Source organism: Polaromonas eurypsychrophila, assembly GCF_014641715.1.
GTDB lineage: Bacteria > Pseudomonadota > Gammaproteobacteria > Burkholderiales > Burkholderiaceae_C > Polaromonas > Polaromonas eurypsychrophila.
The window spans coordinates 1-55,347 of record NZ_BMIG01000018.1 but is presented as its reverse complement, the minus strand read 5'-3'; the positions used below and the strand labels follow the sequence as shown (position 1 = coordinate 55,347).

The following is a 55,347-nucleotide window of genomic DNA, read 5'->3' as shown; positions in this document are numbered from 1 at the left end:
CGGCGGCCTGTCCGGACCGCCTTCCCTGATCGTGACCTCCAGCCCTTCGTCCCTGTAAAAGCCTTTCGCCTGAGCCGCGTAATAACCCGCGAACTGAAACTGATGTCGCCACTTGAGCTGCAGGGTCACACGCTCGGGTTGGCGTGTCCCTTCCTTGGCGAGCGCCGGGCCGGTGGCGCCGGTCCAGAGCACCAGCGCAGCCAGGGAGATCGTGCCAACCGTATGCCAGCCTCCCGAGATCACCCAGGAGGGCAAGGAAGAGTGAGAGCCATGCATTGTGATTTCAGTCTAGCACCCCCATGCCCCGGCGCGAAGCCTTTTAGCGCCGCTCTGGCCCCTCATGTAACCAGGATCAACGCCACGCCCGTTAGCGTCAGGGCGCCGCCCAGCAAAGTCGGTGGCGTGATCTTTTCGCTGTTTTTCAACAGCAAATAACTCATGGGAAACACCAGCACCGGCGTGCACAGCGTAATTAACGCCGCAACGGAAACCGGGATGTATTTGAGTGACAGGATCAGGCACGTCTGCGCGGAAATCGTCAGTACCCCGCTGATCGCAAAAAGCACCATGCCGCGCCGGTCGGCATTTTTGAACTTGCCAGGCAGTTGTTTCTTGTCCTGGCTGAACAGGGCATGCAGCACCAGCCCGCCACTGGCCCCAATCAGTGCGCCCAACAGCGCCTCGTCCCAGTTGCGTATCGCCGCGCCGCGAAAAATATTGCCCAGTGCATAAGCGAAGGAGCTTCCCACGCCCAGCAACCATGCGGACTGCAGCCACCGACGAGAGCCGTTTTTTGCTGCTGACAGACTGGCCGCCTCCGCGCCCTGCGCGGCGACTTCCTCAGACAGTGGCAACTTCGATGAGGCGCCCGGCACAGGAATTACCAGAAGTAAACCGCCTATCGCCAAGCCCATGCCGGCAAGCTCCAGCGGCTGCAAAGTCTCGCGCAGAAAGGCCCAGGCCAGCAGCGCGGCAAACAGCGGGCTGGTGATCTGGAAAATGCTGGCGCGGGTCGGCCCAAACCGCACCACCGATTCCAGGAAAAACCAGCGCCCCAAATAGGTTGAGCATGCGCCGGCGAGCACGAACAGATAAAAACCTTCCGGATGCCACAACACGCGGTCTTCGCGCCAGGCAAGCTGAATGAAAAACAGCAGCCCGGCAAACAGCACGTTGACCGATACCGAGACCAAAAACCCCAGGTTGAGGTTGAGCCGCGCGGCGGCGATCTTGGTCAGGATGATGTTGACAGAGAACAGCAGCAGCGCAACCGCAGCAAACAGCTCGCCGGTCACGGCGGCTGTCAGCATGCGCTCAGACCCGCCGCCGGCGCGCCACCGACAGTGACCCGCCTGTGGCCATCAGTGCAGCTTGCACCCGGTTTTGGCCTGCAAGGCCTCCATCGTCACGCCGGGCGCCAGCTCGACCACCTTCAGGCCCTGTGGCGTGACGTCCATCACGGCAAGGTCGGTGATGATGCGGTCGATCACCGCTTTGCCGGTCAGGGGCAGCGTGCATTCGGGCAGGATCTTGAAGTCTTCCGTTCCGTCTTTCTTCTTCGCCACGTGCTCCATCAGCACGATGCAGCGCTTGACGCCGGCCACCAAGTCCATCGCGCCACCCATGCCCTTGACCATCTTTCCGGGAATCATCCAGTTGGCCAGGTCGCCCTTCTCGCTGACCTGCATCGCCCCCAAAATGCTCAGGTTGATCTTGCCGCCGCGAATCATCGCGAAGCTGTCATGACTGCCGAAAATCGACGATCCCTTGATGGTGGTGACGGTTTGTTTGCCGGCGTTGATCAGGTCGGCATCAACCTGCTCTTCGGTCGGAAAAGCTCCTATGCCCAGCATGCCGTTTTCAGACTGCAACCAGACTTCCTTATCGCTTGGCACGAAGTTGGCCACCAACGTCGGGATGCCGATGCCGAGGTTCACATAAAAACCGTCTTCGAGTTCCTGGGCGGCACGCGCCGCCATTTGGTCTTGGGTCCAGGGCATATCAGGCTTTCTCGGTGATGGTGCGTTTTTCGATGCGTTTTTCAGGGCTGGCATTGAGCACGATGCGGTGCACATAGATGCCTGGCAGGTGGATGTCGTCCGGAGCCAGCTCGCCCACTTCCACAATCTTTTCCACCTCAACAATGCAGACCTTGCCGGCCATCGCGGCGGCGGGATTGAAGTTGCGTGCAGTCAGGTTAAAACGCAGGTTGCCGGACTTGTCGGCCACGGCCGCCTTGACCAGCGACACATCGGGCACCAGCGAGTGCTCCATCACATAAGTCTCGCCGTCAAATTCACGCAGCTCCTTGCCCTCGGCCACCTGGGTGCCGACACCGGTCTTGGTGAAAAAGGCCGGAATGCCGGCGCCACCAGCGCGCAGCTTTTCAGCCAGCGTTCCCTGGGGCGTGAAATCCAGCGCCAGTTCGCCGGCCAGGTACTGGCGCTCGAACTCCTTGTTCTCGCCGACGTAGCTGGCAATCATTTTTTTGATCTGGCGCGTCTCAAGCAGTTTGCCCAGGCCAAAGCCATCCACACCGGCGTTGTTGGAAATAACGGTCAGGTCTTTCGTGCCGCTGTCCCGCAGGGCCTGAATCAGGGCTTCGGGAATGCCGCACAAACCAAAACCGCCAACAGCCATCAGCTGGCCGTCCTTGACGACGCCCTTGAGGGCCTCGGCAGCGGAGGGAAAAAGTTTATTCACAAAAATCTCCTGGAGAACTTCAACACATACTTCAAAAGCTTTACGATACTACCTATCAAGATACGTAGTTACCCCTAAAGTTTAACCCTCGCTGCCTCTGACAAACCTCATGGATATTGACTACCGCCTGGCATTCAACATGGCCCCGGTCGGCCTGGTGCTGTCGCGCAACCGGACCATTGTGGATTGCAACCAGCATGTGTGCGAGATGTTCGGCGCCACGCGCGAGCAATTGATCGGCCAGTCATTCCAGATACTCTACCCCAGCGCCGACGAGTACGAACGCATAGGCGCACGCATGCTGCCCATCCTCAATGCCAAGGGACACTACGCCGACGACCGCATCATGAAAAGGTTGGACGGCCGCCTCAAGGGAGAAACCTTTTGGTGCCATGTGACCGGACGCGCGCTGAATCGCGCGGCGCCGCATGAGTCCGGCATCTGGACTTTCGAAGACCTGAGCTCACGCCGACCCGTCAAGGCCGAACTGACAGCGCGGGAGCGCGAGGTGGCAGCTCACCTGCTGGACGGCCTGACCTCCAAGGAAATAGGCCGGGCCCTCGTCATCAGCCACCGTACCGTCGAAATTTATCGCGCCCGCCTGATGCGAAAGTACAAGGCCTCAACCACTGCCGACCTGGTGCACAAGCTGATGGACGGCTGAGCCTGGTGACCTTTGGGGCGGCCAGATAGCTATATTTTTGATAGCTAACTATGACCGCTGAGTATGGGCTGGGGTCCTAAAACGGTGGAATACGGTCGAAACAGCAAAAACAGGCGCTCAGGCCGGCTTCGGTCCGTCCACGACTTCCGCCGCCGTCCTGAAGGCGTCAACCGCTGTCGGCACGCCGCAATATACAGCCGCGTGCAGCAGCACCTCTTGCAGCTCTGCCGGCGTGGCGCCGTTGTTGAGTGCACCGCGCAGATGGCCTTTGAGTTCATGCTGCTTGCCCAGCGCCGTCAACATGGCCACGGTGATCAGGCTTCGCGTCTTCAAATCCAGGCCGGGCCGCTGCCAGACATCGCCCCAGGCTTTGCTGGTGATGTGCTCCTGGATAGGGCGGGTGAAATCGCTGGCGTTGGCCAAGGCGTTGGCAACGAAATCTTCGCCCATGACCTGCTTGCGCGTGGCAAGACCCTTGTCAAATTGGGATGGCATGCATAGTCTCCAGAAAAAAAGCACAGGCCGCGAGCATACGCGAGCAGTCTGTGCGGCAAATCCGCCGGCGTCATACCTTCACGCTATCGAAGAGATTGTCATTATTGGGTTGTTCTATCGATGGCCGAAGCCTAAACTCACTCGAGTCAAAAGTCGCAACACCCAACGGAGAGAAAACCATGTCCACTGAAACAACATGCCCATTTGCGGGCGCTGCCCTCAAACCCACCGTGGCTGGAGCCAGGAGCAATGCGGACTGGTGGCCCAATCAGCTGAACCTCAAGATCTTGCACCAGCACTCCGAGAAGTCCGATCCCATGGGCAATGCGTTCAATTACGCCGAGGAGTTCAAGAGCCTTGACTTGCACGCCGTAGTTAAAGACCTCCACGCCTTGATGACGGATTCGCAGGACTGGTGGCCGGCAGACTATGGTCACTATGGCCCATTCTTTGTCCGTATGGCCTGGCACAGCGCAGGCACCTACCGCATCGCCGACGGTCGCGGCGGTTCGGGCTTCGGCACGCAGCGATTTGCGCCCCTCAACAGCTGGCCTGACAACGGCAACCTGGACAAGGCGCGCCGCCTGCTCTGGCCGATCAAGCAGAAGTACGGCCGCAAGATCTCCTGGGCTGACCTGATTGTTCTGACTGGCACCGTTGCGATGGATTCGATGGGCTTCAAGACCTTTGGTTTTGCCGGTGGTCGCGAAGACGTCTGGGAGCCAGGCGAGGACATTTACTGGGGTCGTGAAGACACATGGCTTGGCGACGAGCGCTACAGCGGCGACCGTCAACTCGAGAGCCCTCTCGGTGCCGTTCAGATGGGCCTGATTTATGTGAACCCGCAAGGCCCCAACGGTAACCCGGACCCCATCGCTGCGGCGCGGGATATCCGCGAAACGTTCGCCCGCATGGCAATGAACGACGAGGAAACAGTGGCTCTTTGTGCTGGCGGACACACCTTCGGTAAAACCCATGGCGCGGCCGACCCGGAGAAGTACGTCGGAGCCGAGCCAGAAGGCGCCGGCATCGAAGAGCAAGGCTTTGGCTGGAAAAACACCTTCGGCAGCGGCAAAGGCGTCCACACCATCACCAGCGGCCTTGAAGGCGCCTGGACCCCAACCCCAACCAAGTGGGACAACAGCTACTTCGACACCCTGTTCGGTTTTGAGTGGGAACTGACAAAGAGCCCCGCCGGCGCGCACCAATGGCAGCCCAAAGACGGCGCTGGCGCAGGCACTGTGCCGGATGCGCATGATCCGTCGAAGCGGCATGCGCCCTTCATGGCCACCACCGACCTCTCTTTGAGGATGGACCCGGCCTATGAGAAGATTTCGCGGCGCTTTCACCAGAACCCCCAGGAATTCGCAGACGCCTATGCCCGGGCCTGGTTCAAGCTGACGCATCGTGACATGGGCCCGGTCGCACGTTATCTTGGCCCACTTGTGCCCAAGGAAGAGCTGCTGTGGCAAGACCCGGTTCCCGCAGTGGACCACGCGTTGGTCGCTGAGCAGGACGTCGCTGCGCTGAAGGCCAAAGTCCTCGCATCCGGTCTTTCCATTTCTCAACTGGTCACGACGGCATGGGCGTCGGCAGCTACCTTCCGCGGCAGCGACAAGCGCGGTGGCGCGAACGGCGCGCGAATTCGCCTGGCTCCGCAAAAGTTCTGGGAAGTCAACCAGCCGGTCGAACTTGAGAAAGTGCTCAAGGCTCTGGAAGCTGTTCAAAAAGATTTCAACGGCGCCCAATCCGGTGGCAAGAAAATCTCGATGGCTGATTTGATCGTACTCGGCGGCTCCGCAGCCGTTGAGGCCGCTGCCAGGAAGGCCGGGGTTGAGGTAAAGGTTCCGTTTACACCGGGACGTACCGATGCGTCGCAAGAGCAGACCGATGTGGACTCGTTCGCCGTACTGGAGCCAACCGCTGACGGATTCCGCAATTACCTTCGCAAGGGACACACCGGATCGGCAGCCGAGATGCTGGTGGATCGGGCGAATTTGATGACGCTGACTGCACCCGAGATGACAGTACTGGTTGGCGGCATGCGCGCATTGAATGCCAACTTCCAGCAGACCGCACACGGCGTATTCACTGCGCGGCCTGAAACTTTGAGCAACGATTTCTTCGTCAACCTGCTCGATATGGGCACAAAGTGGCACCAACCCGGCGCGCATCGTGCCGTGATCAAAGGCGCGACCGAAGGAGGCGCTCAGGAGACCACCGGCTTGATCGACATGAACACCAATGTGCCTCAGCCAATTGAGTCTGAAGGTGTGCTGCAGGGACGCGACCGCACATCGAACGAGGTCAAGTGGACTGGTACGGTCGTCGATCTGGTCTTCGGTTCCAACTCCCAACTTCGCGCCATCGCAGAGGTTTATGCATGCAGCGACTCGCAGCAAGTATTCGTGCGTGACTTTGCAGCGGCCTGGACCAAAGTGATGAACTTGGATCGCTACGACTTGGCGCAAAACTGAAAGCAGGGCCCTGAGGCCTTGTACCGCGCAGCCGCCAGTTGGTACCGGGTTATTCCGGGCTGACTGGCGGCTGTTCTATTTCCGGCCTGCTTTTGGCCCACGGTTGTTTGCAGTTCGCGGTTAATCTCAAGGTCTACCAACTGCAGGAGCCCGCCATGTCAGCGCCACAGTCAACTCGCATCACCTCCTCTCGTTACCCGGCCCCTGAGCTGGCGAACCTGCCCGACGACATAAAAGCCAAGGTGCTGGAAGTCCAGGAGAAGGCGGGATTTGTGCCCAATGTGTTTCTGGCACTGGCCCGTCGTCCGGCCGAATGGCGGGCCTTTTTTGCCTACCACGATGCGCTGATGCTGCGGGAAGAATCCGGCCTCACCAAAGGCGACCGCGAGATGATCGTCACCACCACCAGCGCTGCCAACCAGTGCCTTTACTGCGTGGTGGCACATGGTGCGCTACTGCGAATTTATGAGAAGAAACCGCTGGTCGCCGACCAGGTGGCGGTGAACTACCGCAAGGCCGACATCACGCCGCGCCAGCGCGCCATGCTGGACTTCGCGATGAAGGTTTGCGAGCGCTCGCATGAAGTCGGAGAAGCCGACTTTGCCGCGCTGCAGGCGCACGGCTTCAATGACGAAGACATCTGGGACATCGCGGCCATCACCGCATTTTTCGGTCTATCCAACCGCATCGCCAGCTTCTCCAGCATGATGCCCAACCCCGAGTTTTACCTGATGGGGCGTATCCCCAAGCAAAAGCAAGCCGGTTAACACGCTATATTTTTGATAGCTGTTTGCGCCCGACCCTCATGGGCTGGAGGCCATTTTGACCTTTAACCGACGATGCTGCGCATCCAGTCGGGCAGCGTGACTGCTTTCTGGCTCGGAAAGTCCACCCAGATGGTGGTGGCGCCGCCGGCCGCATAAATCACGCCGGGCTGGTCAATGCGCTCCATCGTGCCCCAGGTTTCAAAGGTGGTGCGGCCGGGGTCGCTGGCATACATGCGAATCAGGATATCGCCAGGGTATTCAAGCTGTTTGTAGAAGTTGCAAAACGCGTTGACGATGACCGGGCCCTCGCCTTTTGGGTCCGGCACGCAGCCGATGGAATACATCCAGTCGATGCGCACCGTCTCCAGGTAGCGGAAGTAGCTGGTGTTGTTGACGTGGCCCATCGCGTCCATGTCGCCCCAGCGGATCGGCATGCGCATCTCGAAGACTTGCTTCTTGCTCTCGGGAATCTCAATTTTCATCGGTCAATCTTCTTCTGGCTCAAATGCCGAAGCCATCATCGGCAGCGATCACGGCGCCGTTGATGAAGTGACTCTGGCCGCTGGCCAGCATCACCAGCAACGCGTCCAGGTCCTCGGGTGTTCCTACGCGTTTGCGCGGCAACATCTGCACGAGTTTTTTGCCCTGCTCGGTCTGCCAATGGTGGTGGTTTATTTCAGTGTCGATGTAGCCGGGGCAGATCGCATTGACGTTGATACCGAATTTGCCCCATTCCAGCGCCATGGCCTTGGTCATCTGCACGACCGCCGCCTTGCTCATGCAGTACACGCCGATCTGCGGCAACACGCGCAGGCCGGCCATCGAGGCGATGTTGATGATGCGCCCGCCGGAAAACGTGCCCGGCGCTGTGCCGCGTGCGCGGGCCAGCATACGTTTGCCCACTTCCTGCGCGACAAAAAAAGCGCCTTTGGTGTTTGTATTGAGAACGAAATCGTATTCAGCCTCTGACATATCTTCCAGGCGGCCGGTGGCGCCGACACCGGAATTGTTGACCAGAATGTCGATGGGTCCGACCTCGGTCTCGGCATGCGCGACCGCCGACTTGATGCTTGCGGTGTCCGTCACGTCAAGCATCACCACATGCGCATCGCCCCCGTCGGCCTCAATCTGCGCGCGCAGGTCCTTGAGTTTGTCCATGCGCCGGCTCGCCAGCACCACTGCCGCGCCGGCGCGGCTCAGGGTTTTGGCAAACTGGGCGCCCAGCCCACCGGAAGCGCCTGTCACCAGTGCAACCCGTCCCGACAAATCCAGGCTGTAGGCCATGGCAAACTCCTGTTGATTAGAGATCAGCGTCTTTCCCGCTGCTGACATTAGCAGAATAAAATCAGGCGCTGCAACGGCGCCGACAGCCGACACGTTCCGCAATTCATTATCAGCGAGCCCCACATGAACAACCAAGAAATCCTGGCCCAGTTCGGCCCCCGTGAAGCCATGGAATACGACGTGGTCGTGGTCGGGGGTGGGCCAGGTGGTCTCGCCACCGCGATTCGCCTCAAACAACTTGCCGCAGAAAAAGGCACGGACATCTCGGTGGTGGTGCTCGAAAAAGGCTCGGAGCCCGGCGCGCACATTCTGAGCGGCGCACTGATGGATCCGCGCGCGCTCACAGAACTCTTTCCCAACTGGAAAGAACTCGAAGCGCCCCTGCACCAGCCCGTCACCGGCGACGAAATGCTGTTCCTGAGCCAAACCGGCAAGATCAGCACGCCGCAGTTGCTGATTCCCAAAAGCCTTCACAACGAAGGCAACTACGTCATCAGCCTGGGAAACGTGGTGCGTTGGCTGGGTCAGCAGGCAGAAGCCCTGGGCGTGGAAATTTTTCCTGGCTTCTCTGCTGCCGAAGTGCTTTACAACGACGACGGCTCTGTGAAAGGCGTGGCCACCGGCAATCTCGGTGTGGGCAGGGATGGCGAGCCGTCCGATCACTTTCAGCTCGGCATGGAGCTGCATGGCAAATACACCATCTTTGCCGAAGGCTCTCGCGGCCACCTCGGCCGCCAATTGATTGAAAAATTCAAACTTGACGCCGGCAAAGACCCGCAGACTTATGCCTTGGGCATCAAGGAGTTGTGGGAAATCGACCCGGCCAAGGCCAAACCTGGCCATGTCGTGCATTCGCTGGGCTGGCCCATGGACAACCAGACCTACGGCGGCGGTTTCCTGTACCACCTCGAAGGCAACAAAGTCACACTAGGCTTCATCACCGGCCTGGAGTACAGCAACCCGTGGTTGAGTCCCTTTGAGGAAATGCAACGCTGGAAAACACACCCTGCGATTCGCCAGTACCTGGAAGGCGGAAAACGCATCAGCTATGGCGCGCGCGCCATTACCTGCGGCGGCCTGATGAGCCTGCCGAAAACCGTATTTCCCGGCGGCGCGTTGGTGGGCTGCGAGGCAGGTTTTCTCAACTTCGCGCGCATCAAGGGTAGCCACGCCGCCATGAAAACCGGCATGCTCGCAGCCGAGGCCGCCTACGCCGCAGTCACTGGCGGGCGCCAGCATGACGAACTGAGCGCCTACCCTGAAGCCTTCGAGAAGAGCTGGCTGTTTGAAGAATTGCAGGTCTCGCGCAACACCAAGCAGTGGATGAAAAAAGGCTTGTACCTGTCGTCCATCATGAACGGTATCGAGCTGTGGCTGCTGCCCAAGCTTGGTTTCAAGTCACCGCCCTGGACCATTCACAACAAGGTGCCTGACCACGCCAAACTCAAACCGGCGTCCGAGTGCCCGCAAATTGTTTATCCCAAGCCTGACAACAAGATCACCTTTGACCGCCTGAGCTCGGTGTTTGTCTCCAACACCAACCACGAAGAGCAGCAGCCGGCGCACTTGACGCTGAAAGATGCCAGCGTGCCGGTCAACGTCAACCTGGCCACCTACGCCGGACCGGAAGCGCGTTATTGCCCGGCCGGGGTTTACGAGTTCGTGAAGAACCCCGACAACTCGGACCGTCTGCAGATCAACGCGCAGAACTGCGTGCACTGCAAGACCTGCGACATCAAGGACCCGACGCAGAACATCGTCTGGGTCACCCCTGAAGGCGGCGGCGGGCCCAACTACAGCGGCATGTAAGGCGCCGGGCACGCAGGAGCCGGGGGTATACCCCGTGCGTGGTTGAGGGTTTGTATCTTCCTGATGTCTTTCTCAAGACATGGCTTGGCTGGAATCGCTGCTGCCTTACCGGCTGGCGCAATGGACCGAACTGCTGCTGTATGCGGTGCTTCCGGTGCTGCTGCTCAGCGGTTTCCTGCTGGCCTGGATACCGCGGCTGTTCGACTGGCGCATCAGCGCGGCAATGCAAAATTTTTACGGTGAACTGAAGTTTCTCGAAACCGACATCGACAAAACCGTCACCGAGGACCCGATGTCACTGCGCCGCCTGCTGGCCCAGCTCGACAACATCGAAAAACAGGTCACCCAACTGGACTTGCCGACCGAGTTTTCCGAGCGCTGGTACACCCTGCGCGAGCACCTGGCTGCCGCCAGGGAACGGCTGCTCACACTCAGGGCGCGCTGAATAAATCGATGGCGCGCTAGACTCGGTGCCTTCCGGCCAGTCCCTGGCCCCAGTCAATGAATAGCGAAAGCCCGACACTTCATGAATATCGTCATCACCGGCGGCGCCGGATTTTTGGGCGTACGCCTGGCCCGTGAGCTGCTCAAACAGGAAACACTGTCGCTGGCCGGCAGTCCAGCGCAGACCATCACCCGCATCACGCTGGTGGATCGCGCGGCGCCACCGGCGGACCTGGCGGCCGACAGCCGGGTGCACGCCATGGAAGGGGATCTGAACGCGCTGCTGGAGCCGGACAACACGGCGGCACCCGTGGTGGCCGAAGGGACGTCGCTGATTTTCCATCTGGCGGCTGCGGTCAGCGGCGAGTGCGAGGCCGACTTCGACCTTGGCATGCGCAGCAACCTGGACGCCACACGCGCGCTGTTGCAGGCCTGCCGCGAACTCAAGGCAGCACCGACCCTGGTTTTCGCCAGTTCGCTGGCCGTGTTCGGCAACTCGCCGGAGCAGCCGCTGCCCGAGGTGATCACCGACACCACCCTGCCGACACCGCAAAACAGCTATGGCATCCAGAAATTCATCGGCGAGCAACTGGTGGCCGACTACTCGCGCAAGGGTTTTGTGCGCGGCCGCAATGTGCGGTTGATGACCGTCAGCGTGCGCCCCGGCAAACCCAATGGTGCGGCGTCGAGTTTTCTCAGCGGCATGATCCGCGAACCGTTGGCCGGCGTGCGCGCCGTCTGTCCGGTCGCGCCGGAAACCCCGGTGGCGCTGTCTTCGCCCGGCCACACCATAGACGGCCTGATTCGCGCCGCCGAGGCCAGCGATACGCAATGGGGGGCGCGCACCGCCATCAACCTGCCAGCCCTCAAGACCACCGCCGGCGAGATGGCGGCAGCGCTGGCGCGGGTCGCCGGCAAGGAGGTGGCCGGGCTGATTGACTGGCAGCCTGATCCCTTGATCGCCAATATCGTGACCAGTTGGCCGGCCCATATCCGCGCCGAGCGCGCCGCTAGTCTGGGATTGCTGCCGGAGCAGAGTTTTGACGACATCATTCGCGCCTACCTCAGAGAAAACCCCTATGCGGTGAAGCCGCCGCAGCGTTGAAAATCAGAAGTTGTATGACAACTTTCACACTCACCCCCATCCATTGAGGAGACATCCATGACATTTTTGAAACCCACTCTGTCGAGTGTTGCCCTGGGCATGACGCTGGCAATGGGCCTGACAGCCGGTGCTGCCGCCCAAACCATCCTGAAGATCGGTTACGCAACAACCAAGGAATCGCATTACGGCGTGGGCTCCACGGTGTTCTGCGACGAAGTTGAAAAAGGTACACAAGGCCGCTACAAATGCCAGCAGTTCCCGAGCTCCCAGCTCGGCGGTGAACGCGAGCAGATCGAGGCCGTGCAGCTCGGCACCCAGGACCTGACCAACACCTCCACCGGCCCTGTCGGCAACTTCGTGCCTGAAGTCAAGATCGTCGATATCCCTTTCCTGTTCCGTGACTACGACCACGCCCGCAAGGTCATGGACGGCCCGATAGGCCAGGACATCCTGGCCAAGTTCCCGAGCAAGGGCATCATCGCCCTGGCCTGGACGGAAAACGGCTTCCGCCACATGACGAACAACAAACGCGACATCGTCAAGCCAGCCGACGCCGCCGGCCTGAAGATGCGCACCATGGAAAACAAGGTGCACATGGACGGCTACCGCACCTTCGGCATCCTGCCAACACCCATGGCCTTCCCCGAGCTGTTCGGTGCGTTGCAGCAAGGCACGGTTGACGGCCAGGAGAACCCGATCCCCGTGATCCTGGCGTCGAAGTTCTCGCAGGTCCAGAAACACCTGTCCCTGACGGGGCATGTGTATTCGCCCGCGCTGCTGCTGATCTCGCCCAAAACCTGGAACAAGCTGAACGATGCCGACAAGAAAATCTTTACCGAAGCCGCCAAAAAAGCCGGTATTGCCCAGCGCAAAAAGGTCAATGACGATGAAAGCAACGGTATTGCGCAGCTCGAAAAAGACGGCATGAAGGTCACCAAGGTGGTTGATGGCGCCGCCTTCCGCGAAGCGCTGAAACCAGCCTATGCCGGATACGCCAAGGAATTCGGCGCCGACAACATCAAGAAGATCCAGGACGTCCGCTAAAACGCCGCACAATGGCCGCCCGGCTCGAACCCGGGCGGCTTTTTTTTTGGAAAGCGGCCGCAGCGGGTGCTCAACATCAAAATCAAAAATATCAGTGAAAACCTTTGAACATTATTTTCTCGGCGCCAATCGCTGGGCCCTGATCCTGCTATTGGCCGCGATGGCCCTCATCATCTTCACGAACGTGGCCCTGCGCTACCTCACCAGCCAGTCGATCGAATGGGCCGAGGAAGTTTCCCGCCACATGATGATCTGGCTGACCTTCCTGGGCGCCGGGCCGGTGCTGCGTTACGGCGGCCACATCGCTGTCGAAAATTTACAGGATGCGCTGCCGCGCAAGGCCGCCGTGGCCCTGCGCATGCTGGTGGCGACCTTGCTGTTTGCCTTCTTCATCTTCATGATCTGGTACGGCTGGCTCTACATGGGCCGCACCCTATTCCAGCTCACCGCGGCCACCCAGATCCCGTTTGCCTACATCTACGCCGCGATGCCGGTCGGCGGCCTGCTGCTGGTGATCCACTGGGCACTGATCGTGCGCGGCTACGTGCTGGAGCGCAAGTTCGCATCGGACGCACATTTTGATGCGAATGCGAGTGCGTCGCTATGAGCACCGCCGGACCGCTCCAAGGTGCGAGAGCCCCCTCGGGGGGCAGCGCATTACATGCAGTGAACAGCGTGGGGGCATGCTCATGAGCGCCAGTCTGCTCCTGATCCTGTCGACCTGTTTTTTCCTGGCCATTGGCGTACCGGTGGCCTTTGCGCTGGGGCTGGCCACCGCGGCCACGCTGATCCTGGCCGAGAACTTCCCGTTGTTTGTGCTGCTCAAGGAAACCTTTACCGGCATCGACAGCTTTCCGCTGATGGCCGTGCCTTTCTTCATCCTGGCTGCCGAGCTCATGAGCGGTGGCTCGTTGACAGAAGTGCTGCTGAGGTTTGCCGGTCAGTTTGTCGGCCACAAGCGTGGCGGGCTGGGCTACACCAATGTGGTGTCGCTGACCTTCTTCTCCGGCATCTCCGGCTCGGCGCTGGCCGATGCGGCCGGCCCAGGCTCCATGCTGATCCGCATGATGGACAAGGCCGGCTATGACCGGTCCTACGCCGCCGCACTGACGGCGGCAACGGCGATTGTCGGGCCCATCATCCCGCCTTCGATCATCATGATCATCTACGCGCTGCAGGAAGACAGCGTTTCGGTCGGCGCGCTGTTTGTCGCGGGTCTGCTGCCGGGTCTGCTGATTGCCGTGGCCATGTGTCTGGTCAATTTTCATGTCTCGAAAAAACGCAACTACCGCGGTGACGGCGGCATGCCGCCCTGGCCCGAAGTCTGGCGCACCACCTGGAAGGCCATTCCCGCGCTGCTGCTGCCGGTGATCATTCTGGGCGGCATGCGTGCCGGCTGGTTCACACCGACCGAAGCCTCGGTGGTGGCGGTGTTTTATGCACTGGTGTGTGGCAAGTTCATCTACCGCACGCTGGAATGGAAGGCGCTCCCCGACATCCTGGCGCGCTCGGCGCTGCTGACGGCCTCGGTGCTGATCATCATCGGCATGTCGGCCTCCTTCGCCTGGATCCTGACCATCGAAGGCTTGCCACAGATGATGGCCGACTGGATCATCAGCATGAACCTGTCGCCCTGGATGTTCCTGATCTTCGTGAACATCTTCCTGCTGCTGTTCGGCATCTTCATCGAGCCGCTGCCCGGCGTGATGGTGCTGGCGCCCATCCTGGCGCCGGTGGCGTTCAAGCTGGGCATTGATCCGATTCACTTCGCGATGATCGTTATTTACAACCTGACGCTGGGCATGATCACGCCACCTGTGGGCGGCCTGTTGTTCGTGACATCGAATGTGGCTCGGGTCCCGATGGGGCCGCTGGTACGCGAGCTGGTGCCCTTTCTGTGGGCACACGGCGCGGTGCTGCTGCTGCTGACCTTCGTGCCGGCATTGAGCACCTGGTTGCCACGCGTACTGGGCTTCAAATAGCGGGCGGATTTTTCGCTTCCGTTACACTCAATGCCGTCAGGAGAGAGTTTTCTTCGCGAAAACCGCCGAAGGCGCATGCCCACCCTTTCTGGTGGGCTGAACGCTCAGGCAAAAGGACTGGCAACCGCCCTTCGCCAAGCATTTGACGAGCGGCGTTCCCTACTGGAGAGAGGCGGTCTTCAAGGTCGTTCACCGAAGGAGCAAGCCCGCATCGCCGGGTGAATCTCTCAGGTAAACCGGACAGCAGGGGCAGCCCATGGCTTTTGGCCATGTTGTCTATTTGCCCCCGGAGAATGCCTGTGTCTGCCACCGATACCCCTCTGCTGAAAACACCCCTGCACGCGCTGCACCTTGAACTCGGTGCACGCATGGTGCCGTTTGCGGGGTACGCCATGCCGGTCCAGTACCCGGCCGGCCTGATGGCCGAACACCAACACACCCGTACAGCCGCCGGGCTTTTCGACGTGTCCCATATGGGCCAGTTGCGCCTGGTGGGCGACGATGCGGCTGCAGCGCTGGAGTCGCTGATCCCGGTGGATGTGATCGGCCTGCCTGTCGGTAAGCAGCGCTACGGCCTGCTGCTCAATGAGGACGGCGGCATCATCGACGACCTGATGTTCTTCAACCGGGGCGATGACATTTTTGTGATCGTCAACGGCGCCTGCAAGGTGGGCGACATTGCGCACATCCAGCAAAAAATCGGCAGCCGCTGCGAAGTTATCCCCATGCCCGATATGGCGCTGCTTGCGCTGCAGGGTCCGCAGGCCGTGACCGCGCTGTCACGACTGGCCCCCGGTGTCGAACAACTGGTGTTCATGACGGGCGGACGTTTTACTGTCGCCGGTTGCGACTGCTTTCTCACGCGCAGCGGCTACACCGGCGAAGACGGCTTTGAAATCTCCGTGCCAGCCACGCAGGCCGACACCCTCGCCCGCGCCCTGCTCGCCCAGCCTGAAGTCAAACCCATTGGTCTGGGCGCGCGCAATTCGCTGCGCCTCGAAGCTGGCCTGTGTCTCTACGGCAATGACCTCGACATCAGCACCACGCCCGTCGAAGCCAGCCTGAACTGGGCGATCCAGAAAGTGCGGCGCACTGGCGGCGAACGCGCCGGCGGTTTCCCCGGCGCGGCCAGGGTGCTGGCGCAACTGGATACACCCGCCACCCTGGCACGCAAACGGGTCGGCCTTGTGGCATTGGAGCGTGTGCCGGTACGTGAACACACCGAACTGCAAAATGCCGAAGGCCGGCGCATTGGCGAGGTCACCAGCGGTCTGCTCGGTCCGACGGTGGACAAGCCGGTCGCGATGGCCTATGTGGAGCCCGCCTTTGCCGCCATCGGCACACGCCTCAATGCCATGGTGCGCGGCAAGCCCGTGCCCATGGAAGTGGCCGCCATGCCTTTTGTTCCCGTCCGCTATTTCCGCGGCTGAAATTTCACTTTCAACTTTATTCAACGGAGAAGACCATGCTCAAGTACACCGAAGACCACGAATGGATCCAGCTCGACGGCGACACCGCCACCGTCGGCATCACCACCCACGCGCAAGACGCACTCGGTGATGTGGTGTTTGTCGATCTGCCAGCCGTCGGCAGCACGTTTGCGCAAAAAGACGTCGCTGGCGTGGTCGAATCGGTCAAAGCCGCCGCCGATGTCTTCATGCCGATCAGCGGCGAAGTCACCGAAGTCAACGAAGCGCTGCGTGACAACCCATCGCTGGCCAACAGCGACCCGCTGGGGGCTGGCTGGTTCTTCAAGGTCAAGCTGTCGGACAAGTCCCAGCTCGATGCCCTGCTGGACGAATCAGCCTATGCCCAGTTTGCCAAGGACGCATAAGCACTGCCTTTCCTTGTCATTGCGGGCTCGACCCGCAATCCATGGATCCCGGATCAAGTCCGGGATGACACATCAATCACAAGCACGTCACCCATCCTTTTTCCCCGGAACCCTCATGTTGATGCCATCCGCCAAGCCTCTCGGCGAGCTTGAAAACCCTGCCGAATTCATCGCCCGTCACATCGGTATTGATGAAGCCGACGAAGCCCACATGCTCAGCGTTGTCGGCTCGGCCTCGCGCCGCGCGCTGATTGATGGCATTGTTCCGCGCTCCATTGCGCGCAGCAGCGCGATGGCGATTCCGACGCCAGTGACGGAAGCGGCTGCCCTCAAGCAGCTCAAGGCCATGGCGGCCAAGAACCAGGTCCTCAAGAGTTTCATTGGCCAGGGCTATTACGGCACGTTGACGCCCGGCGTGATCCTGCGCAACATCCTCGAGAACCCCGCCTGGTACACCGCTTACACGCCTTACCAAGCCGAAATTTCGCAGGGCCGCATGGAGGCGCTGATCAACTTCCAGACCATGGTCTGCGATCTGACCGGCATGCCGGTTGCCAACGCGTCCATGCTCGACGAAGCCACGGCTGCTGCCGAAGCCATGACCCTGGCCAAACGAAGCGTGAAAAGCAAGAGCCATGTCTTCCTCGTCGCCGGCGACTGCCACCCGCAAACCATCGAGGTGATCCAGACCCGCGCAAAACCGCTGGGCATCACTGTCAAACTCAGTACCGCCGCGACCACCTTGCCCATGCTGATGGCCGAGGGCGACTACTTCGGCGTGCTGGCGCAGTACCCGGCCACCACCGGCAGCATCCACGACCTGCGCCCACTGGCCGGCCAGGCGCATGTGGACGGCGCTGCGCTGTGCGTGGCCGCCGACCTGCTGGCGCTGACCCTGCTCACGCCGCCGGGTGAGTGGGATGCCGACATCGTGCTCGGCAACACCCAGCGTTTTGGCATGCCCATGGGCAACGGCGGCCCGCACGCCGCCTACCTGGCTTGCCGCGACGAGTTCAAGCGTTCGCTGCCGGGACGACTCGTCGGCGTGAGTGTGGACACCCACGGCCAACCGACCTATCGCCTGGCGCTGCAGACGCGCGAGCAACACATACGCCGCGAGAAAGCCACCTCCAATATCTGTACTGCGCAGGTGCTGCCGGCCGTGATTGCCAGCATGTACGCGGTTTACCATGGCCCGCAAGGCCTTAAGCGCATTGCGGAGCGGGTGGCGGCCTACACCGCCATTTTTGTGCAAGGCCTGAAGACGCTGGGTTACCAGATCACCAACACCGGCGCCTTTGATTCGGTCACCGTGAAGACCGGAGACGCTACTAATTTGATAGCTGATCGCGCAAGACTGGCGGGAGCTAACCTGCGATTTCGCTTGAAGAATCACCTGGGCGTGTCGCTCGACGAAACCACCAGCCGCAAGGACATCGAGCTGCTCTGGTCTTTCTTCGCCCAGCCCGGCCAGACCATGCCGGTGGTCAGCGCTTTCGAAAAAGGCATTGAATCGCTGATCCCTGCGGACTTGCGCCGCAGCAGCGACTTCATGACGCATCCGGTGTTCAACACCCACCACAGTGAGACCGGCATGCTGCGTTACATCCGCATGCTCAGCGACAAGGACCTGGCGCTGGACCGCAGCATGATCCCGCTCGGCAGTTGCACCATGAAGCTAAATGCCACCAGCGAGATGATTCCCATCACCTGGCCCGAGTTCGCCAACATTCACCCATTTGCGCCGCATGAGCAGTTGCAGGGCTACGCCGAGCTCGACAAGCAGTTGCGCGACTGGCTGTGCCAAGCCACGGGCTACGCCGGCATCAGCCTCCAGCCGAATGCCGGCTCGCAGGGCGAATATGCTGGCCTGCTGGTCATCAAGGCGTGGATGGAAGCCAATGGCCAAGGCCACCGCAACATCTGCCTGATCCCGTCGTCGGCGCACGGCACCAACCCGGCCAGCGCACAAATGGCCGGCTTGACGGTTGTGGTGACGGCCTGCGATGCGCAGGGCAACGTGGACATGGCCGATTTGAAGGCCAAGTGCGAGCAACACAGCGACAGGCTGGCCTGCGTGATGATCACCTACCCGAGCACCCACGGCGTGTTCGAGACACAGGTCAAAGAGCTCTGCGCGCTGGTACACAGCCATGGCGGGCGTGTGTATGTGGACGGCGCCAACATGAACGCGCTGGTCGGCGTCGCCGCGCCCGGCGAGTTCGGCGGCGATGTGAGCCACCTGAATTTGCACAAGACCTTCTGCATTCCGCACGGCGGTGGCGGGCCCGGCGTGGGCCCGGTGTGTGTGGTGGCGGATCTCGTGCCGTTTTTGCCCGGCCACGCGACGGCGGGTTTGCCGGTCAATGGTGTGGGCGCTATCTCTGCTGCGCCGCTCGGCAATGCGGCGGTACTGCCGATCAGCTGGATGTACTGCCGCATGATGGGCCCCGAAGGCCTGCAGCAAGCCACCGAGGTCGCCATCCTCAGCGCCAACTACATCAGCGCGCGGCTGAAAGACCACTATCCAACGCTGTACGCAAGTGCCAACGGCCACGTCGCGCATGAGTGCATCCTGGATCTCCGTCCGCTGAAAGAGACCAGTGGGGTCACCGCCGAGGATGTGGCCAAACGCCTGATGGACTATGGCTTTCATGCGCCCACACTGAGCTTTCCTGTGCCCGGCACGCTGATGGTCGAGCCCACCGAAAGCGAAACCCTGGCCGAGCTGGAGCGCTTTATCCACGCAATGATTGCCATCCGCGAAGAAATCAGACTGGTAGAAAAAGGCACTTGGCCGCAAGACAACAACCCGCTCAAACACGCACCACACACGGCGGCCAGTTTGCTGGGCGCGGACTGGGACCGACCGTATTCGCGCGAAACCGGCGCCTTCCCGCTGGCCACGCTCAAACAGGTCAAGTACTGGCCGCCGGTGGGCCGTGTCGACAACGTCTACGGCGACCGCAACTTGTTCTGCAGTTGCGTGCCGGTCAGCGACTACGCCACTTGACAGCGTAGCCTCTGCGCATGGATGCACAAACGCTGATCATCATCGCGGGTGCCGCGACCGCCGGTTTTGTACAGGGCCTGTCCGGCTTTGCCTTTGGCATGGTGTCCATGTCCTTCTGGGCCTGGACCATGGACCCGCGCCTGGCTGCGGCGATGGCGGTGTTCGGCTCGCTGACCGGGCAAATCATTGCGGCCGTCACCGTGAGGCGCGGCTTTGACATCAAAAAAATAGCGCCCTTCGTGCTCGGCGGCTTGCTGGGCCTGCCGCTGGGTTTGTTGCTGTTGCCGCAGCTTGACGTGTTGATGTTCAAGGCATTGCTGGGCAGCCTGCTGATGATCGCCTGCCCCGCCATGATGTTCAGCGCACAGTTACCGCGCATCACTCGCGGGGGACGCATCGCCGATAGCCTGGTCGGCGCGGGCGGCGGTTTCATGGGCGCATTTGGCGGGTTCACCGGCGTGCTGCCGACGCTCTGGTGCACCTTGCGCGGCATGGAGAAAGACAGCCAGCGCGCCATTATCCAGAACTTCAACCTCGCGCTGCTGGCCGTCACCTTCGCCAGCTACATTGCGACAGGCGTCATCACCACCGCCACCCTGCCCTACTTCGCCATCGTCGCGCCGGCCATGCTAATACCCTCACTGCTCGGTGCGCGCCTATACATCGGCATCAGCGAAGCGACCTTTCGCAAGGTGGTGCTGGGTTTGCTGACGGCGACGGGGGTGGCGTTGCTGGCTTCTTCGGTACCAGGGTTGTTGCGGCGGCTTGTATAGCCACTGAGGAGCTATTTGTTTTTACCATCTGGACCTCCCAAATGTCGGCGAAACTGACTTTCCAATACAGGAAAAAGATTTTGGCTTGCCTCGAGCGCCCGTTTCCGCACCTCAATGACCTCAGGCTCAACAACTTGTCGAAGATTGTCAGGGTTGCGGTAACTGATATTTCTAAATTCAGACCCGACATAGAGAAATAGATTCATTAACCGCTCAACCTCGCCCGCAGTTCCTGAAGACAGATAGATTCTCTTTCGCCGAAAATCCGTCAGCACTTGTGAGGCTTCTTTGGACAATGCATCTGCCTTGATGTTGTCGGATTTCTCTGCCAGTGAGGCACTCAGAAATCGCTCCCAAGCTCGCGCGTCACCCGTCTCCGGCGTCCGGTAGCGTTCAAGCAATTGCGGACGTCTATCCACCAACTGGTAGTGGAGTGCCAAGTAGGCTACTTGATCATTGAGGGAAACAAGTTGAGCATAAACATCGCGTAATGTTGTGGCTTGCTTGTCATAAACCTTGCTGAACTGATGAAAATCTTTCTTGTGCGTAAGCTCGATGTCACGCTCATATAGGGCAAGCCCTTTTAGATAAGACAGCCCTGCCTGTAAATGAACTCAATCGTTTTAATTCAAAGAAAGGGCTGTAGCTTGTCGCCGTGCAGCATGATCCGGTACAAATAGCGGTACTCTTCGGGGTCGTAGTCAGCATTGGCCTGGTGCATCACGCTGCGGTTGTCCCAAATCACCATGTCACCGACACGCCATTGATGGCGGTACTCATATTGAGGTTGGGTGGCGTGTTGGTAGAGCTCGTCAATCAACGCAAAGCCATCGTCAGCGCTCATGCCCTCGATGCCCTCCATGCGCCCAGTGTTCAGGTACAGTGCCGGCCTGCCGCTGATGGGGTGTTTGATGACCAGCGGTTGCTCGGTGTGCGGAATTTTTGCCATGTCTTCAGGGCTCAACTTGGAAAAGCTGCGCGGACTGCGACTGCTTTCGTGCACATGCTTGGAACGCAGGTTCTTCAAAGTGGTTTTCTGGGCATCGGACAAATCGTCATAGGCGCGCCGCACATCGACAAACTGCGTGTCGCCGCCGTAAGACGGAATTTGCACCGCCATCAGGCTCGTGGCCTTCGGCGGCGCGATGTCGTTTGAGTGGTCTGTATGATAATTTTCGCCGCGCACTTGCAACTTACCATTTTTGCGCGGCAGGTCTTTAGTGGAGTTACAGCCAACCAGGGGATAGTCTGGCAGCACGAACTGCTTGATTTGCTGATCCATCAGGCTACCGAAAATTTCGGCAGCCTGCATGAACTGCGGCGGTGTCAGGGGTTGGTCCCGAAAGACCAGTACCGCATGCTTTGCAAATAGCGCGTTGAGCTCGGCTCGGGTGGCATCACCGGCAGGCTGCGTCAGGTCAAGCCCTGAAATCTCAGCACCGAAAATCTCATTGATCGTGCGTATGGTCATGTTCACGGTAGCGCTCCCTTATTCGATTTTGATGCCGGTTTCGCGGGCGACTTTGGCCCACTTAGCGGTTTCTTCGGCCATGAGTTTTTCAAACTCTGGGCGTGACATCGGCATCGGATCTGCCCCTTCGCCAGCAAAGCGTTTTTTCATGTCCGGCTCCGCCAGCGCGGCATTGGCTTCGCGGTGCAATCTGTCGACCAAACTGATGGGTGTGCCAGCAGGCGCCAGCAGGCCCCACCAGTTGCTGACTTCCACGTCGACGCCGGTTTCCTTCAGGGTGGGTACATCAGGAATGAGGTCGACACGGCGGGAGCCGGCAACGCTCAGTAGTTTGATTTTTCCGGAGCGTAGGTAAGACTGCATCTGGATCAGGCTGCCCAAGGAGACCTGAACGTGACCGGCGGCCAGATCGATCAAAGCCGGTCCGCCGCCTTTGTACTGAACGACGGTCAGGTCGGCACCTGTGCGCAGCTTGAACAACTCAATGGCGAAGTGCTGAAAGCTGGCGACACCCGCCGAGCCGAAGTAGACCTTGCCTGGATTTTTCTTTGAGTAATCGATCAATTCCTTGATCGAGTTAACGGGCAGGCTGGCGGCAACCACAATCACGCTCGGGCCCATGCCGAGCATGGCCACGGGCGTGAAGGACTTCACCGGGTCGTAGCTGAGCTTCATGACGGAAGCGTTCATCGTGAAGGTCGAGGAGATCAGCAGCAAGGTGTTGCCGTCGGGCTCGGCCCTGGCGACCATGGCCGATCCAATGGCCCCGCCAGCACCGGGCACGTTTTCAACGACGACCGAGCGCTTCAGACGCATCGAAAGCTGCTGCGCCATGGTTCTGCCAACGATGTCGTTGCTGCCACCCGGTGCAAACGGAACGATGATGCGAATGGGCTTGGCCGACTCTTGTGCCAAAGCCTGCTTCAGAGGCAATGCCGTGCCTGCAGCCAGCAAGGCTCCGAGCGTTCGGTTGAACTGTCGGCGGTTGCCGGGGATGTTGATGCTCATGGATTTGTCTCCTGTTTGATTTACGTTGTTTTGAAGTCGTACAGCTTGGCCGGGTTGTCAGCGAGTATTTTCTTCAATGTGACCGGGTCGTTAATCCATTCGACTAAGCGGTCAAGGGCCCTGCCATCGTCGATCGGATTAAAATTTTCAACTACTTCGCGCTGCCGTGGTTTTCCCGGTGCGGCGCCTGGGTGCGGCCAATCGCTGCCCCACAGCAGGCGATCAGGATTAGCCGCGATCAAGGCTTGCACCATGGCGGCCGCGTCGGCGCAGTCGGGTACGCTCGAAATACGATGCGGCGCGGACAGCTTGACCCAAACTTGGCCTTCTCGTACCCGTTGCAGCAAGCTGCCAAAGTGCGCTTGGGCTGGCCCGAGAGCGGCTTGCGCACGGCAAAAATGATCCAGAACCACGGGCAACGAGAGCTGGTCCAGCGCTGGCTCAAGGGACGCAAAAACCGCCAGATTGGTATAAATTTGCAAATGCCAGCCGAGATCTTTGACGCGTTCGTGCGCCCACCGCAACTGGCGTGTGGCCAAGGCCGGGTCATGGATGCCATCGGTTTCCAGGTTGATGCGGACACCGCGCACGCCAGCGTCATGCATGGCTTGCAGCTGCGCATCGCTGGTCTTCTCGTCGATCACCGCCACACCGCGGCCGCGTTCACCGAGCGCCAGCAGAGCGTCTACGGTGCAACTGTTGTCGCTGCCGTAAGGACTAGGATGCACGATGACCACACGTTCTATGCCCAGCTGGTCGTGCAGGCGCAGCATGTCTTCAAGTCGCGCTTGGCCGGGCGTGTATTGACGGTCTGTTGCCAGCGGGTAGCGGTCAGTCGGTCCGAACACATGTGTGTGGCAGTCGCAGCTGCCAGCGGGCAACACCGTGTGTGGCGGCTGATGACTGCCGCCGTGGATGGCGGCCGAAGGAGTGGGGTGAGACTGTGGCATGGTTGCTGTTCATTTTGGATATCGGTGCTGGTGTTTTAAGCCGGGTGTTCAGGCCTTGTGGGCAGATCAGTTAACGCAGTTGGCAGGTGGCTTTCCTTGCAGCACGTCTATGACTTGTTGCGCGACTTGCAAGGCGCTTCTCGTTTGGGTTTCGTGCGTGCCACCCGCCGCGTGCGGCGTCGCCACCACATTTTCTAATTGCAAAAGTGGACATTCAGCCGGCGGTGGTTCGATCTCAAAAACATCCAGACCTGCTCCAAACAGATGGCCGTTGGACATCGACTCAAACAGCGCTTTCTCGTCAATGATCCCGCCGCGCGAGACGTTGATCAGGATGGCGTTTTTCCTCATCAGCGTCAGCTCGCGGCGACCGATCATGTGATGACTCTCGGCCGTCAGCGGCAAGTGCAAGGTCAGCACGTCAACCTGCGGCAGCATCTCGTGCAGCGAGGCCACGCGGGTGTGGGGCAGATCACACCAGTGGTCTGCTGGGCTGCGTGGGGCGTAGGTTAGTAGCTTGGCGTCAAAGGCGCCCAGCCATTTGCGAGCGACGGATTTTCCGATGTTGCCCATGCCGACGATGCCGACGGTTTTGCCTTGCAGCTCGATGCCCAGATGCTGCGGCCTGACGATCTCTGCACCCGCGCGTAGCATGCGGTCAAAGCGCGCCACGCGGCGTGCGACGCTAAGTGTCAATGCAAACGCCATTTCGGCCACGGCTTCGCTGTTCACGCCGGGTGTTCGGCACACCGGAATGCCGTGCGCTCTGGCGGCTTCGATGGCGATGGTTTCGTAGCCGACGCCTTGCTTGCAGATCACCTTGACGTGTTGGGCGCGGGCGAGCTGTTCGGCGGTGATCGGCGTCATGCGGACCATGACGCCATCGGCATCTTCCGGCCAGTTCTTGATGGCCGGGTCTGGCCAGCAGACCACATCGGCGTGTTGTCGCGCCAGCGCAATGCCGGCCTCATGGAAGGCGTCGAGGATGTAGATTTTGGGTCGCGCTAAGGCAGCAGAAGGTGTCGTGGTTGCTGAGCTCATTGCTTGGCGATCTTGGCTTTTTCCATCACATCGCGCCACCATGCGATGTCCTTTTTCAGGAGCGCTGTCATTTGCTCTGGGGTATTGCCGCGCGCTATTACGCCGAGCGCTAGAAACTTTTGGCGGATATCGGGTTGCACGACGGCGGCATTAATTTCTGCATTGAGCTTGACGATCACGTCGCGCGGCGTGCGTGCCGGTACGGCAATGCCGTTCCAGCCGGAAATCTCGTAGTTGGGTAGGCCGCTTTCAGCAATCGTCGGCACATTCGGCAGGCTCGGAAAGCGCTGGGCCTCGGTCACACCCAGGACCCGCATCGTGCCGGCTTTGGCATGCGGAATGACGGGTGCGAGGGTTTCAAAGATCGCTTGCACGTCACCTGTGCGAAGTGCGCGAACGACGTCGTCCGAGGTTTTGTAGGGCACGATGGTCGCTTCAATGCCGGCCATGGAGCGAAAGACTTCCGCCGCTAAATACTGTGCGCTGCCCACCGCGATGGTGCCGATGAACAGCTTGCCCGGGTTGACTTTGGCGTCGGCGATCAGCCCGCGTGTGTCGGTGATGCTTGACTGACTGTCGACCGCCAAGGCAAAGCCGAAGGTGCCGATCAGTGAGACCATTTCAAAGTCCTTGATCGGGTCAAAGGGCAGCGACTTGAAGAGCGACGGCGTCATGGCGAAGTTGCCTGCCGCGATGAAGTTCAGTGTGTAACCGTCTGGCTTCGCCTGTTGTGCCACTTGTGAGGCGACGATGCCGCCGGCGCTGGGCCGGTTATCGACGACAAAGGCTTGGCCAGTTTTCTCCACCAACTTTTGTGCCACCAAACGCACCGTCAAGTCGCCGGTACCGCCTGGGCCGTAGCCGACCATGATCTTGACTGGCCTGTTGGGATAAGCCTCAGCGCTGCTTTGTGCCAGGGTCCAGCTACTGGCCAGTAATCCCAGTGCGACGACAGCGACGCCTGTCCAGGCTTTACGGTTTGTCTCGTTGATTATTTTTCTCATGGATTACAGGTGTCAGGTTATAGATCGAACGGCATCAAGCGTCAGATATCAAACATCGAAAGGCGGAAAACCTGACGCACCGGCCTCGGCCCGCAGCAAGCGGATCATGGCCGGCCACTCAAGCTCGCCATACGGGCGGCGCGTTCCTGGTTGATAGAGGTGGGCAGTGTGCTGCAAAACTTCCTCAGAAGGAAGATTCAGTTCGGTGCCGCCAGCCATTGCATCGACTTGTGCGCGGCAGGACATTTCTAGCTGGTAAATCGTGTTGAACGCTTGTTGCACACTGGGGCCGCAGGTCAGCAAACCGTGGTTGCGTAAAATCATGGCGGTGTGAAGCCCGAGATCTTTCACCAGTCGCACGCGCTCTTCGAGGTTGATGGCCGGGCCTTCAAAGTCGTGATAGCCCAAGTGGTTGTGAAAGCGGATGGATGTTTGCGTCATGGGCAGCAGCCCACACGCCATGCTGGCGACTGCCATGCCGGCACGGCTGTGGGTGTGAATCACGCATCGCACATCCGAGCGCGCCTCATGGATGGCGCCGTGAATCACGTAGCCCGACTTGTTGATGCCGTAGTCGGTGTCTGGCTTGGACAAGATGTTGCCCGCCAAGTCGATTTTGGCTAGGCTCGATGCCGTGATTTCTTTGTAAAGAAGCCCGTACAAATTGATCAGTAAGTGGTTGCTGCCAGGGATGCTGGCCGTGATGTGGTTGTAGATCAGGTCGGTCATGCCGAACTTGTCGACCAGTCGGTAGCAGGCTGCGAGTTCGACCCGCGCGGCCCATTCTTCAGGACTGACGTCGTCGCGAACACACTTGAAATCGGTGGCGTAGTTGGGCATGAGGTGACTCTTGTTAAAGGCAGCGGATAAAGCGGCGGGTGGACACACGTGCAGCGAGAGGTTTCGTCCTTCAGTCTGCCGGTGCTTCTGCGGGTTACGCGAATCTTACGTAGGAAGCAACGAAGTCACAGAGAGTTTTTTTCAAGATAACATGAGAAAAACTAATGATGGCTTTATCTTTTCTCCATTCTTTGAAAGATGCTGCATGGCCAGCCCCTTGCCACCACTGAATTCGTTGCGCGCTTTCGAATGTGCGGCGCGCCATTTGAGTTTTACCAAAGCCGCCGACGAGTTGAACATCACGCAAAGCGCGGTCAGCCATCAAATCAAGACGCTGGAAGCGTGGCTGGGTTTCGCACTGTTCGAGCGCAATGGGCAGCGCGTTTCGCTCAGTCTAGGTGGTGCTGTTTACGCCGGTGAGTTGGGGCCTGTGTTCACCCGAATCTTGCACGCTACGCAAGACCTGCTGACATCGGGCTCCCACCAAATCCTGAATTTGCGCGGTTACGGCACCTTCTTCGTGCGCTGGTTGATTCCGAGAATTTCCGATTTTCAGGAAAAAAATCGCGACATCAAGATCCGGCTGACGACGCACGTTGAAGCCGTGGATTTTGGGCGCGACAAAGTCGATATGGGCATTGTTTATGGCGATGGACCGTGGGATGGCAACCGGAGTGACTTGCTCTTTGAAGACGCCTTGATTCCGGTTGTTTCACCCAGGCTTGTTGCCCGAATGTCATTGCCCTGCTCGCTCGAGAAAATGCTCACCTTGCCGATGCTGCACTCGCGCCGGAAAATTCAGTGGGAGGACTGGTTGCAGGCGGTCGGTGCAACGCGCAAGCCAGCTGAGAACGACATGTACTTTGAGGATGTCACGATCCTGTATCAATGCCTGCTCGAAGGGCTGGGTTTGGCGCTGGTTCAGGTGAAATATGTTGAAGACGATCTGGCTCAGGGGAGGTTGGTGACGCCCTATCCGTATACGCTGCGACGAAAGGGCGGCTACCACTTGGTCAGCCCGCTTGAGATTTCTAACGACGACAAGATCGTTCGTTTTCGTGAGTGGGTGCTGGCGCAAAGCCTCGGTCCCGCCGGCAGATAAAATTACTTCATGGCTTGAATCAGCAGGTCATAAAAGTGACGCGCAGCGGCTGTTAATTCACGACCTCTGCGCTTGATCAGGCCCAGCGTGCGGGCCACATCCGGCTCGTACAGCGGAATGCTGACCAGGGTCGGGTGTTCTTGTCGCGGCATCGCCAGGCGTGGGACAACGCCGACACCGAGTCCGGCCTCGATCAGGCTGACCATGGCGGGTACGTGGTGAACCTCGCAAAACCAGCGCGGATGCGACTTGCTTTGGGCCAGCGCCAGATCAATCAGTAGCCGGTTGCCGCTGCCTTGCGCGAGCGTGATGTAGTTGTGCTGGCCCAATTCATCCCAGCGGATTTTTCTTTTTTTGGCCAGCGGATGGTCTTTGGTACAGGCTACCACGAAGGGGTCTTGCAGCACCGGCTCGAACTCAATGTCGGCTTCTTGTGCGCCGATGTAGGTGAGCCCAAAATCGGCTTCGCCGCGCACCACATTGAGCAGAATGTCAAAAGACGATTCGTCGATCACACGGATGCGGATGCCGGGATATTGGCGGTGATAGGTGCGCATCACGTCCGGTAAAAAATAGGCCACGGCCGAGGGTACGCAGGCGATGGTCACTTCGCCAGAGATGCGTTCGGCGACGTCACTGATGCCTAGCAGTGCGCTGTCAAGTTCGTTGAGGACGCTGCGCGCTTTGGGTACGAAACTGCGCCCGACCGTGGTCAGTTCGACTTTGCGCGTGGTGCGCTCAAAAAGTAGCACGCCGAGGGCCGTTTCGAGTTTGTCGATGCGTCGTGACAGCGCCGATTGCGACAAATGAATGGCAGCTGAGGCGGCCTTGAAGCTGCCCATATCGGCCACAGAAAGGAAGGCCCGAAGGTCGGCCAAATCAAAATTCATGCGTTTTTAACAACAATAGATGGAATATTTGCACTTTACACGCTGCACCTACTTTTTGATAATCGGCGTTTTGATGAAAGACCTGCTTTGAACACTCGTGTCAATGACCCGCTTCGGGTGCCTGAATCTGAACTCACCCAACTTGGCGTCAAAGCCTTTCAGGGGCTTGGTTTGTCGCTGGCGGACGCCCAGGACGTTTGCCGCATTTTGATCATGGCCGACTTGTTTGGCCTGTCCACCCACGGCCTGAGCCGGGTTGAGTCTTACGGTGAACGCTTGCTGATCAAAGGCATCAACCCAGATGCCCGGGTAAAGGTTGAGCGCTTGGCGCCGGCCATGGTGCGGGTCGATGGCGACAACGGCGTGGGCCCCTTGGTCGGACTGCGAGCACTGGAAGCGGCGATGCAAGTCGCCGGTGAATGCGGCATTGGCATTGCTTTTGCGCGCGGCAGCAATCACTTTGGACCAATCTCACCCTATTCGCTGATGGCGGCCGAGGCAGGCTTTGCGTCTATCATCGGCAGCAATGCGACCACCACCATTGCGCCTTGGGGCGGTACCGATGCGCGTCTGGGCAATAGTCCCTTAGGCTTTGGCGTGCCGAACCCCGGCGGTGCACCTTTCTTGCTAGACATGGCCATGAGCGTGGTGGCCCGAGCCAAAATTCGCAATGCGTTCAAGCGTGGCGAGAGCATTCCAGCCACCTGGGCGACTGACAAACAAGGTTTGCCGACCAGCGACCCGGCGCAAGCACTCGACGGCTTCTTGTTGCCGATTGGCGGCCACAAGGGTTACGGCTTGGCGCTGCTGGTCGATCTGTTTGCCGGCTTGCTGTCGAACGCGGCCTACCTGACGCACGTCAAGTCGTGGGTTGACGCCCCTGACGAGCCGCAGAATCTGGGTCACTTTTTCATCCTCATCAACACCCGCTTGTTAGGCTCGACCACTTGGCTCACAGAGCGCATGAACGACTTCGCGGCAATCCTTCACGGCAGCCCAGCCGCCGAGGACGGCAAGCCGGTGCTGGTGCCTGGCGAGATCGAGCTGGCCAAAATGAAAGACCAACGCGAGAACGGCATTCACATGCTTGCTGACGTGATGGCTTTGCTGCACAAACATGCAGCCAACGCGCCTGTGTGACGGCGCTCTGCGTCAATCCCCCTTTCTGATAGTTGACTATAAAAATGGAGATCCTCATGATTTCATCCCAACTTAAACAGCGTGCGCTCATGCTGGTTGCCGCCATGGCACTCGCCACGCTGGCCCAGGCCCAAGGTTATCCGAACAAGCCGATCCGCTTGGTGGTTCCCTACCCAGCCGGCGGCAATGCGGACATTACGGCCCGGGTGGTCGCCAAGAAGATGTCGGAAAACATGGGTGTGCCTATCCTTGTGGACAACAAAGGCGGTGCCAACGGCGGCATTGGCACCGACATCGTTGCCAAGGCACCTGCCGATGGATACACCCTGCTGGCCGTGGCCAGCGGCCCGCTGGTGATCAACCCTGTGCTCTACACCAAAATTCCTTACGACCCGATCAAGGACCTGCTGCCCATCAGTCAGATCTTGACTTTTCAGTACGTGTTGGTGGTTCCAGTCAACTCCCCCATCGCCAGCATCTCCGCGCTGGTCGCTCAGGCCAAGGCCCAACCCGGTAAGCTCAGTTACGGCTCTACCGGCATAGGTGGTGGTGGCCATCTGGCGGGCGAGTTGCTGTCGCTGATGAGCGGCACCCAGCTGATCCACGTTCCCTACAAGGGCAGCGCACCTGCATTGGCAGACCTGCTCGGCGGTCACCTCGCGTTCACTTATGACACGATCATCACGTCGACGCCACAAATAGAGGGCAAGCAACTGCGGCCGTTCGCCGTCTCAGGTCCGACACGCGCCAAATCATTGCCACAAGTGCCGACCATGCAGGAGCTGGGTTACAAGGGCTTTGACATCACCCAGTTTGTCGGTCTGCTCGCCCCAGCCAAGACAGACCCGGCCATCATCGCCCGGCTGCACCAAGAAGCGGTCAAGGCCATCAAGTCACCCGAAGTGATACAACGCCTTGAAGTCGAAGGAGGCAACCATCTGGTGGGCAACAGCCCGGCAGAATTCGCCGGGCACATTCAACGCGACCTAGCGCTCTACGGCAAGCTGATCAAAGATGCCAACATCAAGCCGCAGTAAGTTCTGCTGCCAACCCATGCACATCTGTTCATGTACCAACTCGATTTGCTGATTCAAGGTTTTCCGGGGCGTGCCGTCTGTCATGGTGGTCTCGGTTGGAGCACCGTGTCGCTTCTCCGTGGGCAAGGGCGTGTGGCGCTGCTGGATGTCGGCGCTTTTGGCGTTCGCCGCGAGCTGTCGCAGCAACTGCAAGCCCAAGGCGTCAAGCCTGAAGACGTGACCGACGTGATCCTCACCCACGCGCATTACGACCACGCCGTCAACTTCACTTTGTTCCCGAACGCCACCGTCTGGATTGGTGACGAGGAACTCACCTGGGCCGCGAGTCAGCCTCCGGGTTTCAACCCCTTGCCTGAGTTGTATGTGCGTGAACTGCTGACGCGTGAGCGCGTGCGTCGCATGTTGCCGGACGATGAACCGTTGCCAGGTCTCAAAGCCGTGGCGGCGCCGGGCCACACACCGGGACATCTGATTTTTGTGCTGACCGCCAATACCCCTCCAGTTATCTTCACAGGCGACTCGGCGAAGAACCGGGCTGAGTTGTTGTCCGGCGAAGTTGACGCCACCTCAGACGCTCAGCAAAGTCGCGACACCCTGGCGATGATCTGGGCGCACTGGCGCGCCGTGCCCGGCACTGTGCTTATACCCGGCCATGACCTGAGCATGCGGCTAAGTGCCGACGGACAACCCGATTACATTGGTGAGCGCAAGGCGGCTATCGCTGCTTGGTTTTCCGAATCCATCCATACTATGACGACAATAAACCTGTGCTGTGACGCAGGTTTTGGCGCCAACTACAGAAACGACGACTTATGACATTCAGTGCAGCCGTGAAGAGCGCTTTGACACCCACCGGACGCTTGCGTGCGTCCATCAATTTGGGCAACCCCATTCTCGCCAATCGTGACGCTGCCGGCTTGCCTGTGGGCGTGTCCATTGACTTGGCGCGGGAGTTGGCGCGCCGGCTCGGTGTCGAGTCTGAATTGGTGGTTTCCGATTCAGCCGGGAAGTCAGTCGAGATCGTCACCGCCGATCAGGCCGATATCGGGTTTTTCGCCATCGACCCCGTGCGCGGGCAGGGCATTTTGTTCACCGCCGCGTATGTCTTGATAGAAGGCAGTTACCTGGTGCGCGAGGCCTCGCCCTTGCAGCGCAACGAAGAAGTCGACACTGCCGCGCACCGCGTCACCGTCGGCAAAGGCAGTGCCTATGACCTGTACCTGACGCTAGCCTTGAAAGCTGCGCAGATCGTCCGTGCCATGACATCGCCGTCCGTTGTGGACACCTTTTTGGCGAATGGCGATGACGTTGCCGCAGGCGTCAAGCAGCAGCTGGAGTCGGACATCAAACGCCTGCCGGGCTTGCGCTTGTTGCCGGGGCGCTTCATGGTCATCGAGCAAGCGATGGGCGTGCCCAAGGCGCGCGGCGTAGCCGCTCAAGCGTACGTCGCAGCCTTCGTTGAAGAGATGAAAGCCAGTGGCTTTGTGGCCGAGTCTCTGGCTCGCCACCGTATCGAGGGTGCTGCCGTGTCACCCGCTACGGGTCATTGAGATGCACCGCTACCTCAGCTTTGCGGCAACAACCTTCACGGCGCTAACGGCCTTGTCAGCTTTGCCCGTGCAGGCTCAAACACCGTCTCAAAATTACCCGCTCAAACCGATTACCTTGATCGTGCCGTTCGCCCCCGGTGGCGGCACCGACAGCATTGCCCGAGATGTGGGCAAGGCGCTCGGGGAAAAGCTCGGCCAAGTGGTGATCATCGAAAACAAAGGCGGTGCCGGCGGCAGCATTGGCGCAAACGCCGTGGCCAAGGCGCCAGCCGACGGCTACACCTTGCTGTTTGCGACCTCGACCTTCGTCACCAATGCTGCGGCCGAAGCCACACCGAGTTACAACATCGAGAAAGATTTTTCGCCCATTGCCATGATTGGTCGCGGCCCGCTGCTGGTGGTTGCCAGCAAAGAGATGGGCGTCAAAACCATCGCGCAGCTGCGAACAGCCATGGCAGCCCGGCCAGACGGCACCAACTATTGCTCGTCCGGTAACGGCAGCATCAACCATCTGTCGGGGGAGTTGTTTCGGCAAAAAACGCAACTGGCTATGACGCACGTGCCCTACAAAGGCAGTGGCCCGGCTACCGTTGACTTGCTAGCGGGCCGCATCCAGTTGTTTTTTGCCACAGTGCCAACCATCCTGCCTTACGTGCTCGACAACCGCGTCGAGTTGTTGGCCGTGACGGGCGCCAAGCGTTCACCGCTCTTTCCGAGCGCGCCGACCATGGCCGAAGCCGGCATCAAGGGTTTTGAAATTTCAACTTGGTGGGGTGTGCTCGCACCAGCCAAAACGCCGCAGTCCATCATCGACAAACTCAACGTTGCAATCAACGAAGCGGCAGCACGCGATCCGATGCGCAGCCGTCTCAGCCACGAAGGGGCAGATGCCGTCAGCGGCTCACCCGCCGATTTCCGTAAAGCCCTGGTTGCTGAGACCGTGCTTTGGCGTGAGGTTGCGAAGACTGCCGGCCTCAAACCCAATTGAAGATTGGCTAAATATGCTAGTCATCTCATATTCCTATGACATCCATTTTTGAATTGCCCCCATGAAGATTGTTGTTCTGCCCGGCGACGGTATTGGCCCTGAAACCATGGCCGTCACGGTTAATGTTCTTGAAGCCGTATCCCAAAAGTATCATCTCCAGCTTGAGTTGAAACACGACATTGCAGGCCACGACAGTTTGAAGCTTCATGGCGCTACCGTCACCCCGGCCCTGCTGGAGAAGGTGCGCGCAGCTGATGGCCTGATGCTCGGCCCCATGGCCACCTACGACTTCAAGGACGAAGCCAAGGGTGAGATCAATCCGTCGAAATTTTTCCGCAAGACGCTGGATCTGTATGCCAACATCCGGCCGGCACGGACCTTCAAAGGCATGCCTGCGCGGCTGGGCGAGTTTGACCTTGTCGTTGTGCGTGAAAACACAGAAGGTTTTTACGCCGACCGCAACATCGAGTCCGGCGGTAGCGAGATGCTGATCACGCCAGACGTGGTGGTGTCGCTGCGACGAATCACCCGCGTTTGCTGTGAGCGCATCGCCCGCACAGCATTCGAGCTAGCCATGACCCGGCGTAAAAAGCTCACCATCGTGCACAAGGCCAATGTGCTGAAGATTGGTGACGGCATGTTCATCGAAGAGTGCTTGCGCGTCGGCAAGGAGTTTCCGGAAGTGGCTGTGGATGACTTCATCGTCGACGCCATGATGGCCCACGTGGTGCGTGCGCCGCAGCGTTTTGACGTCATCGTCACGACCAATATGTTTGGCGACATCTTGTCCGACTTGACTGCAGAACTCTCCGGCAGCCTCGGCTTGGGCGCCTCGCTCAATGCCGGTGTCAATCACGCCATGGGACAGGCCGCGCACGGTTCTGCTCCTGATATCGCGGGTCAAAATATTGCCAATCCGTTCTCGCTGATCTTGTCGGCCGGACAGTTGCTGCGCTGGCACGGTCTGCGTGCCGGTAAGCCAGCTTTCATTGAAGCCAGTGCGGCCATTGAAGCGGCCACAGCTGAAGCGATTGCCGCTCATGAAGCCACCCGTGATGTCGGCGGTCAACTGGGCACGCGTGAAACCGGTGCAGCTTTTGTGGCCCGCTTGATGGCGGTCTGAACGACAGTCATTTTTCCTTGGCGCCGGAAGTGGTTTGTTACATTCAAGGCTGGAATCACGATCGACAGTTCAACGCAAAGGCATGACGCCAGCCCCAGCACGGGTCAGGCCAAATGCAGCACTCAAGGAGTCGCTGAGCCTCACCCAGTTGCCCAGCGTCTGCACCGGCACACCCAGGATCCTGGCCGTCACAGGCACGGCTTGCACACCCTCGACCAGGCGCATCGCCTCCAGCTTGAATTCCAGGGTGCACTTGCCCCGGGCCTGTCCGTCTTTTCTCTTGCTCATTTCTCATTCTCCAATTGCTGAATTGGACCATCAGCTATGGAGTACGTTTTTCGGGGGCAAGATCAGCTTTCCTTGTCATTGCGGGCTTGACCCGCAATCCATGCCACGCGGACCAATAGGGGTTCCCTCGACATAGATCCGGATCAAGTCCGGGATGACAGCCTATTCAGTCAACTCTTGTAGCCACCCCATCGCATCAACCAACTCCTGCTGAATCAACTCATGCGCACTCGGGTACTCCGAGTAACTCAACTCAATCGGCAGCGTCTCCACCAACTCCCGAATCGCATGCGCGCTGGCCAGCGGAATCACCTCGTCGTGCGTGCCGTGGCTTAGCCAGAGTTGTTTTCCTTTCAGCGCTTCGTGCGCTGCAACCAGTGGCACCACCTGGGTCAGCAGGCGGCTGTGCAGCACCATCGCCGCTTGCAGCAACGCGGGTTGCGACAGCAGCAGCGAGAGAGCCATGATGCCGCCCTGGCTGAAGCCGCCGACCACCACACGCGCCGGTGGAATACCGAGTTGCTGCGCCGCCGCGGCCAGGGTTTGCGCAACAAGCTGCCGGCTGGCGGCTTCCTGCGCTTCGTTGATCGTGCGTTCGCCCTGCGCATCAACGGTAAAGGCGAACCAGCCCCAGGCCGATGGCCCCATGGCATACGGTGCGCGCAGGCTGATCACGTGAAAGTTTTTGGGCACATAAGGCGCCAGACCGAACAGGTCCTGCTCGTTGCTGCCGACACCGTGCATCAACACCAGCAGCCACGGTTGGGCGGAGGGAGCAGCGGGCCGGTGAAGAAAAGACAGGGGAAGGTCAAGCATTGCAAAGCTCCGGCTCATAAATTTGCTATTATTTTAATAGCTGCTCACGCCCATCCGGTATGGGCTGGAGGCTGAAATAATCATAATTTTTGGTGAAACGCCCTCATTCATTGACCTTGCCGCGTGAACTCTTGATCTCCGACCGCTGGCTCTTGCCGGCCAGGCGCCGTTGCTTCGATCCGTACGTCGGCTTGGTCGCACGCCGCGCCTTCTGCGGCACCGACACAGCATCGACCACTTCCTGCAGCCGCGCCAGCGCGTCTGCACGGTTCATCTCCTGCGTGCGGTGCTGCTGCGCCTTGAGCACAAACACACCTTCCTGCGTGATGCGGCTGTCGCTCAGGCAAAGCAACTGTTCCCGAATGTGCTCGGGCAGCGACGAGGCCATGATGTCAAAGCGCAGGTGAATGGCGCTGGAGACCTTGTTGACGTTCTGCCCGCCTGCACCCTGGGCGCGGATGGCACTGAACTCGACTTCGCGCTCGTCCACCGGGAATTTCGGCACGGTGGACATGGCGGGGCCGGGACCGATCAGGCCATGCCGGCCAGCGCGGCAATCGCCAGCGCATAACCGGGCACGCCGAAACCGGCTATCACGCCTTTGACGACCGGCGACAGAAACGAGTGGTGGCGAAAGGATTCACGCGCATGCACATTGCTGATGTGCAGTTCAATCGCTGTCACGCCCGATCCCTTGATCGCGTCGTGCAGCGCCACGCTGGTGTGGGTGTAGGCGCCGGCGTTGAACACCACGCCGGCCAGCGTGCCGGCCGTCTGCTCACGACCGGCCTCCTGGATCGCATCGACCAGCACACCCTCCTGGTTACTCTGGCGGAAGTCGAGCTTGAAGCCATGCGCCGCGCAGGCCTTGGTACACAGGGCCTCCACATCGGCCAGCGTCTGCGCGCCATAAACGGCAGGCTCGCGCGTGCCGAGCAGATTGAGGTTGGGACCGTTGAGGACGAGAACTGTTTTCATTCGAAAGGCTTTCGGTTATTTCGCGGATTGTCCGGGATTTCAGATCAAATCATGCAGGGCAACAGTCTGGCCGGTGGCGATGGAGCGGCGCACGGCTTCAACGGTCAGCAGGCTTTGCAGGGCGTCGGTGACAGAGATTATCGGCGCAGCCTTGCCTTCGATCAAATCGCAGAAATGCGCAAGCTGCGCGGCCAGCGGGTCAGTCGCTTCCATCTGCAGTTTTCCCACGGCAAAAGGCGTCCACCAGCCCGGCTCCCGCCCGCCCGCGGCATACGACCAGGTGCGCAGCGTCGGCACCGCCAGCGAGCCGCGGGTGCCGGCCACAAAGTAGCAGTCTTCCGACGGGTAATTCGGGTAGTCGGCGTTTTCTCCCGAGGTCTGCTCCCAGCTGCGGGGTGAGGCCACGGTGTCCGACAGGGTGAAGGTGCCCAGCGCGCCGCTCGCGAACTTCAGCGTCATCACCGCGGTGTCTTCCACGTCGTAGCCGCGCACTGCGCTGGAGGCGACCGCATGCACGGAATCAATTTCACCGCAGAGATAACGCAGGTTGTCCATCTCGTGGATCAGGTTGATCAGAATCGGGCCGCCGCCAGCCTTTGTGCGCCATGGACCCTGTTCAAAATAACTGTCGGGCTTGTAGAACTGCGCGCTGCCCATGACGGTTACCACCCGACCAAGCTGGCCGGAGGAGATGGCCTGCCGCGCCAGTTGCAGCGTGCTGCTGTACCGCCTGTGGTGGCCCACCAGCATGGGAACGGAGCTGCCCTTGAGAGCGTCGGCCAGTTCACGCCCTGCCTTCAGCGAATGGGCGACAGGTTTTTCGATCAGCGCCGCAACGCCATGACGAGCGCACTGCAGGGCGCCAGGCACATGCAGGTGGTTGGGCGTGGCCAGAACCACGCCGGCAGCTTGCAGCGAAGCCTGCTGCGCAAACATGTCCTCCAGACTGGCAAACAGGGGCACGCCCAGTTTTTGCGCAAGAGCTGCCGTTGCCGGCAACGGGTCCACAACGGCGCACAGCCGCGCGCGCCCGCTGGCCTGGATCAAATCAATATGGCGGCGGCCTATGACGCCGGCACCGGCCACCACAAGTGGCAAGCAGGAAGCGTTTGGAGCAGTCATGTGGTTTGGAAGTTGTCTATCAGCGCCGCGCAGCGTGCGGCAAGGTCAGGCAGGCACCGACTCCGGCGCGGGCGCATCGATAGCCCGGATCATGGCAGTCAGCGTAATCACTTGCGCGCGTGTCATCCTGCCCGCATCAAGGGCCAGAGCCGGGTTAAACCATTCCACGGCAGCCTCGCTGGCAAGCCCGGCGCGCACGGCTTCCAGATTGGCCAGCATGCGCTGTGCATCCACCTGCAGCCCAGACAGTGCCTGCCCCATGGCACGAGCCGAGCCATGCGCAGACATCAGCAGCCCCGGCCACTCGGCCACCTCGGCCTGCCAGTTGCCAAGCGCGCGTTCGTTCTCCTGCGGCATGGCTGCCAGCAAGGCCGCCACGCGTTGCGGCGCACGTGCGCTCGCAGCCAGCGCCACCAGGCTGGCCAAGGGGTTGTGTTTATGCAGCATGGCTGTCGAGCTGCCACGACCCGGTTCTGTGGGCTCACGGATTTCGCCAACTTCAAACTGGCTCATGAGCGAAATGTCTTTGGCGATTTTTCCGAGGCTGCCCACCATCAGGCCCAACTCACACCCCAGCGCCACCCATTCGTCGCGCTGGGTGTGCCAGGCAAAGGCAGGCGCCTTGAGCTTGAGGTCGGCCGCCATCAGCGCGAGCACTTGCGGACCCTTGCCCTGCATGTGCGCCAGCGTGCCAACCGCGCCGCCAAACTGCACGTTCAGGGCGTCGCGGGCACGGGCCTGCAATCGCTGGCGGCCGCGCACCAGCGGCGCGGCCCAACCGGCACATTTCAGTCCAAAGCTGGTCACCGAGGCGGGTTGCATCAGTGTGCGCGCCAGCACCGGCTGGTCAGCATGCCGGCTGGCCAACGCCAGCAGCGCGGCAATCGCCCGGCTGACATCGACATCAATCATGCCCAGCGCCTCGCGTGTGACCAGCGCCAGTGCGGTGTCAATCACGTCCTGCGAGGTCGAGCCAAAATGCACAAACTCGCTGGCCTCCTTGTTGAAAAGACCCACGGTTTCTTTCAGGCTTTTGACCAGAGGAATCGCGATGCTGCCGGCCTGCCCGCTTTCGCGCACGATCTTGGCCACGTCAAACAGGTCCACCTTGCAGGTGCCGATGATGGATCGCGCCGCCGCCTCGGGAATCAGGCCAACGCTGGCCTGCGCCCGTGCCAGCGAAGCCTCGAAGTCCAGCATGGCCTCCAGGAAATTGCGCTCGCTGAACGCCTCCAGGATTTCAGGCGTGGAAAGAAAACCTTCGAAAATGCTGCTCATGCGATGTGCGTCCCGGGATGGTACGGAAGTTTTTTCGCCGGGCGGTCCCCATGAAAAATGCGCCCCGAAGGAGAAAAAAGGGGCAGCGCGCCGCAGGCCCGAAGTGACAGGCGTGGGGGCGTCATCTCTTCAGACGGATCTGGTTGGGCAGCGGAACGGACCGGCGCAGCACATCTTCGCCCAGCCACAGCGCCGAACGCCGGGCACGCGCCGCCACAGTGGCCAGTGGCATCTGCTGGTAGTCGTCGTTGAAGACCTCAAAGCTGTAGTCGCCGCGATAACCCAGGCCGTGCAGCCGTGTCACCAGCGCGGCCAGCGCTTCGCTGTGTACCCCTTCGCCAGGAAAAACGCGGAAATGCCGGGCCGTGGCGATACGTTCCTCGACCGACTTGATCTCGGTCCACATGAAGTCGGCTAGCTGCACCAGGAAAATTTTTCGGGGGTCCAGCATGTCCAGGTCGGCCAGCGGCGTGTTGGTTGCAAACATGTGGAAGGAATCGAAACCAAGCCCGAGGTTGGGCATGTCGGCCTCGCAGATCAGGTCCCAGGCCTGCGGAAACTCGTTGATCGTGCGGCCCCACGACAGCGCCTCGTAGGCGATGCGGATATTCATCGGGATCGCCAGCATGGCGAGCTTGCGCAAGTCCTTCACCAGCGTCTGATTGTCGCCGGTGGCATGCACGGAGGTGGACGAACAGATCAGCAGCAGGCGGCAGCCCAGCATGTGGCACATCTCCAGCATGGACTTGGCGATGTCGATCTTGTAGTCGTGCAAATGGCCGGACAGGCCTTCAAAGTCCCGCAGCACCTGAAAACCAGTGACACGCAGCCCACTGGCGCGCACAGCAGCCACCGCCGCTTCTATGCCCTCGGGATGGCCCACCATGTCTTTGGCCGCCAGCATGATCTGCGTGAACCCGGCATTACGCACAGCCTGCAGCTTAGCCTCCAGCGGGCCGGCCAGCGAGATGGTGTCCATCCCGAAATCGTTAATGTTTCCGCTGTCGTGGCTCATGGCAATCCTCACCCGCGCTCGTCGTGCACCAGCTCGAAGCTCACGCCGCCCAGCCAGGTGCGCGTCAGCGCGCCCCGGTCCTCGGTGTGCACGCCGCGCGATTCGACAAATTCCACACCGCGCTTGCCGAGTTCGGCCACGGTGGCCAGCACGTCGGCCGTGCCCAGCCCTACCCGCTGCAAACCTTCGTCGTCCTCCACATCGAGCACACCGGCCTCCGGCTCGATCAGCTGGATGTAAAAGCGCGAGGCTGCCGGACACGGGCTCTGCAAAATCCGCCCCTTGGGCAAGATGCCGAAGCGCTGCTCGGCCGGCAGCTCCGTGAAGCCGAACAGCTCCCGGTAAAACTCCGACCAGTCGTCGACGCGGTCGTTGCCGATGTACTGCACCACGCCGAAAAAATGCAGGCCGGCCACAGCCGGCGGCCGCGGGTCCACACCAGGAATCGGCACGAAGTCTACGTCGTAAATCGAGAACTGGTCGTACCGGTCCACAAAGTAGAGGCGGCTGGTACCCACGCCATGAATCGCCGGGATGTTCAGCTCCATCACTTCGACGCGAGACGGCACGGCCCAGGCGCCGCGGTCCAGCGCGCGGCGGTAAGCGGCGGCGGCGTCGCGCACGCGCAAGGCCACGGCCGCAATCACCGGTTTGTCGCCAGCCGCCTCGCCTTCCGGCAGCGCCGGCGCGTGGGCATTGACGATCACATGGATGGCGCCCTGGCGGTACAGCAGTACCTCGCGCGAGCGGTGACGCGCAACGGGACGGAAACCCATCATCTCCAGCACCTGGCCCAGCGCCTGCGGCTTGGACGTGGCGTATTCGATGAACTCGATGCCGTCCAGTCCGAGCGGGTTGGCGGCCGGGGTAATGGACTCGCGATCAGCGGTGTTTGTCTGGCGTACGGTGTTCATGGCTGTCTCCAGTTCCTAAAAAATCAGGATTCAGTCGTCGCAGGCAAGGCGTGAGCAGAGCCAGACACATGGCCACCGCCCAGGAAAAGCCGCTCGATGTTGGGGTCGGCCAGCAATTCTGCTGCGGGCTTGTGCAGCACCAGCTGGCCAGACTCCAGGGCAATCGCGTCATCGGAAATCTTCAGCGCGCTCTTGACGTTTTGCTCCACCATCAACACGGTGGTGCCTTGCGACGCGAGTTTCTTCAGCAGCTTGAAGACATCCTGCACCACCAGGGGCGACAGGCCGATCGACGGCTCGTCAATCAACAGCACCTTGGGACGCAGCAGCAATGCGCGTCCCACTTCGAGCTGCTTTTGCTCCCCGCCCGACAAAGCCGACGCCTGCGAATGCAGCCGCTCCTTGACCCCGGGGAATAGCTCCAGCACTTCGGGAATACGTTCGTGCGTGGTTTTGGTGCCCAACGTGATGCCGCCCAGCTCCAGATTCTGAAACACGGTGAGTTGGCCAAACAGGTTGCGCCCTTGGGGAACGAAAGCAACGCCTTTGGCCAGCAGCGCTTTCTGTGTGGCGCCGCTGATGTCCTCGCCATCCAGCAGCACGCGGCCCTGGCGCGGCTTGAGCAAACCGAACAATGTTTTCAGCACCGTAGACTTGCCCGCGCCATTGGGGCCCAGCAGCAAGGTGATGGAACCGCGCTTGATCTTGAAGGACAGGTTGTTCAGGATCATGAAGTCCTTGTAGCCGGCCACCACGTCGTCAAATTCAATGCAAATATCGTCGGCCATGTCAATTCCCTAAATAGGCGTCAAGCACCTCTTTGTTTGCGCGTATCTCTGCCGGTGTGCCAATGGCCAGCACCCGCCCTTCCACCATCACCATGATGCGGTGGCACAGGTCCATCACAAAGTCCATGTTGTGCTCGATCACCACAAACGATCCTTTGCGGGTGCGGTTCAAATCCTTGAGCAGCGTGGAAATGCCGCCGACCAGACTGGGGTTGACGCCCGCGCACGGTTCGTCGAGCAGCACCAGGTCGGGCTCGGCCATGAAGGCCATGGCAATGTCCACCAGCTTTTGCTGGCCGTAGCTCAGCGTGTTGGCCAGGCTGTCTGCCACATGGCGTATGCGGAACTGGTCGATCAAGGCGTCGGCTTTTGCACCCAGACCAGAGTCGGGCGGCGCAAACATGCGGCCAAACATGGAGCCCGTATGCTCCTGTGCGGCCACGATCAGGTTGTCACGCACTGTCATCTTGCCAAACACCTGCAGCGTCTGGAAGGTACGGCCTACACCGCGGCGGCTCAGCTCCAGCGGGGACAGGCCGGTGATGTTCTTGCCATTGAGTTCGATGGCGCCGGCATCGGGGCTGATCTGGCCCAACACGCTGTTGAACATGGTGGTCTTGCCCGAGCCGTTGGGCCCGATCACGCCAAAAATCTCGCCGGGCATGACTTCAAAGGACACGCCGCCTACCGCCTGGATGGCGCCATAGGCTTTCTTGAGGTCGGTGACCTTGAGGACAGGGGCCATCATGATGCACCCCCTACCCGTGCGGCGCTGGCGGTGCGCGCCGCCGAGGCCAGGCGCGCCGCGCGTTTGGCGCGCAGGCGGTCGGGAATGCTGAGCAAGCCATCGGGGAGCCAGACCATGAGCAGCACCACCGCTGTGCCGAACATCGGCAAGTACCAGTTGGACACCAGCGGTACATCGCGCAGCCATTCGGGCAGCATCACGCCCACTGCAGCGCCAATGACGGGCCCGAGGAAATAACCCGCCCCGCCGACCACCACCATCAGATACATCATGATGGACGCCGCCACGGTAAATGGCCCGGGCTCGATGAACTGCACCAGCGAGGCAAACAGCGCACCGGCCACACCGGCGTAGACCGCGCCAATGGCAAAGCTCAGCAGGGTGTAGTTGCGAATGTCCACACCCAGGCTTTCAGCGCGTATCGGGTTGTCGCGCAAGGCCTTGAAAGCCTTGCCCCAAGGGGAGCGCAGCAGGCCCCACAAGAGGGCCGACATCAGCAAAGTCACCGCCAGCACAAAGTAGTAGTAAGGCCGGTTTCCTTCAAGCGAATAACCAAACAGCATGGGGCGGGCTATGTTGTTGATGCCGAAGGTGCCGCCGGTCAGCCACTCTTCGTTGCGCATCACCAGCCAGATGGCGGTGTTGAAGCCCAACGTGGCAAAGGCCAGGTAAATTGCCTGCACCCGTAGCGCCGGAAAGCCCAGTATCAGGCCCACGACAAAGCAGATCAGCGCGGCTGCGGGCAGACCCACCCAGAAACTTATGCCCGCCTTCATCATGATGGCCACGGTGTAAGCGCCTATGCCGAAGAAGGCCGCATGGCCCAGCGATTTCTGTCCGGCGTAACCGACGGTCAGGTTCAGGCCCATGGTGGCAATGATGAAAATCAGCCAGTAGGTCAGCAAATAAATACCGTAGTTCTTGAGGTATTGTGGCACTACAAAGACCAGCAGCAGGCCCAGCACGGTGGCGACAAGCGCCGCCTTGTGGTTAAGGAGTTTCATACCTTGCGCTCCTCTTTCTTGCCCAGCAGACCTTGTGGCTTGAAGAGGATGACGATCATGAAGATGATCAGCGCCACCGCATCCTTGTAGGCCGGCGACAAATAAGCGGCAGCGAGGTTTTCACACACGCCCACAATCAGCCCGCCCAGCAAGGCGCCGCGTGAGTTGTTGAAGCCGCCAATGATGGCGGCAAAAAAGGCCTTGGTGCCCAGGCCCTCCCCCATGTCGAACTTGGCCAGGTAGGTGGGCGTGACCAGCAGAGCCGCAGCCACTGCCAGCACGGCGTTGATGGCGAAGGTATACAAAATCATGCGCGGCACGTTGATGCCCAGCACCGAGGCGCTCTCGGTGTTTTGCGCCACTGCCTGCATGGCGCGGCCGGTGACGGTTTTGGCCAGAAAGGCCTGCGTGGCCAGCACAATGCCTACGGCCAGAGCGAAGGTGCCCACGTCCTGCAGAGTGACGGTGACGCCTGCGATGTTGAACAGCTTGTCCGCAAACAAACTGGGGAAAGGATGAGCCTCGGCGCTGTAGCCGGCGCGCATGCCATTGCGCATGGCAATCGACAGGCCGATGGTGGCCACAACGATGGGCATCATGCCGAACTTGAACAAGGGGTCCACTACACCGCGTTTGAACACCCAGCCCAGCAACACAACCGCCAGCAACACGGTAAGCACAAAGCTCACCAGCATGGGCGCGCCCAGCGAGATGAATGCCAGCAGCATGAAGGCCGGCAGCATGACAAATTCGCCCTGCGCGAAATTGATGGTGCCGGAGGCTTGCCACAGCAGGGTGAAACCCAGAGCTGCCAGCGCATAAATGCTGCCCGTGGCCAAGCCAGAGAAAAAGAGTTGTAGAAAGTCGGTCATGGCTGTCGTCTCACAGGACGCAAAACATAGGGATGAATAAACAAGGAGAGAAAGGAAAATGGCCGGCGCCGTTTGCGCGCCGGCCTTTCAGCATCAAGGCTTGGCTGCGGCCTTGTCGGCAGCCGGTTTGGTAGCTGCGGGCTTGGCGGCTGCCGGTTTTGCGGCTGCGGCTTTGGTAGCTGGGGCGACCGTTGGAGAAGCAGACGCAGTCACCTGGGTCAGCGGAGTGATCAGTTCCACCACTTCCTGCTTGCCGTTTTTCACCTGCACCATGAAGCTCATGCGGTCCAGATCGCCCTTGTCGTCAAACTCGGTGTACATCAGCGCGCCCGGGTATTTGTCGGTGTTGACCTTCAGGCCTTTCATCGCCAGGGCCACAGCCTTGCGGTCGAGCTTGCCGGCTTTTTCAATGGCAGCCTTCAGCACGTAAACGCCGGAATAGCCTTTCATGCCGTTGTGGTCGGAAATGTATTTGTAGTCGCGCTCGAACTTGGCGCGAAAAGCTCGAATCGCAGGAATGGGAGCGTCCACCGTCAGTCCCACGTGGGCAATCGCGCCATTAGCGGCCTCGCCGGCAAGCTCGATTACTTTTTGCCCAGTCAGCGTGGTCTCGCCAATGATGGGCTTGGTCCAGCCCTGCTTGCGCAACTCCCGCAGCAAGCGCGCAGACTCTTCCTCGTTGGAATAGACAAACACACCATCGGCGTCGCTCTGTTTGACTCGCAGGACAGCGGCGGAAAAATCAATCTGGCTTGGCTCGGTTGAAATTTCGGTCAGGATTTTGGTGGGTGAGTTCGCCAGCGACTTGCGGATCATGTCCATGCCGCCTTTGCCGAAGTCATTGTTCACGTAGATCACCGCCACGCTTTTGAGCTTGGCCTGGTCCGTCATGTAGCGCGCCACCTTGGGCATGGCGGTGGCCTGGGTAAAGCTGGTGCGAAATACGTAGGGGTTGCCCTGCTGCGTGATGCTGGCAGCCTCACCACCGGTGAAGTTGGGCACCTCGGCACGGCGCGACTCGGCCATGCTCACCATGATGGAGCCAGAAAAAACCGGGCCGAAGATGGCAAACACGTTGTCGTCGATAGCTTTTTGCGTCAGGCCCTTGGCGACGCCGGGGTTGCTCTGGGTGTCGGCGGTGGTGGTCTGGATTTGTTTGCCCAGAATACCGCCTGAGGCATTGATCTCCCTGACGGCCAGTTCCACGCCGTTCTTGAAGTTGGTGCCCGCCGTGGCGCCGCCACCGGACAACTCCACAATGTTGGCGATCTTGATCACATCTTGTGAAAAAGCGGTGCTAGCTCCCAGTGCAATTGCACAAGTTGCTATTAATTTAAGAGCGAATCGTTTCATCATGGCTGTCTCCTCTTTGGATTTAAAAATCAATGCACTATGAGTCGTGGTTCCCCGACTCTTGGGATTGGAACGCTGGTGGCGGGTCTGGCGGGTTTGGCACCGCGCCTGATCTCTCCCGCCATCTCGGCGGGATAAAGGTACTCGCGGATAAATGTGGCGTCCTGGCGTACGGCCTGCGCCGCCTCGGCATAGCCGAAAAAATCAAGGTAGTCCGGCGCTTGCTGAATCAGCATCTCAAAGCCGGGCTGCGCCACCTGCTGCCGCGCGCGGACGGCGCGAAGCAGCGGCGTGGGCTGGTTTTTCATCAAAATATCCAGCACAGCGGCATGGGGCGCCAAACGCGACACATCGCAGGGCAAGGGGTCGGCGGCGTGCAAGCCCAAAGGTGAGGCATTGATCACCAGATCAAAAGGAGCGGGGTCGCTGCTGCCTACGGCAACCACCAAGGCGCCATCCGGCGCCTGCGCCATGATGCGTCCGGCCACCCCTTGCGCTTTGCCCGGCACCGGGTCGTAGAGCGCTATTTCTGCCGGCGCGCTGTCGCCTGCAATGGCCAGCGAAGCAGCAATCGCCGAGGCACCACCGCCCGCGCCCAGGATCAACACCCGCTTGCCGGCATAGGCCACACCAAAATAATCCAGCGAGGAGACACAACCCTTCCCGTCAAAAAGTCCGCCCTCCAGCTCGCCCTGGCTGTTGCGGCGGATGCCGTTGACGGCGCCGGCCACACGCCCATAGTCATTGCATGCCGACAGCAGGCCCATCACCAGCGACTTATGGGGAATGGCGAAAAACATGCCCTTGATGTTTTTGGCGAGGAAAGCGGTGCGCACAAAGGCCTCGATATCCCCGGCCGCAACATGTACAGGCACCAATACCGCATTGATGCCCAGCGTGCGGAAGATCAGGTTGAAAACTTCAGGCGCACGCACCTGCTCTACCGGATCGCCGGGGATGAGGAAAACGTCGGTATCGCCTTGAATGTTGGACAGCATGACTGATTAGGCTAAATGTTCGATGATCAGTTATATACGGTGAATTTCGATGGACTGTATCTGCTAGGAGCGTACTTCACAGGAGAAGTCATGGGAAAAAGATCGATAGTCGCTCACTTTTGATCGACTATCGATCAAAACAAGGGTTTTACCCATACAGATGAGTCGAATCACTATCCAATACTTCACCCCATGCCCACGTCCGACTCCACCCCTTCTACAGTCCCCGCGCTCGACAAACGCGACTGGATCGCCGGCCTTGAAAAAGGCCTGGCTGTCATCGAATGTTTTGACGATGCCAACCCGCGCCTTACCGCCAGCCAGGCCGGTGCGCGCTGCGGCATGACACGCACTGCCACACGCCGCTACCTGCTGACGCTGGAGCATTTGGGCTATGTGGCCACTGACGGCAAGCTGTTCTGGCTGACGCCGCGCGTGCTTCGGCTGGGACAGTCTTACCTGGAGTCCGCGCGATTGCCGCGCATCGTGCAGCCCTTTCTTCAGCGTGTGACCGCAGGAACGCAGGAAAGCGCCTATTTGAGCGTGATGGACAACGACGACATCATTTACCTGGCACGCAATGGCGCGAACCGGGTCATGAACACAGGCTACGTGCTGGGCGCGCGCGTGCAGGCACAAGTCACAGCGGCCGGCATGCTGATGCTGGCTTTGCGCGACCCGGTCTGGCTGGAGAACTGGCTGACCAATCACGAGCTCAAGGCCTACACCTCCTACACGATCTCCAGCAAGGACCGTATGCGCGTGGAGTTGGCACGTGTGCGCGCAAACGGCTGGGCACTTTCGGAACAGCAGCTTGAGCTCAACTACCGGGGCATTGCCGTTCCGCTGCGTGATCGGCACGGCAACGTGGTCGCCGCGCTGAGCGTCACCATGCCCATGGGCCACGAGTCCAGCGAAGACGCGGTCGCCCGCGTGCTGTCGGTGCTTAGCGAAACCGCGCAGGCGATGCGCAACCTGATCTGACGTCTCACACCCGACCAGCTATTGATTTGATAGCTACCAGCTCAATCGAGACGAGGGTCAAGGTCAGATTTTGTTCGGCAATTTGCATGACAGCGGTAGCGAGGTGAATCGCGCACAATCGACAGTCCCCATGCACACCCGCCACTTCCTCCAGTTGATTGCCCTGTCCGCGCTCTGGGGCGGCTCGTTTCCCTTGCTGCGCATTGCCAGCCCTGCCCTCGGCCCCTGGCTATTGGCGGGCCTGCGCTGCGCACTGGCTGCGCTGGTGCTGGCGCTGCTGATGCGGGTGTTGCGCCAGCGCTGGCCGGTGCGCGCCGCCTGGCCGCGGCTGGCGCTGTTGAGCCTGCTGACGGTGGTCGCGCCGTTTGTGCTGTTCAACTGGGCGGCGCTGGTGATCCCGGCCGGCTACTCGGCGGTGCTCAACGCCACCGCGCCGCTGTTCGGCGTGCTGGGCGCAGCGGTCATGGGGGAAGAACGGCTCAGCGGCCGGCGCCTGATGGGCTGCGCCATCGGTTTCGCCGGCGTGGCGCTGCTGGTGCAACTCGGCCCGGTCGCTGTCACCACGCCGGTGCTGCTGGCCGCGCTGGCCTGCACCGGCGCCGCAGCCGGCTACGGCTTCGGCTCCACCCTGATGAAACGTGCCACGCTGGAGCACGACGCCCTGCCGGCTTCAGCCGTGGTGCATGTGGCCGCTGCGCTGCTTTTGCTGGTGCCGGCTGGCGCCAGCGTGCCGGCAGCGAACTTCAGCACTGGCGCGATGATCGCGGTCGCGGTCCTGGGTCTGTTCACCTCGGGGTTGATGTACTGGATCAGCATGCGGCTGATGCGCGAGATTCCGGCCAGCGCCGCCACCTCGGCGGCCTTCATGATCCCGCTATTCGGCGTGGCCTGGGGCGGCATCTTTCTGGGCGAGCCTGTCACCTGGGGCATGGCACCGGGCTGCGTGCTGGTGCTCACGGCCACCGCGCTGATCACCGGCTTCAATCCGTTTCGCGATCGCGGCAAGACGTGACCTGTCTGTCATTGCGGGCCTGACCCGCAATCCATGCAGCATGGGTTTGCGACTCTGCAGATGCGACATGGATCCCGGATCGAGTCCGGGATGACGGCTTTACTTGCTACAAAATCAGTAGCTGCTTGCGCTCACCCGGTATGGGCTGGAGACATAAAACGCTTGTGATTCAGGCCACAGGCGAAGCGGCGGCATCAAGCCCACGCTGCAGCCGCCACGCCCGCCAGGCGCAGAAGGTGGCGATGGCACTGGCGGCCGCGCAGGCCCAGTAGACACTGCCCAGCCCATAGACCGAGCTGAGCACACCGCCCGCCAGGCCGCCCAGCACGCCGGGCAACCCGTAGGCGACCACTACGTAGAGTGCCTGGCCACGGCCGCGCAGCCGCCCTGGAAAATGATGCGACAGCAAGGCGATACACACCGTGTGGTGCGTCGCGAAGGTCAGCGCATGCAGCATCTGTGCAAACACCAGCACCGCCAGTACGCCGGCGCAAGTGGCGGTCAGCCCCATGCGCAAGGTCATGGCAGCGGCGCAAATCACCAGCCAGCCGGTCAGGCTGAAGCGCGGCAACCAGCGGCCCTGGGTGTAGAACCAGCCAATCTCGACAATGACCGACACCGCCCACAGGATGCCGATCATGGCCTTGCTGTAACCAATGCTGTCCAGGTAAAGCGAGAAAAAGATATAGATGCCGATATGCGCCAGCACATGGAAAAACGCCGCCGCGAAAAACCACTGCACCGGCCGTTGCTGCAGCACCGGCAGCACCGGCACCTTTTCTTCATGCGGGTTGACGGCCTCCTTCAGGTTGGGCAGGCACCAGACGCTGATGGTCACCGCCAGCAGCGACAAAAAGGTCCAGGCCGGAAAGTGTTGCATGCCGAAGATCTCGAACCAATTGCCCGCGGCAAACACCGTCACCAGAAAGCCGAGCGATCCCCAAAGCCGCACCCGGCCGTAACGTCGCGCATCGAAGGCTCCGCCCTGGCTGATCAGGTGCGCCATCGCGGCCTCGCTCATGGGCATCATGGCGCTGGTGTGGGTGAACATCACCAGCAGCACGGCGGTCAGCCACCAGATGCCGAAACGTGAATCAAAATCCAGCCACAGGCCGCAGGAGCTGATCAGCGCAACCGTCGCGCCATACCGCAGCAGCTTGACACGTTCCCCAGTGTGATCACTGAGCGCGCCCCAGCCGTAAGGCGCAAACAGCCGCGTGGCCGCCTGCACCGAAGTCAGCAGGCTGATCGCCAGGATGCTGAAACCGAGCTCCTTGAGCCACAGCGGCAAATAGGGGTTGAAGAACCCGATGTGGGCGAAGTAGCTGGCCGACAGCGCCGCAAACGGCACCAGCTGGCGGCGCCGCGCGGCGGCTTCAGGCATAGGGCCTGTTAACACTATTTATGCAAGTGCGAACGTGGTGAAAACAGTGCAAATCAAGGCGCTCGACGACGGTCAGACTGGCCGTCTGACCTAGGTGTGCAGAGACTAGTGGGGCTGTTTTCACCCCGTTCCCTCCGGGTTGCGGCCAAAAAGGCCATGCGCAGTGTTGCAAAGCCTTGCCGGGCGTCAGCCCGGCTGCGTTTTGCGCCTCGCGCATGACCTTTTTGACTCGCAACGCATCTTGCATAAATAGTGTGAACAGGCCCTGATTCAGGCCGAGCCGTTGATGGCCCGCATCGGCGAGACCACGTCGCCGCACTGCGCGCGATGGCGCAGGGCATGTTCCATCACCACCAGCGCCAGCAGCGCTTCGGCAATCGGCGTCGCGCGTATGCCGACGCAGGGGTCGTGCCGGCCCTTGGTGATGACCGAGGTCGGCTGGCCCGCCATGTCAATGGACTCGCGCGGCGTGAGGATGGAACTGGTCGGCTTGATGGCAATCGACACTTCAAGATCCTGCCCGGTGCTGATGCCACCCAGCACGCCGCCGGCGTTGTTGGACTTGAAGCCTTCCGGCGATAACGAATCGCCATGGGTGCTGCCGCGCTGCGTGACACTCGCAAAACCGGCGCCTATCTCCACACCCTTGACCGCGTTCAGGCCCATCATGGCAAAGGCGATGTCGGCATCCAGCTTGTCGAACAGCGGCTCACCCAGGCCCACCGGCATGCCGCTCGCAGTCACCCGGATACGCGCACCGCAGGAGTCGCCGCCCTTGCGCAACTCGTCCATGTAGGCTTCCAGTGCCGACACATCGGCGACTGGCGCGAAGAAGGGGTTGTTCGGCACATGCTCCCAGGACTCGAAACCGACGGCCAGGTCGCCGACCTGCGTCATGCAGCCGCGAAAGGTGGTGCCGAATTTTTCCTTCAGCCACTTGCGGGCCACTGCTCCGGCCGCCACGGTAGGCGCCGTCAGCCGCGCCGAGGCCCGGCCGCCGCCACGCGGGTCGCGGATGCCGTACTTCTGCAGGTAGCTGTAGTCGGCATGGCCGGGCCGGAAGGTGTTGAGGATGTCGCCGTAGTCCTTGCTGCGCTGGTCGGTGTTCTTGATCAGCAGGCAGATCGGCGTGCCCGTCGTTTTACCCTCGTACACGCCTGAAAGAATCTCGACCACATCCGGCTCGTTGCGCTGGGTCACGTACTTGCTGGTGCCCGGCCGGCGCCGGTCCAGTTCAACCTGGATGTCCGCCTCGCTCAGCGCCATGCCCGGCGGGCAGCCGTCAATCACGCAGCCAATGGCCGGGCCGTGGGATTCACCGAAGTTGGTGACTGCGAATAGGGTACCTAGGGTGTTGCCGCTCATGCGAGGATTATCCCAGATGAGTTTGGGGGGAAAGGCAAGTCATGAAGGCCCAACTCAAAGCCAAACGCCTTAGAAGACGCGTGGGGTCGAAATATTGGAACCAAGCGATCAATCGACCGAGCGCGCAACCACTGGGGGTGGAATGGATTCCAGCTTTTTGACCAAACGTTCTGCGTGTGAATCTTTAACCAAATATCTAATCCGGATAACTATTGCCGTGACCCCGATAAAGATCATGGCGGCGACTGGCCAGTAGATTGGCCAAGCACGTGAAATACCAAGGTTGCCTAGGATAACCGCGCCAAGTATGGCGGCAAAACCAATCCGCGAGGCAATCAGACCACCCAGTTGGGCAATTGCAAGAGTTCTGCGCGCCTCCGTGAGCTCAACACCCTCCCTCGGACGAAGCACGTGAGAAATTTCACTCTCGTAGATGAATTCTTTGGCGCGTTCCGGCTCCTGTAGAACACGCTTGGCCTTGGCCAAATCCAGAGATGCGGTGAGGCCAACACCTTCGTCAAACTGTTTGTCGAAATTTTTAGACTTCATACAGTGCCGCCTCCTCTGCGCTCCCATGTCGTGCTGAGGCTATCAATCAAACAGGGCCAGCGGAGATTCATAGCGTGAAGAATACCTGACACCTCAAAACAGCCGCCAACTGGAACACTTCCTGCTTTCTGCACTGCACCACCCCTTTGATGCACTGACCGAAGGAGCACCCCATGCTGGACCGCACCACGACCGCCTTCTCCCACGTCAAACCCGGTGACACGCCCTTTGTGTCGGGGGGCTTGCGTGACTTCTTTCTTTACCGCGACCTGGGCGTTGCTGAGGCGACGCACGGAAAAGTGATTGCGCACCTGGTCAAGGCCAACATGGCACCGGAAACGGGCACGGGCTGGCACCGTCATGAGGCGGAGTTCCAGATCGTCTACATGCTCAAGGGCTGGGCGCGGTTCATGTACGAAGACAAGGAAACACTGGTGGAGGCCGGCGACGTGGTGCACCAGCGCCCTGGCATCAAACACTTCCTGTTCGACTACTCACCCGACATGGAGTACCTGGAGATTGTTTCGCCGGCGGACTTCGGGTCCATCGACGTGGAACCGGTTTGCGACATTCCACCGCCTACTCCCTGGAAGTAGCTCCATTGAATGTCATGCCGGACTCGATCCGGCATCCATGAATTCGACCCCAGGAGTAGCGCGGACATGGATTGCGGGTCGAGCCCGCAATGACAAACCCGCTGACGCGGCTTCCCCAATGTCAGCAGGGGCCGCGGGTCCGGCTTTGCCGGCCCGCAGGCGCCGCCCCCCAGTGGGGGGAAGCGGCCGTCAGGCCGCTACGGGGGGCGTCAGAACTCAGCGTCAAGCTCGTCAATCTCGTCCGGCTCCTTCTTCGCTGCGGCCACCCACTCCTTCATCGCCGGCAGCTCCATGATGCGTTTGCAATACGCGGTGCAGGTCTTGTCCAGCGCCACGTCGTAGGTCATGAAACGCGTGACCACCGGCGCGTACATCGCATCAGCCATACAGGGCTGTTTGCCAAACAAGTAGGGCCCGCCGTAGCTGCCCAGGCATTCCTTCCAGATCGCGATCACCCGGTCGATGTCGCCCTGGGCGCGTGACCAAACCTTGAAGTTGGGAAAGTGCGCCTTGATGTTCATCGGCAGCGAGGCACGCAGGGAGCCGAAGCCCGAATGCATCTCGCCGCAGATCGCGCGGCAATGGGCCCTGGCTTTCACGTCGGCCGGCAGCAGGCCGGCTTTGGGTTTGATTTCGTTGAGGTATTCGGCGATCGCCAGGGTGTCCCAGACCTTCACGCCGTTGTGCTGCAGCGAAGGCACCAGCATCGACGCTGACAGCAGCAGCATCTCGGCTTTCATCGACGGATCGTCCGGCGGAATGACTTTTTCGGTGAAGTCCAGGCCGGCCAGTTTGGCCGTGAGCCAGCCGCGCAAGGCCCAGGCACCGTAGTTCTTGCTGCTGATCGTGAGAACCGCTTTGGCCATGGCTTGCTCCTGGGATATGTCTGTATCCAGTGCAAGGGCTGTGCCAGAAAAGTGCATGCGCCCTGCGCCGGTTGGCCCGCAACTTGCCTGCAAACAGCCCAGGGGGGCCCACCGGCTGCCCATGACAGGAGAGTCATGTTGTATCAGGCCTACCAGCTTCAGTCCGACCTGATGTCGCCGCTTCGCCTGATGGCCCAGGGCCTGAGCGCGTCGCTCTGGCTGCAGAACACCGAACGCAGCATCACCCGCCGCATGTCGGCCGCCAGCGAAGTCATCTCGCGCATGCGCCTGACCCACACGCGGCCGGCCTACGGCATCGGCTCAGTGGTCGTGGACGGCGAGGCCACGCCGGTCGAGGAAGAAAACGTGCTCGCCCTGCCCTTCGGCAGCCTGCTGCATTTCAAAAAGCCGGTCTCCGGCGGACGCCATCACCCGCCGGTGCTGCTAGTGGCGCCGCTGTCGGGTCACTTTGCCACCCTGCTGCGCGAAACCGCCCGAACCCTGCTGCAGGACCACGACGTTTACATCACCGACTGGCACAACGCCCGCGACGTGTCGCTCCAGCACGGCGCGTTCGGGCTGGACGACTACATAACCCACATGATCCAGTTCATCGAGGCGATCGGCCCCGGCGCCCATGTGGTGGCGGTGTGCCAGCCCTGCGTGGCGGCGCTGGCGGCCACCGCCGTGATGGCCGAGGACGACCACCCGGCCCAGCCGCGCAGCCTGACGCTGATGGCCGGCCCGGTCGATTGCCGCGTCAACCCGACCGGCGTCAACACGCTGGCCACCAGCAAACCCATCGAATGGTTTGAAAAGAATTTGATCAGCTATGTGCCGATGCCGCATGCCGGCTACATGCGCCGCGTCTACCCGGGTTTTGTGCAGCTCAGCGCCTTCCTGAGCATGAACCTGGACCGCCACAAAAAATCGTTTCAGGACCTCTACCAGCATCTGGTGGACGGCGACATCGACAAGGCCAACGTGATCCGCGTGTTCTACGAAGAGTACCTGGCCGTCAACGACCTGCCGGCCGAGTTCTACCTCGAGACGGTGAAAAAAGTCTTCCAGACCTACGACCTGCCGCTGGGCAAACTCACCTACAAGGACCGCATCGTCAAACCCGCCGCCATCCGCCGCACTGCGCTGATGACGGTCGAGGGCGAGCGCGACGACATCTGTGCAGTCGGCCAGACGGTTGCCGCGCTGGACCTGTGCAGCAGCATCCGCCCTTACATGAAGACGCATCACATCCAGACCGGGGTCGGGCACTACGGTGTCTTCAGCGGCCGCAAGTGGAACCAGCAGATCTACCCAAGGGTTCGGGAGATGATTCATGCGAGTTTGGGGTAATTTGAGAATCAAATCGGGCTCTAGCCCATGTCGGATATGTGTAAGACGCTACTGAATTCGTAGCATCATGCTGCGCCTGCGGTCCGTTCTGGATAGTAGGAGCGACTCCCCACTCCCACCCCTAGCCCCTCCCTCGCCCCGCTGGGCGATGGAGGGGGACCTCATGTGGCCGTGTGCGCTGCGCTCGCGTGCAAACATGACGGTCTGTTGGGATTCCCGTCCTTGAAGCGCTTCGCGCTTCAAGGACTCCGGATTGGCGTTTGGTATTGGTCTTCTCCTCACCCGTCGGGCTGGGCCGAGGAGCGGAGCCGAAAACGGATCAGGGCGAGCGATTGTCTGAGCGCAGCGAGTTCGAGCTCGACCCCGTTTTCGGTGAGCACCGCAGGTTGCCCGCAGCGAAGCGCAGGGACCCGGACCATCGGGTCGCCTTTTCTTTTGCTTACTTTTCTTTTGGCGACGTGTATGGACCGGACACATGGTGGACAGGTGTGCGGGGACATGGGTGACACTTTCCGGTCAATTAGCC

General features: G+C 60.5%; 57 protein-coding genes and 2 riboswitches (1 of these 59 only partly in view). Of the genes, 24 read left to right on the top strand and 33 right to left on the bottom strand.

The features are described 5' to 3' along the window. The 4 genes from IEX16_RS20275 to IEX16_RS18330 form a co-directional block, all read right to left on the bottom strand. On the bottom strand, positions 1 to 276 hold the 5' portion of the coding sequence (locus IEX16_RS20275) for an ABC transporter substrate-binding protein (protein WP_188709934.1). It extends 165 nt beyond the left edge of the window; only the first 276 of its 441 coding nucleotides appear in the window; the start codon lies at positions 274 to 276; its stop codon lies beyond the left edge, outside the window. Between the two features lie 62 nt (positions 277 to 338). Next, positions 339 to 1,310 (bottom strand): DMT family transporter, encoded by a 972-nt coding sequence (locus IEX16_RS18340; protein WP_229676422.1) that lies wholly within the window; start codon positions 1,308 to 1,310, stop codon positions 339 to 341. Positions 1,311 to 1,361: 51 nt separating this feature from the next. Further along, positions 1,362 to 2,000: a 3-oxoacid CoA-transferase subunit B gene (locus tag IEX16_RS18335; protein WP_188709933.1), complete on the bottom strand. Its 639-nt coding sequence runs from the start codon at positions 1,998 to 2,000 to the stop codon at positions 1,362 to 1,364. A 1-nt stretch (position 2,001) separates the two neighbouring features. Next, positions 2,002 to 2,703, bottom strand: a complete 702-nt coding sequence (locus IEX16_RS18330; RefSeq protein ID WP_188709932.1) for a CoA transferase subunit A — start codon at positions 2,701 to 2,703, stop codon at positions 2,002 to 2,004. A gap of 109 nt (positions 2,704 to 2,812) precedes the next feature. Here IEX16_RS18330 and IEX16_RS18325 point away from each other — a divergent pair, with 109 nt between their 5' ends. Beyond that, a complete protein-coding gene (locus IEX16_RS18325; protein WP_188709931.1) occupies positions 2,813 to 3,367 on the top strand; it encodes a PAS and helix-turn-helix domain-containing protein in 555 nt (184 codons plus the stop codon). A 117-nt stretch (positions 3,368 to 3,484) separates the two neighbouring features. Here IEX16_RS18325 and IEX16_RS18320 read toward each other — a convergent pair whose 3' ends face one another. Further along, positions 3,485 to 3,862: a carboxymuconolactone decarboxylase family protein gene (locus IEX16_RS18320; RefSeq protein WP_188709930.1), complete on the bottom strand. Its 378-nt coding sequence runs from the start codon at positions 3,860 to 3,862 to the stop codon at positions 3,485 to 3,487. 179 nt (positions 3,863 to 4,041) lie between these two features. Here IEX16_RS18320 and katG point away from each other — a divergent pair, with 179 nt between their 5' ends. Both katG and IEX16_RS18310 read left to right on the top strand, forming a co-directional pair. Then, a complete protein-coding gene (katG, locus tag IEX16_RS18315; RefSeq protein ID WP_188709929.1) occupies positions 4,042 to 6,339 on the top strand; it encodes a catalase/peroxidase HPI in 2,298 nt (765 codons plus the stop codon). A gap of 155 nt (positions 6,340 to 6,494) precedes the next feature. Then, entirely contained in the window at positions 6,495 to 7,106 is a 612-nt protein-coding gene (locus tag IEX16_RS18310; RefSeq protein WP_188709928.1) for a peroxidase-related enzyme, read from the top strand. A 62-nt stretch (positions 7,107 to 7,168) separates the two neighbouring features. Here the strand turns inward: IEX16_RS18310 and IEX16_RS18305 are convergent, their stop codons facing one another. After that, positions 7,169 to 7,588 (bottom strand): acyl-CoA thioesterase, encoded by a 420-nt coding sequence (locus IEX16_RS18305; RefSeq protein WP_188709927.1) that lies wholly within the window; start codon positions 7,586 to 7,588, stop codon positions 7,169 to 7,171. 19 nt (positions 7,589 to 7,607) lie between these two features. Then, positions 7,608 to 8,390 (bottom strand): SDR family oxidoreductase, encoded by a 783-nt coding sequence (locus tag IEX16_RS18300; RefSeq protein WP_188709926.1) that lies wholly within the window; start codon positions 8,388 to 8,390, stop codon positions 7,608 to 7,610. 123 nt (positions 8,391 to 8,513) lie between these two features. On the opposite strand from IEX16_RS18300, the gene IEX16_RS18295 reads away from it, so the two are divergent. The 10 genes from IEX16_RS18295 to IEX16_RS18250 all read left to right on the top strand — a co-directional run bounded on the left by IEX16_RS18295 (position 8,514) and on the right by IEX16_RS18250 (position 20,394). Beyond that, positions 8,514 to 10,199, top strand: coding sequence for an electron transfer flavoprotein-ubiquinone oxidoreductase (locus IEX16_RS18295; protein WP_188709925.1), 1,686 nt, complete (start codon positions 8,514 to 8,516; stop codon positions 10,197 to 10,199). Positions 10,200 to 10,278: 79 nt separating this feature from the next. Continuing rightward, positions 10,279 to 10,644 (top strand): hypothetical protein, encoded by a 366-nt coding sequence (locus IEX16_RS18290; RefSeq protein WP_188709924.1) that lies wholly within the window; start codon positions 10,279 to 10,281, stop codon positions 10,642 to 10,644. 81 nt (positions 10,645 to 10,725) lie between these two features. After that, positions 10,726 to 11,748: a D-erythronate dehydrogenase gene (gene denD, locus IEX16_RS18285; protein WP_188709923.1), complete on the top strand. Its 1,023-nt coding sequence runs from the start codon at positions 10,726 to 10,728 to the stop codon at positions 11,746 to 11,748. 99 nt (positions 11,749 to 11,847) lie between these two features. After that, positions 11,848 to 12,792, top strand: a complete 945-nt coding sequence (locus IEX16_RS18280; protein ID WP_373288378.1) for a TRAP transporter substrate-binding protein — start codon at positions 11,848 to 11,850, stop codon at positions 12,790 to 12,792. A 94-nt stretch (positions 12,793 to 12,886) separates the two neighbouring features. After that, complete coding sequence (locus IEX16_RS18275; RefSeq protein ID WP_188709921.1) at positions 12,887 to 13,399, top strand: TRAP transporter small permease; 513 nt, start codon at positions 12,887 to 12,889, stop codon at positions 13,397 to 13,399. An 82-nt stretch (positions 13,400 to 13,481) separates the two neighbouring features. Continuing rightward, a complete protein-coding gene (locus tag IEX16_RS18270; RefSeq protein ID WP_188709920.1) occupies positions 13,482 to 14,774 on the top strand; it encodes a TRAP transporter large permease in 1,293 nt (430 codons plus the stop codon). A gap of 27 nt (positions 14,775 to 14,801) precedes the next feature. After that, a riboswitch (glycine riboswitch) is annotated at positions 14,802 to 14,904 on the top strand. A 22-nt stretch (positions 14,905 to 14,926) separates the two neighbouring features. Further along, positions 14,927 to 15,028: riboswitch (glycine riboswitch) on the top strand. A gap of 45 nt (positions 15,029 to 15,073) precedes the next feature. Continuing rightward, positions 15,074 to 16,204: a glycine cleavage system aminomethyltransferase GcvT gene (gcvT, locus tag IEX16_RS18265; protein ID WP_373288377.1), complete on the top strand. Its 1,131-nt coding sequence runs from the start codon at positions 15,074 to 15,076 to the stop codon at positions 16,202 to 16,204. 35 nt (positions 16,205 to 16,239) lie between these two features. Then, positions 16,240 to 16,608 carry a glycine cleavage system protein GcvH gene (gene gcvH, locus IEX16_RS18260; RefSeq protein ID WP_188709918.1) on the top strand — a complete coding sequence of 123 codons (369 nt, stop codon included), beginning with the start codon at positions 16,240 to 16,242 and terminating at the stop codon, positions 16,606 to 16,608. Positions 16,609 to 16,723: 115 nt separating this feature from the next. Then, a complete protein-coding gene (gene gcvP / locus IEX16_RS18255) occupies positions 16,724 to 19,621 on the top strand; it encodes an aminomethyl-transferring glycine dehydrogenase (RefSeq protein WP_188709917.1) in 2,898 nt (965 codons plus the stop codon). Positions 19,622 to 19,638: 17 nt separating this feature from the next. After that, positions 19,639 to 20,394: a sulfite exporter TauE/SafE family protein gene (locus IEX16_RS18250; protein WP_188709916.1), complete on the top strand. Its 756-nt coding sequence runs from the start codon at positions 19,639 to 19,641 to the stop codon at positions 20,392 to 20,394. A gap of 11 nt (positions 20,395 to 20,405) precedes the next feature. On the opposite strand, the gene IEX16_RS18245 is transcribed toward IEX16_RS18250, so the two are convergent. The 7 genes from IEX16_RS18245 to IEX16_RS18215 all read right to left on the bottom strand — a co-directional run bounded on the left by IEX16_RS18245 (position 20,406) and on the right by IEX16_RS18215 (position 26,708). Continuing rightward, positions 20,406 to 20,834 carry a hypothetical protein gene (locus IEX16_RS18245; protein ID WP_188709915.1) on the bottom strand — a complete coding sequence of 143 codons (429 nt, stop codon included), beginning with the start codon at positions 20,832 to 20,834 and terminating at the stop codon, positions 20,406 to 20,408. A gap of 188 nt (positions 20,835 to 21,022) precedes the next feature. Continuing rightward, positions 21,023 to 21,865, bottom strand: coding sequence for a TauD/TfdA dioxygenase family protein (locus IEX16_RS18240; protein ID WP_188709950.1), 843 nt, complete (start codon positions 21,863 to 21,865; stop codon positions 21,023 to 21,025). A gap of 18 nt (positions 21,866 to 21,883) precedes the next feature. Continuing rightward, a complete protein-coding gene (locus tag IEX16_RS18235; RefSeq protein ID WP_188709914.1) occupies positions 21,884 to 22,873 on the bottom strand; it encodes a Bug family tripartite tricarboxylate transporter substrate binding protein in 990 nt (329 codons plus the stop codon). Between the two features lie 20 nt (positions 22,874 to 22,893). Beyond that, positions 22,894 to 23,823 (bottom strand): amidohydrolase family protein, encoded by a 930-nt coding sequence (locus IEX16_RS18230; protein WP_188709913.1) that lies wholly within the window; start codon positions 23,821 to 23,823, stop codon positions 22,894 to 22,896. Positions 23,824 to 23,889: 66 nt separating this feature from the next. After that, positions 23,890 to 24,864, bottom strand: a complete 975-nt coding sequence (locus tag IEX16_RS18225; protein WP_188709912.1) for an NAD(P)-dependent oxidoreductase — start codon at positions 24,862 to 24,864, stop codon at positions 23,890 to 23,892. Further along, positions 24,861 to 25,868: a Bug family tripartite tricarboxylate transporter substrate binding protein gene (locus IEX16_RS18220; protein WP_188709911.1), complete on the bottom strand. Its 1,008-nt coding sequence runs from the start codon at positions 25,866 to 25,868 to the stop codon at positions 24,861 to 24,863. The genes IEX16_RS18225 and IEX16_RS18220 overlap by 4 nt, the downstream gene beginning before the upstream one ends. Positions 25,869 to 25,916: 48 nt before the next feature. Next, on the bottom strand, positions 25,917 to 26,708 hold the full coding sequence (locus IEX16_RS18215; RefSeq protein WP_188709910.1) for a class II aldolase/adducin family protein: 792 nt from the start codon (positions 26,706 to 26,708) through the stop codon (positions 25,917 to 25,919). A 151-nt stretch (positions 26,709 to 26,859) separates the two neighbouring features. Between IEX16_RS18215 and gcvA the strand changes: the two genes are divergently transcribed. Beyond that, positions 26,860 to 27,810 carry a transcriptional regulator GcvA gene (gene gcvA / locus IEX16_RS18210; protein WP_188709909.1) on the top strand — a complete coding sequence of 317 codons (951 nt, stop codon included), beginning with the start codon at positions 26,860 to 26,862 and terminating at the stop codon, positions 27,808 to 27,810. A 2-nt stretch (positions 27,811 to 27,812) separates the two neighbouring features. Here the strand turns inward: gcvA and IEX16_RS18205 are convergent, their stop codons facing one another. Then, positions 27,813 to 28,700, bottom strand: a complete 888-nt coding sequence (locus IEX16_RS18205; protein WP_188709908.1) for a LysR family transcriptional regulator — start codon at positions 28,698 to 28,700, stop codon at positions 27,813 to 27,815. An 87-nt stretch (positions 28,701 to 28,787) separates the two neighbouring features. Between IEX16_RS18205 and IEX16_RS18200 the strand changes: the two genes are divergently transcribed. The 6 genes from IEX16_RS18200 to IEX16_RS18175 all read left to right on the top strand — a co-directional run bounded on the left by IEX16_RS18200 (position 28,788) and on the right by IEX16_RS18175 (position 34,538). Next, complete coding sequence (locus tag IEX16_RS18200; RefSeq protein WP_188709907.1) at positions 28,788 to 29,840, top strand: Ldh family oxidoreductase; 1,053 nt, start codon at positions 28,788 to 28,790, stop codon at positions 29,838 to 29,840. 56 nt (positions 29,841 to 29,896) lie between these two features. Further along, entirely contained in the window at positions 29,897 to 30,877 is a 981-nt protein-coding gene (locus tag IEX16_RS18195) for a Bug family tripartite tricarboxylate transporter substrate binding protein (RefSeq protein WP_229676421.1), read from the top strand. 30 nt (positions 30,878 to 30,907) lie between these two features. Further along, positions 30,908 to 31,693, top strand: a complete 786-nt coding sequence (locus tag IEX16_RS18190; protein WP_188709905.1) for an MBL fold metallo-hydrolase — start codon at positions 30,908 to 30,910, stop codon at positions 31,691 to 31,693. Then, entirely contained in the window at positions 31,690 to 32,427 is a 738-nt protein-coding gene (locus IEX16_RS18185) for an ABC transporter substrate-binding protein (protein ID WP_188709904.1), read from the top strand. Before IEX16_RS18190 ends, IEX16_RS18185 begins: the two co-directional genes overlap by 4 nt. A 1-nt stretch (position 32,428) precedes the next feature. Next, the gene (locus tag IEX16_RS18180; protein WP_188709903.1) at positions 32,429 to 33,415 is read left to right on the top strand and encodes a tripartite tricarboxylate transporter substrate binding protein; all 987 of its coding nucleotides are present in this window, start codon (positions 32,429 to 32,431) and stop codon (positions 33,413 to 33,415) included. 61 nt (positions 33,416 to 33,476) lie between these two features. Further along, complete coding sequence (locus IEX16_RS18175) at positions 33,477 to 34,538, top strand: isocitrate/isopropylmalate dehydrogenase family protein (RefSeq protein WP_188709902.1); 1,062 nt, start codon at positions 33,477 to 33,479, stop codon at positions 34,536 to 34,538. A 69-nt stretch (positions 34,539 to 34,607) separates the two neighbouring features. Here the strand turns inward: IEX16_RS18175 and IEX16_RS18170 are convergent, their stop codons facing one another. The 14 genes from IEX16_RS18170 to IEX16_RS18105 form a co-directional block, all read right to left on the bottom strand. Beyond that, positions 34,608 to 34,826, bottom strand: a complete 219-nt coding sequence (locus IEX16_RS18170; RefSeq protein WP_188709901.1) for a hypothetical protein — start codon at positions 34,824 to 34,826, stop codon at positions 34,608 to 34,610. A 162-nt stretch (positions 34,827 to 34,988) separates the two neighbouring features. Next, positions 34,989 to 35,642: an alpha/beta hydrolase gene (locus IEX16_RS18165; protein ID WP_188709900.1), complete on the bottom strand. Its 654-nt coding sequence runs from the start codon at positions 35,640 to 35,642 to the stop codon at positions 34,989 to 34,991. 103 nt (positions 35,643 to 35,745) lie between these two features. Further along, positions 35,746 to 36,156 (bottom strand): alternative ribosome rescue aminoacyl-tRNA hydrolase ArfB, encoded by a 411-nt coding sequence (gene arfB, locus IEX16_RS18160; protein ID WP_188709899.1) that lies wholly within the window; start codon positions 36,154 to 36,156, stop codon positions 35,746 to 35,748. A 17-nt stretch (positions 36,157 to 36,173) separates the two neighbouring features. Further along, positions 36,174 to 36,620, bottom strand: a complete 447-nt coding sequence (gene aroQ / locus IEX16_RS18155) for a type II 3-dehydroquinate dehydratase (RefSeq protein ID WP_188709898.1) — start codon at positions 36,618 to 36,620, stop codon at positions 36,174 to 36,176. Between the two features lie 39 nt (positions 36,621 to 36,659). Further along, positions 36,660 to 37,742: a Gfo/Idh/MocA family protein gene (locus IEX16_RS18150; protein WP_188709897.1), complete on the bottom strand. Its 1,083-nt coding sequence runs from the start codon at positions 37,740 to 37,742 to the stop codon at positions 36,660 to 36,662. Between the two features lie 45 nt (positions 37,743 to 37,787). Beyond that, on the bottom strand, positions 37,788 to 39,020 hold the full coding sequence (locus tag IEX16_RS18145; protein WP_188709896.1) for a lyase family protein: 1,233 nt from the start codon (positions 39,018 to 39,020) through the stop codon (positions 37,788 to 37,790). Between the two features lie 121 nt (positions 39,021 to 39,141). Beyond that, positions 39,142 to 40,035: a sugar phosphate isomerase/epimerase family protein gene (locus IEX16_RS18140; RefSeq protein ID WP_188709895.1), complete on the bottom strand. Its 894-nt coding sequence runs from the start codon at positions 40,033 to 40,035 to the stop codon at positions 39,142 to 39,144. Positions 40,036 to 40,043: 8 nt separating this feature from the next. Continuing rightward, complete coding sequence (locus tag IEX16_RS18135; RefSeq protein WP_188709894.1) at positions 40,044 to 40,949, bottom strand: VOC family protein; 906 nt, start codon at positions 40,947 to 40,949, stop codon at positions 40,044 to 40,046. A gap of 23 nt (positions 40,950 to 40,972) precedes the next feature. Further along, positions 40,973 to 41,737 carry an ABC transporter ATP-binding protein gene (locus tag IEX16_RS18130; protein WP_188709893.1) on the bottom strand — a complete coding sequence of 255 codons (765 nt, stop codon included), beginning with the start codon at positions 41,735 to 41,737 and terminating at the stop codon, positions 40,973 to 40,975. 1 nt (position 41,738) lies between these two features. Beyond that, on the bottom strand, positions 41,739 to 42,485 hold the full coding sequence (locus IEX16_RS18125) for an ABC transporter ATP-binding protein (protein ID WP_188709892.1): 747 nt from the start codon (positions 42,483 to 42,485) through the stop codon (positions 41,739 to 41,741). Further along, positions 42,482 to 43,489, bottom strand: coding sequence for a branched-chain amino acid ABC transporter permease (locus IEX16_RS18120; RefSeq protein ID WP_188709891.1), 1,008 nt, complete (start codon positions 43,487 to 43,489; stop codon positions 42,482 to 42,484). The genes IEX16_RS18125 and IEX16_RS18120 overlap by 4 nt, the downstream gene beginning before the upstream one ends. Next, complete coding sequence (locus IEX16_RS18115) at positions 43,486 to 44,361, bottom strand: branched-chain amino acid ABC transporter permease (protein WP_188709890.1); 876 nt, start codon at positions 44,359 to 44,361, stop codon at positions 43,486 to 43,488. Before IEX16_RS18115 ends, IEX16_RS18120 begins: the two co-directional genes overlap by 4 nt. 93 nt (positions 44,362 to 44,454) lie before the next feature. Then, on the bottom strand, positions 44,455 to 45,717 hold the full coding sequence (locus IEX16_RS18110; RefSeq protein ID WP_188709889.1) for an ABC transporter substrate-binding protein: 1,263 nt from the start codon (positions 45,715 to 45,717) through the stop codon (positions 44,455 to 44,457). A 26-nt stretch (positions 45,718 to 45,743) separates the two neighbouring features. Next, a complete protein-coding gene (locus IEX16_RS18105; RefSeq protein WP_188709888.1) occupies positions 45,744 to 46,712 on the bottom strand; it encodes a shikimate dehydrogenase family protein in 969 nt (322 codons plus the stop codon). Between the two features lie 192 nt (positions 46,713 to 46,904). On the opposite strand from IEX16_RS18105, the gene IEX16_RS18100 reads away from it, so the two are divergent. Beyond that, positions 46,905 to 47,696 (top strand): IclR family transcriptional regulator domain-containing protein, encoded by a 792-nt coding sequence (locus tag IEX16_RS18100; RefSeq protein WP_188709887.1) that lies wholly within the window; start codon positions 46,905 to 46,907, stop codon positions 47,694 to 47,696. A gap of 130 nt (positions 47,697 to 47,826) precedes the next feature. After that, positions 47,827 to 48,708 (top strand): DMT family transporter, encoded by an 882-nt coding sequence (locus IEX16_RS18095; protein ID WP_188709886.1) that lies wholly within the window; start codon positions 47,827 to 47,829, stop codon positions 48,706 to 48,708. Between the two features lie 169 nt (positions 48,709 to 48,877). On the opposite strand, the gene IEX16_RS18090 is transcribed toward IEX16_RS18095, so the two are convergent. The 3 genes from IEX16_RS18090 to IEX16_RS18080 form a co-directional block, all read right to left on the bottom strand. After that, positions 48,878 to 50,092: an MFS transporter gene (locus IEX16_RS18090; protein WP_188709885.1), complete on the bottom strand. Its 1,215-nt coding sequence runs from the start codon at positions 50,090 to 50,092 to the stop codon at positions 48,878 to 48,880. Positions 50,093 to 50,362: 270 nt separating this feature from the next. After that, positions 50,363 to 51,457 (bottom strand): chorismate synthase, encoded by a 1,095-nt coding sequence (gene aroC, locus IEX16_RS18085; protein WP_188709884.1) that lies wholly within the window; start codon positions 51,455 to 51,457, stop codon positions 50,363 to 50,365. 108 nt (positions 51,458 to 51,565) lie between these two features. Then, complete coding sequence (locus IEX16_RS18080) at positions 51,566 to 52,006, bottom strand: hypothetical protein (protein WP_188709883.1); 441 nt, start codon at positions 52,004 to 52,006, stop codon at positions 51,566 to 51,568. Positions 52,007 to 52,179: 173 nt separating this feature from the next. Between IEX16_RS18080 and IEX16_RS18075 the strand changes: the two genes are divergently transcribed. Then, on the top strand, positions 52,180 to 52,602 hold the full coding sequence (locus IEX16_RS18075) for a cupin domain-containing protein (RefSeq protein WP_188709882.1): 423 nt from the start codon (positions 52,180 to 52,182) through the stop codon (positions 52,600 to 52,602). A gap of 209 nt (positions 52,603 to 52,811) precedes the next feature. Here IEX16_RS18075 and IEX16_RS18070 read toward each other — a convergent pair whose 3' ends face one another. Further along, positions 52,812 to 53,468, bottom strand: a complete 657-nt coding sequence (locus IEX16_RS18070; protein ID WP_188709881.1) for a glutathione S-transferase — start codon at positions 53,466 to 53,468, stop codon at positions 52,812 to 52,814. A gap of 135 nt (positions 53,469 to 53,603) precedes the next feature. Here IEX16_RS18070 and IEX16_RS18065 point away from each other — a divergent pair, with 135 nt between their 5' ends. Beyond that, positions 53,604 to 54,821 carry a polyhydroxyalkanoate depolymerase gene (locus tag IEX16_RS18065; protein WP_188709880.1) on the top strand — a complete coding sequence of 406 codons (1,218 nt, stop codon included), beginning with the start codon at positions 53,604 to 53,606 and terminating at the stop codon, positions 54,819 to 54,821. Positions 54,822 to 55,347 lie beyond the last annotated feature (526 nt).

Excerpts from the sequence above, each read along its gene's own strand:
- IEX16_RS18145 (WP_188709896.1), bottom strand. The coding sequence starts at position 39,020 with ATGAGCAGCATTTTCGAAGGTTTTCTTTCCACGCCTGAAATCCTGGAG.
- IEX16_RS18070 (WP_188709881.1), bottom strand. The coding sequence starts at position 53,468 with ATGGCCAAAGCGGTTCTCACGATCAGCAGCAAGAACTACGGTGCCTGG.
- IEX16_RS18100 (WP_188709887.1), top strand. The coding sequence starts at position 46,905 with ATGCCCACGTCCGACTCCACCCCTTCTACAGTCCCCGCGCTCGACAAA.
- IEX16_RS18295 (WP_188709925.1), top strand. The coding sequence starts at position 8,514 with ATGAACAACCAAGAAATCCTGGCCCAGTTCGGCCCCCGTGAAGCCATG.
- IEX16_RS18225 (WP_188709912.1), bottom strand. The coding sequence starts at position 24,864 with ATGAGCTCAGCAACCACGACACCTTCTGCTGCCTTAGCGCGACCCAAA.
- IEX16_RS18170 (WP_188709901.1), bottom strand. The coding sequence starts at position 34,826 with ATGAGCAAGAGAAAAGACGGACAGGCCCGGGGCAAGTGCACCCTGGAA.
- IEX16_RS18150 (WP_188709897.1), bottom strand. The coding sequence starts at position 37,742 with ATGACTGCTCCAAACGCTTCCTGCTTGCCACTTGTGGTGGCCGGTGCC.
- gcvA (WP_188709909.1), top strand. The coding sequence starts at position 26,860 with ATGAGAAAAACTAATGATGGCTTTATCTTTTCTCCATTCTTTGAAAGA.
- arfB (WP_188709899.1), bottom strand. The coding sequence starts at position 36,156 with ATGTCCACCGTGCCGAAATTCCCGGTGGACGAGCGCGAAGTCGAGTTC.
- IEX16_RS18185 (WP_188709904.1), top strand. The coding sequence starts at position 31,690 with ATGACATTCAGTGCAGCCGTGAAGAGCGCTTTGACACCCACCGGACGC.
- IEX16_RS18115 (WP_188709890.1), bottom strand. The coding sequence starts at position 44,361 with ATGACCGACTTTCTACAACTCTTTTTCTCTGGCTTGGCCACGGGCAGC.
- IEX16_RS18215 (WP_188709910.1), bottom strand. The coding sequence starts at position 26,708 with ATGCCCAACTACGCCACCGATTTCAAGTGTGTTCGCGACGACGTCAGT.
- IEX16_RS18075 (WP_188709882.1), top strand. The coding sequence starts at position 52,180 with ATGCTGGACCGCACCACGACCGCCTTCTCCCACGTCAAACCCGGTGAC.
- IEX16_RS18125 (WP_188709892.1), bottom strand. The coding sequence starts at position 42,485 with ATGATGGCCCCTGTCCTCAAGGTCACCGACCTCAAGAAAGCCTATGGC.
- denD (WP_188709923.1), top strand. The coding sequence starts at position 10,726 with ATGAATATCGTCATCACCGGCGGCGCCGGATTTTTGGGCGTACGCCTG.
- gcvP (WP_188709917.1), top strand. The coding sequence starts at position 16,724 with ATGTTGATGCCATCCGCCAAGCCTCTCGGCGAGCTTGAAAACCCTGCC.
- IEX16_RS18120 (WP_188709891.1), bottom strand. The coding sequence starts at position 43,489 with ATGAAACTCCTTAACCACAAGGCGGCGCTTGTCGCCACCGTGCTGGGC.
- IEX16_RS18135 (WP_188709894.1), bottom strand. The coding sequence starts at position 40,949 with ATGAACACCGTACGCCAGACAAACACCGCTGATCGCGAGTCCATTACC.
- IEX16_RS18270 (WP_188709920.1), top strand. The coding sequence starts at position 13,482 with ATGAGCGCCAGTCTGCTCCTGATCCTGTCGACCTGTTTTTTCCTGGCC.
- aroQ (WP_188709898.1), bottom strand. The coding sequence starts at position 36,620 with ATGAAAACAGTTCTCGTCCTCAACGGTCCCAACCTCAATCTGCTCGGC.
- IEX16_RS18340 (WP_229676422.1), bottom strand. The coding sequence starts at position 1,310 with ATGCTGACAGCCGCCGTGACCGGCGAGCTGTTTGCTGCGGTTGCGCTG.
- IEX16_RS18220 (WP_188709911.1), bottom strand. The coding sequence starts at position 25,868 with ATGAGAAAAATAATCAACGAGACAAACCGTAAAGCCTGGACAGGCGTC.
- IEX16_RS18180 (WP_188709903.1), top strand. The coding sequence starts at position 32,429 with ATGCACCGCTACCTCAGCTTTGCGGCAACAACCTTCACGGCGCTAACG.
- IEX16_RS18080 (WP_188709883.1), bottom strand. The coding sequence starts at position 52,006 with ATGAAGTCTAAAAATTTCGACAAACAGTTTGACGAAGGTGTTGGCCTC.
- IEX16_RS18240 (WP_188709950.1), bottom strand. The coding sequence starts at position 21,865 with ATGACCATACGCACGATCAATGAGATTTTCGGTGCTGAGATTTCAGGG.
- IEX16_RS18250 (WP_188709916.1), top strand. The coding sequence starts at position 19,639 with ATGGATGCACAAACGCTGATCATCATCGCGGGTGCCGCGACCGCCGGT.
- IEX16_RS18105 (WP_188709888.1), bottom strand. The coding sequence starts at position 46,712 with ATGCTGTCCAACATTCAAGGCGATACCGACGTTTTCCTCATCCCCGGC.
- gcvH (WP_188709918.1), top strand. The coding sequence starts at position 16,240 with ATGCTCAAGTACACCGAAGACCACGAATGGATCCAGCTCGACGGCGAC.
- IEX16_RS18165 (WP_188709900.1), bottom strand. The coding sequence starts at position 35,642 with ATGCTTGACCTTCCCCTGTCTTTTCTTCACCGGCCCGCTGCTCCCTCC.
- IEX16_RS18130 (WP_188709893.1), bottom strand. The coding sequence starts at position 41,737 with ATGGCCGACGATATTTGCATTGAATTTGACGACGTGGTGGCCGGCTAC.
- IEX16_RS18290 (WP_188709924.1), top strand. The coding sequence starts at position 10,279 with ATGGCTTGGCTGGAATCGCTGCTGCCTTACCGGCTGGCGCAATGGACC.
- IEX16_RS18095 (WP_188709886.1), top strand. The coding sequence starts at position 47,827 with ATGCACACCCGCCACTTCCTCCAGTTGATTGCCCTGTCCGCGCTCTGG.
- IEX16_RS18280 (WP_373288378.1), top strand. The coding sequence starts at position 11,848 with ATGACGCTGGCAATGGGCCTGACAGCCGGTGCTGCCGCCCAAACCATC.
- aroC (WP_188709884.1), bottom strand. The coding sequence starts at position 51,457 with ATGAGCGGCAACACCCTAGGTACCCTATTCGCAGTCACCAACTTCGGT.
- IEX16_RS18235 (WP_188709914.1), bottom strand. The coding sequence starts at position 22,873 with ATGAGCATCAACATCCCCGGCAACCGCCGACAGTTCAACCGAACGCTC.
- IEX16_RS18325 (WP_188709931.1), top strand. The coding sequence starts at position 2,813 with ATGGATATTGACTACCGCCTGGCATTCAACATGGCCCCGGTCGGCCTG.
- IEX16_RS18195 (WP_229676421.1), top strand. The coding sequence starts at position 29,897 with ATGATTTCATCCCAACTTAAACAGCGTGCGCTCATGCTGGTTGCCGCC.
- IEX16_RS18310 (WP_188709928.1), top strand. The coding sequence starts at position 6,495 with ATGTCAGCGCCACAGTCAACTCGCATCACCTCCTCTCGTTACCCGGCC.
- IEX16_RS18190 (WP_188709905.1), top strand. The coding sequence starts at position 30,908 with ATGTACCAACTCGATTTGCTGATTCAAGGTTTTCCGGGGCGTGCCGTC.
- IEX16_RS18320 (WP_188709930.1), bottom strand. The coding sequence starts at position 3,862 with ATGCCATCCCAATTTGACAAGGGTCTTGCCACGCGCAAGCAGGTCATG.
- IEX16_RS18110 (WP_188709889.1), bottom strand. The coding sequence starts at position 45,717 with ATGATGAAACGATTCGCTCTTAAATTAATAGCAACTTGTGCAATTGCA.
- IEX16_RS18305 (WP_188709927.1), bottom strand. The coding sequence starts at position 7,588 with ATGAAAATTGAGATTCCCGAGAGCAAGAAGCAAGTCTTCGAGATGCGC.
- IEX16_RS18335 (WP_188709933.1), bottom strand. The coding sequence starts at position 2,000 with ATGCCCTGGACCCAAGACCAAATGGCGGCGCGTGCCGCCCAGGAACTC.
- IEX16_RS18300 (WP_188709926.1), bottom strand. The coding sequence starts at position 8,390 with ATGGCCTACAGCCTGGATTTGTCGGGACGGGTTGCACTGGTGACAGGC.
- IEX16_RS18205 (WP_188709908.1), bottom strand. The coding sequence starts at position 28,700 with ATGAATTTTGATTTGGCCGACCTTCGGGCCTTCCTTTCTGTGGCCGAT.
- IEX16_RS18140 (WP_188709895.1), bottom strand. The coding sequence starts at position 40,035 with ATGAGCCACGACAGCGGAAACATTAACGATTTCGGGATGGACACCATC.
- IEX16_RS18065 (WP_188709880.1), top strand. The coding sequence starts at position 53,604 with ATGTTGTATCAGGCCTACCAGCTTCAGTCCGACCTGATGTCGCCGCTT.
- IEX16_RS18175 (WP_188709902.1), top strand. The coding sequence starts at position 33,477 with ATGAAGATTGTTGTTCTGCCCGGCGACGGTATTGGCCCTGAAACCATG.
- IEX16_RS18090 (WP_188709885.1), bottom strand. The coding sequence starts at position 50,092 with ATGCCTGAAGCCGCCGCGCGGCGCCGCCAGCTGGTGCCGTTTGCGGCG.
- katG (WP_188709929.1), top strand. The coding sequence starts at position 4,042 with ATGTCCACTGAAACAACATGCCCATTTGCGGGCGCTGCCCTCAAACCC.
- IEX16_RS18230 (WP_188709913.1), bottom strand. The coding sequence starts at position 23,823 with ATGCCACAGTCTCACCCCACTCCTTCGGCCGCCATCCACGGCGGCAGT.